General features: G+C 56.4%; 56 protein-coding genes (2 of these 56 only partly in view). 25 read left to right on the top strand and 31 right to left on the bottom strand.

Annotation, left to right across the window (positions count from 1 at the left end):
* Positions 1-362, bottom strand: partial view of a type II toxin-antitoxin system RelE/ParE family toxin gene (locus B9Z39_RS06460; RefSeq protein WP_100148042.1) — the 5' portion only. 28 nt of this gene lie to the left of the window's left edge; the window shows 362 of its 390 coding nt (coding positions 1-362); its start codon is at positions 360-362; the stop codon falls past the left edge of the window.
* Complete coding sequence (locus tag B9Z39_RS06465; protein ID WP_100148041.1) at positions 355-663, bottom strand: type II toxin-antitoxin system Phd/YefM family antitoxin; 309 nt, start codon at positions 661-663, stop codon at positions 355-357. The genes B9Z39_RS06460 and B9Z39_RS06465 overlap by 8 nt, the downstream gene beginning before the upstream one ends.
* 179 nt (positions 664-842) lie before the next feature.
* On the opposite strand from B9Z39_RS06465, the gene B9Z39_RS06470 reads away from it, so the two are divergent.
* On the top strand, positions 843-1,736 hold the full coding sequence (locus B9Z39_RS06470) for a hypothetical protein (RefSeq protein WP_108301097.1): 894 nt from the start codon (positions 843-845) through the stop codon (positions 1,734-1,736).
* An 8-nt stretch (positions 1,737-1,744) separates the two neighbouring features.
* Here the strand turns inward: B9Z39_RS06470 and B9Z39_RS06475 are convergent, their stop codons facing one another.
* From B9Z39_RS06475 to B9Z39_RS06500, 6 genes are all read right to left on the bottom strand, one after another.
* Entirely contained in the window at positions 1,745-3,169 is a 1,425-nt protein-coding gene (locus B9Z39_RS06475; RefSeq protein ID WP_108301098.1) for a DUF2130 domain-containing protein, read from the bottom strand.
* Between the two features lie 21 nt (positions 3,170-3,190).
* A complete protein-coding gene (locus B9Z39_RS06480) occupies positions 3,191-3,751 on the bottom strand; it encodes a hypothetical protein (protein ID WP_146183290.1) in 561 nt (186 codons plus the stop codon).
* A 178-nt stretch (positions 3,752-3,929) separates the two neighbouring features.
* Complete coding sequence (locus B9Z39_RS17255; RefSeq protein WP_108301100.1) at positions 3,930-4,148, bottom strand: KTSC domain-containing protein; 219 nt, start codon at positions 4,146-4,148, stop codon at positions 3,930-3,932.
* Between the two features lie 9 nt (positions 4,149-4,157).
* Positions 4,158-5,933 (bottom strand): ATP-binding protein, encoded by a 1,776-nt coding sequence (locus B9Z39_RS06490; RefSeq protein WP_108301101.1) that lies wholly within the window; start codon positions 5,931-5,933, stop codon positions 4,158-4,160.
* Between the two features lie 4 nt (positions 5,934-5,937).
* Entirely contained in the window at positions 5,938-7,212 is a 1,275-nt protein-coding gene (locus B9Z39_RS06495) for an SIR2 family protein (RefSeq protein ID WP_108301102.1), read from the bottom strand.
* 281 nt (positions 7,213-7,493) lie between these two features.
* A complete protein-coding gene (locus B9Z39_RS06500) occupies positions 7,494-7,676 on the bottom strand; it encodes an ORF6N domain-containing protein (protein ID WP_146183291.1) in 183 nt (60 codons plus the stop codon).
* 251 nt (positions 7,677-7,927) lie between these two features.
* Between B9Z39_RS06500 and B9Z39_RS06505 the strand changes: the two genes are divergently transcribed.
* Together B9Z39_RS06505 and B9Z39_RS06510 are read left to right on the top strand one after the other, a co-directional pair.
* On the top strand, positions 7,928-9,058 hold the full coding sequence (locus B9Z39_RS06505) for an ATP-binding protein (protein ID WP_199221174.1): 1,131 nt from the start codon (positions 7,928-7,930) through the stop codon (positions 9,056-9,058).
* Positions 9,059-9,188: 130 nt separating this feature from the next.
* A complete protein-coding gene (locus B9Z39_RS06510) occupies positions 9,189-9,797 on the top strand; it encodes an NnrU family protein (protein WP_108301104.1) in 609 nt (202 codons plus the stop codon).
* A gap of 18 nt (positions 9,798-9,815) precedes the next feature.
* Here the strand turns inward: B9Z39_RS06510 and B9Z39_RS06515 are convergent, their stop codons facing one another.
* The 4 genes from B9Z39_RS06515 to aceE form a co-directional block, all read right to left on the bottom strand.
* On the bottom strand, positions 9,816-10,430 hold the full coding sequence (locus B9Z39_RS06515; RefSeq protein WP_108301105.1) for a glutathione S-transferase: 615 nt from the start codon (positions 10,428-10,430) through the stop codon (positions 9,816-9,818).
* A 64-nt stretch (positions 10,431-10,494) separates the two neighbouring features.
* The gene (gene lpdA / locus B9Z39_RS06520; protein ID WP_108301106.1) at positions 10,495-12,345 is read right to left on the bottom strand and encodes a dihydrolipoyl dehydrogenase; all 1,851 of its coding nucleotides are present in this window, start codon (positions 12,343-12,345) and stop codon (positions 10,495-10,497) included.
* Between the two features lie 59 nt (positions 12,346-12,404).
* On the bottom strand, positions 12,405-14,063 hold the full coding sequence (gene aceF / locus B9Z39_RS06525) for a dihydrolipoyllysine-residue acetyltransferase (RefSeq protein ID WP_108301107.1): 1,659 nt from the start codon (positions 14,061-14,063) through the stop codon (positions 12,405-12,407).
* A gap of 70 nt (positions 14,064-14,133) precedes the next feature.
* Entirely contained in the window at positions 14,134-16,845 is a 2,712-nt protein-coding gene (aceE, locus tag B9Z39_RS06530) for a pyruvate dehydrogenase (acetyl-transferring), homodimeric type (RefSeq protein ID WP_100146710.1), read from the bottom strand.
* 143 nt (positions 16,846-16,988) lie between these two features.
* Between aceE and B9Z39_RS06535 the strand changes: the two genes are divergently transcribed.
* The 4 genes from B9Z39_RS06535 (at position 16,989) to B9Z39_RS06550 (ending at position 23,123) form a co-directional block, all read left to right on the top strand.
* Complete coding sequence (locus B9Z39_RS06535; RefSeq protein ID WP_108301108.1) at positions 16,989-19,511, top strand: PAS domain-containing sensor histidine kinase; 2,523 nt, start codon at positions 16,989-16,991, stop codon at positions 19,509-19,511.
* Positions 19,508-20,134 carry a response regulator transcription factor gene (locus B9Z39_RS06540; protein ID WP_100146711.1) on the top strand — a complete coding sequence of 209 codons (627 nt, stop codon included), beginning with the start codon at positions 19,508-19,510 and terminating at the stop codon, positions 20,132-20,134. Before B9Z39_RS06535 ends, B9Z39_RS06540 begins: the two co-directional genes overlap by 4 nt.
* Positions 20,135-20,198: 64 nt before the next feature.
* Positions 20,199-21,059, top strand: a complete 861-nt coding sequence (gene folD, locus B9Z39_RS06545) for a bifunctional methylenetetrahydrofolate dehydrogenase/methenyltetrahydrofolate cyclohydrolase FolD (protein WP_108301109.1) — start codon at positions 20,199-20,201, stop codon at positions 21,057-21,059.
* Positions 21,060-21,077: 18 nt separating this feature from the next.
* Entirely contained in the window at positions 21,078-23,123 is a 2,046-nt protein-coding gene (locus tag B9Z39_RS06550; protein ID WP_108301110.1) for a M3 family metallopeptidase, read from the top strand.
* Between the two features lie 21 nt (positions 23,124-23,144).
* On the opposite strand, the gene rpiA is transcribed toward B9Z39_RS06550, so the two are convergent.
* Positions 23,145-23,843: a ribose-5-phosphate isomerase RpiA gene (gene rpiA, locus B9Z39_RS06555; protein ID WP_100146713.1), complete on the bottom strand. Its 699-nt coding sequence runs from the start codon at positions 23,841-23,843 to the stop codon at positions 23,145-23,147.
* A gap of 41 nt (positions 23,844-23,884) precedes the next feature.
* Between rpiA and B9Z39_RS06560 the strand changes: the two genes are divergently transcribed.
* Entirely contained in the window at positions 23,885-24,964 is a 1,080-nt protein-coding gene (locus B9Z39_RS06560) for a quinone-dependent dihydroorotate dehydrogenase (protein WP_108301111.1), read from the top strand.
* On the opposite strand, the gene B9Z39_RS06565 is transcribed toward B9Z39_RS06560, so the two are convergent.
* The 4 genes from B9Z39_RS06565 to B9Z39_RS06580 form a co-directional block, all read right to left on the bottom strand.
* Positions 24,965-25,351, bottom strand: a complete 387-nt coding sequence (locus B9Z39_RS06565; protein WP_158269465.1) for a C40 family peptidase — start codon at positions 25,349-25,351, stop codon at positions 24,965-24,967.
* A gap of 138 nt (positions 25,352-25,489) precedes the next feature.
* Positions 25,490-26,602 carry an NAD(P)/FAD-dependent oxidoreductase gene (locus tag B9Z39_RS06570; protein WP_108301235.1) on the bottom strand — a complete coding sequence of 371 codons (1,113 nt, stop codon included), beginning with the start codon at positions 26,600-26,602 and terminating at the stop codon, positions 25,490-25,492.
* Between the two features lie 85 nt (positions 26,603-26,687).
* Positions 26,688-27,233 carry a TIGR01841 family phasin gene (phaP, locus tag B9Z39_RS06575; RefSeq protein ID WP_108301113.1) on the bottom strand — a complete coding sequence of 182 codons (546 nt, stop codon included), beginning with the start codon at positions 27,231-27,233 and terminating at the stop codon, positions 26,688-26,690.
* Positions 27,234-27,419: 186 nt separating this feature from the next.
* Positions 27,420-27,983 carry a phospholipase D family protein gene (locus tag B9Z39_RS06580; RefSeq protein ID WP_108301114.1) on the bottom strand — a complete coding sequence of 188 codons (564 nt, stop codon included), beginning with the start codon at positions 27,981-27,983 and terminating at the stop codon, positions 27,420-27,422.
* 204 nt (positions 27,984-28,187) lie between these two features.
* Here B9Z39_RS06580 and B9Z39_RS06585 point away from each other — a divergent pair, with 204 nt between their 5' ends.
* Both B9Z39_RS06585 and B9Z39_RS06590 read left to right on the top strand, forming a co-directional pair.
* Positions 28,188-29,336 (top strand): MFS transporter, encoded by a 1,149-nt coding sequence (locus B9Z39_RS06585; protein WP_255416805.1) that lies wholly within the window; start codon positions 28,188-28,190, stop codon positions 29,334-29,336.
* Complete coding sequence (locus tag B9Z39_RS06590) at positions 29,279-30,274, top strand: 3'-5' exonuclease (RefSeq protein WP_255416802.1); 996 nt, start codon at positions 29,279-29,281, stop codon at positions 30,272-30,274. The genes B9Z39_RS06585 and B9Z39_RS06590 overlap by 58 nt, the downstream gene beginning before the upstream one ends.
* 1 nt (position 30,275) lies before the next feature.
* Here B9Z39_RS06590 and B9Z39_RS06595 read toward each other — a convergent pair whose 3' ends face one another.
* The 4 genes from B9Z39_RS06595 to B9Z39_RS06610 all read right to left on the bottom strand — a co-directional run bounded on the left by B9Z39_RS06595 (position 30,276) and on the right by B9Z39_RS06610 (position 32,911).
* The gene (locus tag B9Z39_RS06595) at positions 30,276-30,626 is read right to left on the bottom strand and encodes a hypothetical protein (protein ID WP_146183293.1); all 351 of its coding nucleotides are present in this window, start codon (positions 30,624-30,626) and stop codon (positions 30,276-30,278) included.
* A 108-nt stretch (positions 30,627-30,734) separates the two neighbouring features.
* Positions 30,735-31,115 (bottom strand): MAPEG family protein, encoded by a 381-nt coding sequence (locus B9Z39_RS06600; protein ID WP_100146721.1) that lies wholly within the window; start codon positions 31,113-31,115, stop codon positions 30,735-30,737.
* The gene (locus B9Z39_RS06605) at positions 31,112-31,501 is read right to left on the bottom strand and encodes a hypothetical protein (protein WP_108301118.1); all 390 of its coding nucleotides are present in this window, start codon (positions 31,499-31,501) and stop codon (positions 31,112-31,114) included. Before B9Z39_RS06605 ends, B9Z39_RS06600 begins: the two co-directional genes overlap by 4 nt.
* Positions 31,502-31,600: 99 nt before the next feature.
* Entirely contained in the window at positions 31,601-32,911 is a 1,311-nt protein-coding gene (locus B9Z39_RS06610) for an amidase (protein WP_233202606.1), read from the bottom strand.
* Positions 32,912-32,978: 67 nt separating this feature from the next.
* Between B9Z39_RS06610 and B9Z39_RS06615 the strand changes: the two genes are divergently transcribed.
* Together B9Z39_RS06615 and B9Z39_RS06620 are read left to right on the top strand one after the other, a co-directional pair.
* Positions 32,979-33,377 carry a thiol-disulfide oxidoreductase DCC family protein gene (locus B9Z39_RS06615; RefSeq protein ID WP_100146724.1) on the top strand — a complete coding sequence of 133 codons (399 nt, stop codon included), beginning with the start codon at positions 32,979-32,981 and terminating at the stop codon, positions 33,375-33,377.
* 82 nt (positions 33,378-33,459) lie between these two features.
* On the top strand, positions 33,460-33,717 hold the full coding sequence (locus tag B9Z39_RS06620; protein WP_100146725.1) for a hypothetical protein: 258 nt from the start codon (positions 33,460-33,462) through the stop codon (positions 33,715-33,717).
* A 57-nt stretch (positions 33,718-33,774) separates the two neighbouring features.
* On the opposite strand, the gene parC is transcribed toward B9Z39_RS06620, so the two are convergent.
* Together parC and B9Z39_RS06630 are read right to left on the bottom strand one after the other, a co-directional pair.
* On the bottom strand, positions 33,775-36,126 hold the full coding sequence (gene parC / locus B9Z39_RS06625) for a DNA topoisomerase IV subunit A (protein WP_108301119.1): 2,352 nt from the start codon (positions 36,124-36,126) through the stop codon (positions 33,775-33,777).
* Positions 36,123-38,102, bottom strand: a complete 1,980-nt coding sequence (locus B9Z39_RS06630; RefSeq protein ID WP_100146727.1) for a DNA topoisomerase IV subunit B — start codon at positions 38,100-38,102, stop codon at positions 36,123-36,125. The genes parC and B9Z39_RS06630 overlap by 4 nt, the downstream gene beginning before the upstream one ends.
* A 37-nt stretch (positions 38,103-38,139) precedes the next feature.
* Here B9Z39_RS06630 and B9Z39_RS06635 point away from each other — a divergent pair, with 37 nt between their 5' ends.
* From B9Z39_RS06635 to B9Z39_RS06655, 5 genes are all read left to right on the top strand, one after another.
* Positions 38,140-39,363 carry an MFS transporter gene (locus tag B9Z39_RS06635; RefSeq protein WP_100146728.1) on the top strand — a complete coding sequence of 408 codons (1,224 nt, stop codon included), beginning with the start codon at positions 38,140-38,142 and terminating at the stop codon, positions 39,361-39,363.
* A 129-nt stretch (positions 39,364-39,492) separates the two neighbouring features.
* The gene (locus B9Z39_RS06640; RefSeq protein ID WP_108301120.1) at positions 39,493-40,074 is read left to right on the top strand and encodes a bifunctional 2-polyprenyl-6-hydroxyphenol methylase/3-demethylubiquinol 3-O-methyltransferase UbiG; all 582 of its coding nucleotides are present in this window, start codon (positions 39,493-39,495) and stop codon (positions 40,072-40,074) included.
* A gap of 28 nt (positions 40,075-40,102) precedes the next feature.
* Entirely contained in the window at positions 40,103-40,996 is an 894-nt protein-coding gene (gene dapA, locus B9Z39_RS06645; protein WP_369823310.1) for a 4-hydroxy-tetrahydrodipicolinate synthase, read from the top strand.
* A gap of 65 nt (positions 40,997-41,061) precedes the next feature.
* A complete protein-coding gene (gene bamC / locus B9Z39_RS06650) occupies positions 41,062-42,114 on the top strand; it encodes an outer membrane protein assembly factor BamC (protein ID WP_369908117.1) in 1,053 nt (350 codons plus the stop codon).
* A 25-nt stretch (positions 42,115-42,139) separates the two neighbouring features.
* Positions 42,140-42,925: an MBL fold metallo-hydrolase gene (locus B9Z39_RS06655; protein ID WP_108301122.1), complete on the top strand. Its 786-nt coding sequence runs from the start codon at positions 42,140-42,142 to the stop codon at positions 42,923-42,925.
* Between the two features lie 56 nt (positions 42,926-42,981).
* Here the strand turns inward: B9Z39_RS06655 and B9Z39_RS17065 are convergent, their stop codons facing one another.
* Together B9Z39_RS17065 and B9Z39_RS06660 are read right to left on the bottom strand one after the other, a co-directional pair.
* Positions 42,982-43,152 (bottom strand): hypothetical protein, encoded by a 171-nt coding sequence (locus B9Z39_RS17065; protein ID WP_199172964.1) that lies wholly within the window; start codon positions 43,150-43,152, stop codon positions 42,982-42,984.
* A 149-nt stretch (positions 43,153-43,301) separates the two neighbouring features.
* Positions 43,302-44,447, bottom strand: coding sequence for a cupin domain-containing protein (locus tag B9Z39_RS06660; RefSeq protein WP_100146733.1), 1,146 nt, complete (start codon positions 44,445-44,447; stop codon positions 43,302-43,304).
* Positions 44,448-44,466: 19 nt separating this feature from the next.
* On the opposite strand from B9Z39_RS06660, the gene B9Z39_RS06665 reads away from it, so the two are divergent.
* Entirely contained in the window at positions 44,467-44,991 is a 525-nt protein-coding gene (locus B9Z39_RS06665; RefSeq protein ID WP_100146734.1) for a peptidylprolyl isomerase, read from the top strand.
* Between the two features lies 1 nt (position 44,992).
* On the opposite strand, the gene dut is transcribed toward B9Z39_RS06665, so the two are convergent.
* Both dut and coaBC read right to left on the bottom strand, forming a co-directional pair.
* On the bottom strand, positions 44,993-45,442 hold the full coding sequence (gene dut / locus B9Z39_RS06670) for a dUTP diphosphatase (protein ID WP_100146735.1): 450 nt from the start codon (positions 45,440-45,442) through the stop codon (positions 44,993-44,995).
* 47 nt (positions 45,443-45,489) lie between these two features.
* Positions 45,490-46,701, bottom strand: a complete 1,212-nt coding sequence (gene coaBC / locus B9Z39_RS06675; RefSeq protein WP_108301123.1) for a bifunctional phosphopantothenoylcysteine decarboxylase/phosphopantothenate--cysteine ligase CoaBC — start codon at positions 46,699-46,701, stop codon at positions 45,490-45,492.
* Positions 46,702-46,771: 70 nt separating this feature from the next.
* Here coaBC and B9Z39_RS06680 point away from each other — a divergent pair, with 70 nt between their 5' ends.
* The 5 genes from B9Z39_RS06680 to B9Z39_RS06700 are packed head-to-tail and all read left to right on the top strand — an operon-like array spanning position 46,772 to position 51,382.
* Positions 46,772-48,418 carry a CTP synthase gene (locus B9Z39_RS06680; RefSeq protein ID WP_108301124.1) on the top strand — a complete coding sequence of 549 codons (1,647 nt, stop codon included), beginning with the start codon at positions 46,772-46,774 and terminating at the stop codon, positions 48,416-48,418.
* A 23-nt stretch (positions 48,419-48,441) separates the two neighbouring features.
* A complete protein-coding gene (gene kdsA / locus B9Z39_RS06685; protein WP_100146738.1) occupies positions 48,442-49,299 on the top strand; it encodes a 3-deoxy-8-phosphooctulonate synthase in 858 nt (285 codons plus the stop codon).
* A 36-nt stretch (positions 49,300-49,335) separates the two neighbouring features.
* The gene (gene eno / locus B9Z39_RS06690; protein ID WP_108301125.1) at positions 49,336-50,619 is read left to right on the top strand and encodes a phosphopyruvate hydratase; all 1,284 of its coding nucleotides are present in this window, start codon (positions 49,336-49,338) and stop codon (positions 50,617-50,619) included.
* A gap of 12 nt (positions 50,620-50,631) precedes the next feature.
* Positions 50,632-50,904: a cell division protein FtsB gene (gene ftsB / locus B9Z39_RS06695; protein ID WP_100146740.1), complete on the top strand. Its 273-nt coding sequence runs from the start codon at positions 50,632-50,634 to the stop codon at positions 50,902-50,904.
* A gap of 16 nt (positions 50,905-50,920) precedes the next feature.
* Positions 50,921-51,382 carry a hypothetical protein gene (locus tag B9Z39_RS06700; protein WP_108301126.1) on the top strand — a complete coding sequence of 154 codons (462 nt, stop codon included), beginning with the start codon at positions 50,921-50,923 and terminating at the stop codon, positions 51,380-51,382.
* 7 nt (positions 51,383-51,389) lie between these two features.
* On the opposite strand, the gene B9Z39_RS06705 is transcribed toward B9Z39_RS06700, so the two are convergent.
* Both B9Z39_RS06705 and B9Z39_RS06710 read right to left on the bottom strand, forming a co-directional pair.
* Positions 51,390-52,364 carry an Hsp33 family molecular chaperone HslO gene (locus B9Z39_RS06705; protein WP_108301127.1) on the bottom strand — a complete coding sequence of 325 codons (975 nt, stop codon included), beginning with the start codon at positions 52,362-52,364 and terminating at the stop codon, positions 51,390-51,392.
* On the bottom strand, positions 52,364-52,888 hold the full coding sequence (locus tag B9Z39_RS06710; protein WP_108301128.1) for a gamma carbonic anhydrase family protein: 525 nt from the start codon (positions 52,886-52,888) through the stop codon (positions 52,364-52,366). Before B9Z39_RS06710 ends, B9Z39_RS06705 begins: the two co-directional genes overlap by 1 nt.
* Before the next feature lie 43 nt (positions 52,889-52,931).
* On the opposite strand from B9Z39_RS06710, the gene B9Z39_RS06715 reads away from it, so the two are divergent.
* A complete protein-coding gene (locus tag B9Z39_RS06715; protein WP_100146744.1) occupies positions 52,932-53,732 on the top strand; it encodes a ferritin-like domain-containing protein in 801 nt (266 codons plus the stop codon).
* A gap of 12 nt (positions 53,733-53,744) precedes the next feature.
* Here B9Z39_RS06715 and xerD read toward each other — a convergent pair whose 3' ends face one another.
* Positions 53,745-54,647 carry a site-specific tyrosine recombinase XerD gene (gene xerD / locus B9Z39_RS06720; protein WP_108301129.1) on the bottom strand — a complete coding sequence of 301 codons (903 nt, stop codon included), beginning with the start codon at positions 54,645-54,647 and terminating at the stop codon, positions 53,745-53,747.
* 30 nt (positions 54,648-54,677) lie between these two features.
* A complete protein-coding gene (locus B9Z39_RS06725; protein WP_100146746.1) occupies positions 54,678-55,640 on the bottom strand; it encodes a tripartite tricarboxylate transporter substrate binding protein BugE in 963 nt (320 codons plus the stop codon).
* Positions 55,641-55,730: 90 nt separating this feature from the next.
* On the opposite strand from B9Z39_RS06725, the gene B9Z39_RS06730 reads away from it, so the two are divergent.
* Positions 55,731-55,876 carry the beginning of an AEC family transporter gene (locus tag B9Z39_RS06730; protein WP_108301130.1) on the top strand. 760 nt of this gene lie beyond the right edge of the window, so the window shows 146 of its 906 coding nt (coding positions 1-146); it begins with the start codon at positions 55,731-55,733; its stop codon lies off the right edge, out of view.

Genomic DNA, 55,876 nt, shown 5'->3' on the forward strand with positions numbered 1-55,876 from the left:
ACAAAGTCAAACGAGAGTTGGCGGTGGTGCCGGATGTTCAAAAGGTATACCGTTGCTCGGTTGTCCATGACCGCATAAAGCATCAAGTAGTCGCCATGCAGATACTCTCGCAGCGAGTTTGCTGCGCCCGCAGGCAGTGCAGCCAGCTGGGCCAACGCCTCGACAGACTGCGGCGGGTTTGCCAAATAACGCCGCCCCATGCGGGGAAAGCGTTTCAAATTTGGAATGACGATGGTGCGAATCTCTGCCAGCAAGTCATCAAAAGCGAACCCAGCATCCGCTTGCACCAAGAACGCTTCAATATCGTTGAGGCGTTCTAAAAAACTCCCGGTCAGTTCGACCTTAAACAGCAGGTCAGCCACGAACTACAACCGCAGCCTTGCGACGTTGCTGAATTTGACTGATGGCGTCATCGGCCTCAAAAGTACGACCCGCCTCTATGTCGGCCAAACCGCGTTTGGCATCGTCGATCAACAGCAGGTGAATGCGCTCGCGTTCCAGCCGGTGGTAGTAGTCGAGTCTGTCGGCATCAATCAGAGCGACGTAACTCTCGCCGTTCTTGGTGATGATCTTCTCTGCGCCGGCTTTGACCTGGTCAGCCAGTTCAGACAGGTTTGAGCGCGCTTGGGTAAAGGGCACAACGTCGCTGGCGGTAAATCCCATAGCAGACTCCTTGAACTGAGGTTACAGAATTCTGTGCATTCTATTCTGATGCGCAGTAAAAGCCAAAATGGTCCATCAGCTAAAAAGACATGCCACCCCACGCGAAGTCCTAAAATTGATGCCGTCTTGTGCTCGGCGTTCGAGCTCAATGCAGACACCAACCTCCAACAATTTTCACCATGTCCCACACTGCGGGCCACAGCGCTGGCACACCCCCTGACACCACCACCTCGGTGCTGGAATTTGCCAATGCCTTGTGGCGCGTGCGTCGGCCCAAGCCTTTTGTGTTGGTCATCGAAGGCGAAGTAGGACAAGCTGCACCCAATGACTACCTGCACGACAAGCTGCTCTTGCCCGAATGGCGCGAAGCCTTTTACCAATTGGTCGATGCCACGGGCTTGGTGGTCTGCCTGAATGTGCACACCCAACACCCCACCTACCGCGATGTGCGCGGACGCTCTAGCAAAGGGCGGTTGAGCCAAGGCGAGTACTACCACCACGACGGCTGCACCGGTCCCGTGAAGCCCCGCTTTGTGGAAATTCGCTGCCCCATTCAGCCGCAAACACGCGGCGTGGCCACTGCCGTGGCACCGCACCGCGATGTGGTCAAAGCCATGGTGCAAGTGCTGCCCGCCGAGTTGGCCGCCACGCCTGCATTGGCCGAAATTGACATGCGCCTGGCCACCATCAGCCAGATGGACGATGCGGCACTCGACCACCTGCAAGGCCTCATCACGCGCACCGTGCGCAAAAAGCTCAACGCCGAAGGTGCACGCAGCTACTTTCGCCAAGTGGACGCCGCCGCCAACGCCTACTTTGAACCTTGGGCCTTGGGCGAGAGCCGCTTCATCGCCAACGCCAACAGCGGCATCACCATGCAACACCGCCGCGCCTACCAAGCCCCACACACCGGCGGCGTGGCCAATGGCCATTTGGTCAAGCGCTGGACGAATGAAGAGCTGCTGCTACCCGGTCAGGTGGTGGACCAGGCCTTGATTGCGGCGCTGTGCAATGAGGAAGGTGATGAAGTGGATGGGGTGCGGGCTGAGGGGTGTTACCTTGGGGCGCATTGAGCCCCGTCTCAGTCGGGGGTGTTCCCCGGCAACTCTGCAAACTTGGCCGCCATCGTGGGGTTGCCCCGGGTGAGCTTCTTGATCGTCAAGTCGTCGGCCTTGTCGTTGGCCAGACGCAAATTGTTGGCCGACTTGTGCAGCGCTTCCTTGGTTTTTTCCAAGTCCTTGATGGCTTCGTCAATGCGCTTGACGGCTTCTTCAAAACCCTCAGAGGCCAAGCGCCAATTGCGGCCAAACGCCGTCTTAAACTCGTCCAGCTGGGTTTCAAACTTGGTGATGTCCACGTTCTGCGAGCGCACCAGGGCCAGCTCGGACTTGTACTTCATCGCGTTCAAAGCCGCATTGCGCAACAGCGTGATCAGGGGCACAAAGAACTGCGGCCGCACCACGTACATCTTTGGGTAGCGGTGCGAGACATCGACAATGCCGCTGTTGTACAACTCGCTCTCCGGCTCCAGCAAAGACACCAGCACCGCGTACTCGCAGGCTTTTTCTGTGCGGTCCTTGTCCAGCTCTTTCAGAAAATCTTCGTTCCGCTTTTTGGTGGCCGTTTCGTCGCTTTCGTTCTTCATCTCAAACATGATGGAAACGATCTCGGCACCCGACTCGTCTGAGTCGCGAAAAATGTAGTCGCCCTTGCTGCCGGTGCGGGCGTCATTGTCTTTCTCAAAATGCGCCCTTTGAAAAGCGGCCGCACGGATGCGGTTGAACTCGATCTCGCAGTGCTGCTCAAGGGTTTCACCCACCATCTTGGTCGACAGCCGCGCCTTCATGTCCCGCAGGCGCGCAATCTCGCCATCACGGTCGCGCAGCTGCAAGGCGTATTGCTCCTTGATGGCTTTCTCTTCCAGCTGATTTTTCACGGCAATGAGGTTGAGGTCATTTTTCAAGTCATCGCGCTCGCGGGCGACCACACCCACGGCCTCGTTCACGGCCACATTGACGGCCAATTGGCGCGCTGTCTCGCTGGCCTCCAGCTTGGCTTGCAGCGCCTGAATTTCGGCGTCCTTTTTGGCAGCTTCGGCCTGCAACGCATGAGCCAGCTTGGCCTCGGCCAACTGGGCTGCCGCTTGGCTGCTGTTGCGCGCCCTCTCCTGTTCGGTCTTCAGCTCGTTGGCCAACTGATCGCGCTCTTTGCTCACCGTGCCCAAAGCCTCCGTCACGGCCAGCTTGCGCGCCACATCGCCCGCGTCGAGCTGGGCTTTCAGCGCCTGAATCTCCGTGTCTTTGGCAGCCGCTGCTTTTTGCAGCGCATTGGTGACATTGGCCTCGGCCAAAGCAATCGCGTCGCGCTTTTCCCGCTCGGCCAACTCCAGCCGCTCGTGCAACTGCTGCTCGAACTCGCCATCACGCACCTGCTTGAGGATATCGGCATACCCCGCCTCGTCGATCTTGAAGGCTTTGTGGCAGTGGGGGCAGATGATTTCGTGCATGGGGAATGGGGCTTCTTCTCGTTAAATTTCGCCGAGCCGATTATTTAGTCGGATGAGTTCGGTCGCGATAGGCTCAATCTCGAACCGTTCCCCAAGCATTTCAAAAGTGCCTGAGTCAGTAAAGTAGGCACGAAAGAAATGCAGTGGAACCCCATCTCTCTTTACTTCATAGCCGAAATATTGAGGGAAGATTTGCCCGACGATTCCTTTGGATAAGTATTTGTCTAGCCGCTCGTCAAAGTGTTCCATTGCGTCGCGAAGTGGCTTGCAAATGCGCAACGGATTGTCATCGCCGATAGAAAATTCATTGCGTAACGCCGACGCGCGGCTCGCATGGATTTGCTGAGTTTCGCGTATTGGCCAGAAATATCTGGCAACTGCAGCGCCTTGCACAATCAGGTTCTGAAGTTCATCCAGCACAGACTGAACGTCAATGTCTTCTTCGGGATTCTCAGTTTCCGAGTTTTCAAGATGCTCAAACACATCATTCAGCACGTCGATCGAGCGTACAGCAGACTTTGTGCAGAACGCCATACTCAATGAGTAGAAGATTCGATTGGGCGGATGAATTCCGTTATTCACGAAAGATTCCTTTTTCACAACATACCGCAGGTTGGGCGCAGGCACTGAAAGGTACGTAGGTTGTACAAGTCATGAAGATACTGGGCAGATATGGATAGGCCACCTTGAAATGACATCTTCTACTGAACAACTTGCTCCGATCTTTTGGCGACAGATGGATGTAAGTGGTCAATACGTCCTACACGCGTTCATACGGATAAACATTTTTAAAATTTCGATTGAGATAGGACCCAACGGAAGCCGCCGTCCGCAAATTTTCGAACTCATGTTCTGGAACCCCTTTGTAGGCATATAGCGAAGAATCCAAGAATTGAACGTATACCCATTGATTCTGGCTGTCGTACCCAACTGCCGCGACGTTAGAGGAACTTACTTGATGCATTTCTGGCATTGACATTTTTTCTCCTTAGTTGAACGATTGATTTCGCCAGTTTCGAACACTGGTTTCGTAAGTGGCAACGTTTGGGCTCGGATTTGCCCAAAGCTTCGATGCGACCGGATCTGAACTCTTTGTGGAGCTGTTCGATTGGAAAAATTTGATACGTGAGGGGATGCGAACTGCTTCACCGCTCACAATTGCCTCGCCCGTGCGAAGCCCTGAAAGGACGTCAGCCATTTCGCGTAGCTCATCTTGCATTGCGGACACAACATGGCCTTTATCACGAGAGTTGGTCATTCTCAAAGCAATGATGGACCCACATTGGCTCAGGACTGTTTCATCTAGTTCGGAAGGCCGTTGTGTTACGAGTAATAGACCAACGCCGTATTTGCGCCCCTCTTTTGCAATGGCTTGAACCGTTCGAGATGAAATTGATTCCTCGCCAGCTTTCAAATAGGTATGTGCTTCATCCAAAACAATCAACAGCGGTTGTAGCTTTCCTCCCACCACTGTTTTTTGACCCCAGAAAAGTGCGTCATAAGTTAGCTTCAATATGCATCCGGCAATTGTTTGCATTACTTCAGATGGGATTGCTGAAAGGTCTAGGATGGAAATCGGAAATCCATGTCCGAACCAAGTGGAGTACAGCAGTGGCAAATCGCTAGGTACCACGCCATTTAGGTCAGGCGTATAACCATTGGGTTTGAACAAGAAGCTATAGCTCTGATCGAGAATTCGTGATCGCATACCATCGAGAAATCCCAATATTCCTTTGGCTTTTTGATTCAAAAAGGGAGCGCTAGCGCCAAGGCCAGCGATGGGATATTGGTTCGATGTGAGAGTCGCAGGATCCCCAACCGTTGTCAGTGTCTCGGGGGTAATGCGGTCCGCTCTAAACGTTGTTCGTTCAAAGTTATCCAAGTCAAACCATAGCTGAGCAATCGAAAAAGGAATGGGACTATCTGCGGTTATTGACTCAGCCCGAAGACCACCGAGCCCGATCGCCGACGCGCGTTTAAAACTAAGCACTTTGCCACGGATATAGTCTTCATTTTGGTCTGATAACTTGCCCGGGAATATGGCCATTAGCTCCCTAAATGGCAATGCCCAATAAGGGACGCAAAGTTCTTCCTCTCCTTCTGCGGCATTCGCTCCAACTCGAAAGACTCGACACTTTCCCCGAAGTGAGCTTGAGTACTCACCGTGAGGATCAATCATGAGCACTCTTGCACTTGGAAGCGGTTTCCCTGCTATAGCCTTCATAACAATGCTTACTGCATTTGACTTGCCGCTTCCTGTGGATCCCAGGATTGCGCAATGGCGCGAAACTAGTTTGTCCAAATCAAGCTGGGCCTCAAGTCCTTCTGAGGCACTTTGGTTTCCGATGACTATTGAAGATTGCGCGTTATAGCCTCCGTACACAACGCGCAGGTCGTCATTGGTAACGAGGTGCACTTGATCGCCAGAAGTCGGAGATTGCAGCACACCACGCTCAAAGTTTGAGCCGACTTGCTCGCCCACAAGAATCATCTGTAACCAACGGTGGCCGTCTACGATAGAAGGGTTTTCTTTGTACGCCATCAATAGCGCATCTGGCATTGCCATTACGCCTGCTTGTGTAACCAATCCGTATAAATTTGCGTAGCCCAATGGAATTTTCAGGAATGAGCCGATTTGACCAATCCTGTAGACCGTGCCTTCAATGATCGGCATATTTGATGGATAGCTGCTCGCCATCTTTATGGTTACAGAGTTTCCGCTGACGCTTTCTACCTGTCCAATATGAGTCGGGTTGTGCTTCATGGATCTACAGCGCCGTCGGCGAGCCATTGGATGAAGACAAGTCGTTCAGGAAGCCAGCTAGCTTGCGGAAATCAGGCAAAAGAAACGTCCCAGTTCCTTCCCAGATTTCGTTGCCTTGCTGCTCCCCTTCCGCTGTCGACAGTGCTGCCGCGTCTTCGTCAAAATAGAGATCTATTCGCGTTGATTCAGTTTTCTTGGGTTCATCGCGCAATCGCCAGCGACCGAATTGCCCGCCTATTACTGCGTGACGCCGACCATAGACAGACATTTTCCCTCCCGTTTCCTGTGTGGCCATGACTCTTACGACGTTGGTTTCATTTGAAAGACCGTAAGAACAATTGCCGACTTCATCAAAGTAAAGGGCGACAACATGTGAATTCGCGCCACGTCTTAGTGAGGTGACTATCCGTTCGTTAATGTGGCTGTCACCAAAAGAGTAGCCGCACGTAATCAGGACGGCATCGTCTTGCTGAAGGAACGTGCAAAGTCGATCAATCAGGCCAACGTAGGGCTGTTTTTTCGACGAGTTGTACTTGAGGTGCGAGGGGTAAATCAGAGTGTTCGCAGCATCGGTGTCTTGACTATGCTGACGAATGACCGCTTGATCGCCTTTGCGAAATGACCATCCCAATGATCCGTGCATTTTCCAGAGCTTCACAAGATGTGCGTAAGCATCAACGTCTTCTACTGCTTCTGGGCAAAAGAATGGTTCAAAACCGCCTGAAAACCCGTCGAAGTAAGGTATGCCCGAACCCTCCAATGCCATTTCAAAGAGGTAGTCGTAGTTAGTCGTAAAAATTTCAGCAGGAAACCTGCGCCGAGCTTTCTGAATCCAGTTGGAAAACTGGGAGTGCGAGAGTTTTTTACGGTCTGCTACGTTGGCGAGTTGGTCATGAATTGAGACGAGTTTGACTACTTGTTCTTTTACAAACTTGGCCAATGCCGAAAAACCTTTGGAGTCGAGGCCGTTGAGGGTACCCGAGCCAATGACAGCGCGTTTTGATTCAATGCTTGATAGAAGAGATTCAATGTTGAAGGCAATTCCTGCAACATTTAACTCAGCCTTGATGTCACCAATCGCAAGACCATGAGCTGGGGAGTGTGTGGCAACCTGTTGAACGATATCACTCGTCATTTTTGCGACGGCGGGGACAAAAATTTCATTTAGTCCTGTAGCGAATGAGGTACCTGCGCCAAACAAAAATCCTACGCGCTTCTTGTCAGAGGTTAGGATTTGGTGGAGACCTCGAACTTGCTCCCGCGGATCATGATTTTTCATAGTTTCCCAGTCATGTGAATATCTGAATTTCCGTTTTGCTTTTTATGTTGACAGCCAATTTTTCCCAAAGCCCTCATCCCCCCATGACCAACCACTGGGTAGTCCGAGTAGCCGCCGCATAAAACACCGGCGGTGCCTCCCGGCTCCCGCCATGGCATTCATATATCCCACGCCGGGTAGCTCCACCGCGGAGAACTCAAGGCCTCTACTGACCTTCCTGGTCATCACCTGAATGTCGTCAGCGCCGGGGTGGTGGTGGTCGCCGCCTTTTAGCAGTGCGCTCACGGTGCCGTCCTCACTTTGATGGGCGGCTCCGGTGGAGCGGTCAGATTTTGGAGGTGGTCGCAATTTGCGACCCCATACAGCGCAGTCAGGTCCACATCCAGCATGACGCGCAAGCCGCTAATCACCTGGATACGGCTCTCAATGCGCGGCAGCATTACCGTGTTGTGCTGATCACTCATCATTCCCCTCCACCCCCCGCCGCGCCAACCGCTCTTCTAGTCAAAGCGGTGATCAGAGAAGTCAAAATAATTGGTAAAAAAGTTCACACAAGCATATTCTGAATTTGGCACCAAAAAACCCAGTTCAGCACAAATTTGAATTTTGGGTGACGTGTTGGGATGGCGACGCACCTTACGACTAAACCACGTCACTTTATTAATTAGTCGCGACTTTTTAATAAAGTAGTTTCGTTTGGTCGTAAAATGACCACATGAAACGCTACTTAGATGACCGAGTGCAAGCCGATCTGGCTCAAAAAATGGTGTTCCTAACTGGCCCACGCCAGGTCGGTAAAACCACGCTCAGCCGCCAGCTCATCACCCAGCAAGGCGGGCAATACCTCAACTACGACGTGCCAGCAGACCGGGCCATCGTCCTGCACCAGCGCTGGAACCCGCTGGCACCGCTGCTGGTGCTGGATGAAATCCACAAAATGCCCGACTGGAAAGCCTGGCTCAAAGGCGTTGTTGATGGCAAACCCGCCACCCAGCAGTTGTTGGTCACCGGCAGCGCCCGCATGGACACCTTTCGGCAAAGCGGTGAGTCGTTGGCTGGGCGCTTCTTTGGGCTGCGACTGCACCCGATATCTGTGCGCGAATGGTGCGAGCAAACCGGGGCCGCGCCCGATGCAGCGCTCACGCATTTGCTTGAGCGTGGCGGCTTTCCCGAACCATGCTTGGCCACCGACAACGAACAGGCGGAACGCTGGCGCAGGCAATACTTTGATGGCCTGGTGCGCAACGATGTGCTGGAGTTTTCGCGCATTCAAGAGGTCAACGCCATTCGCCTGTTTGCCGAGATGCTGCGCTCGCGTGTGGGCTCTCCTTTGTCGCTGGCCAGCATTGGGCGCGACCTGAGCGTCTCGCCCGTCACGCTCAAAAAGTACCTCGACATTTTGGAGGCGCTCTACATCGTCTTAGTGGTGCGCCCTTTTCACGACAACATTGCACGCGCCGTGCTGCAAGCGCCCAAGGTTTACTTTTACGACACCGGTCTGGTGGTGGGCGACGACGGCCTGCGCTTTGAAAACCTGGTGGCCACCGCTTTGCACAAGCATGTGCAGTGGCAACACGACGTGCAAGGCCAAGAAACCGGGCTGCACTACATCCGCACCAAAGATGGGGCCGAGGTGGACTTTGCACTGAGCCACAAAGGCCAGCTCACCCACTTGGTGGAATGCAAACTGTCAGACATCAAACCCCACCGCGCCCTGCTGCGCTTTGCCCACGAGCAGCCCCAAGCGCAAGCGGTGCAGGTGGTGCGCCACTTGCCGCACAGCCATTCGCTGGGTGACATACACATAGCGCGGGCGGATGAGTTTTTGAATGGCTTGGCGGCTTGAGGCCCTAGGCCTGATGGCTGCGACTTGATGGAGGCGAGAGTCAACGGCCGCAAAACATGACCCGTCATGACTGAAGCTTTCAGGTCAAATTCCTAGACAATGTCTGTTCTGTCCTTCACAAGGAGTTTGCATGACTTGGTTGATCTTGGGTTTGGTTCTTTTTTTGGGCGCGCATTCAACGCGCATTTTTGCTGAAGGATGGCGAACCAAAACCATTGCGGCCTGGGGCGAGAAGCCGTTCAAAGGGGTCTACGCTTTGGTGTCTTTGTTGGGTTTTTATGCCCTGATCGTTGGCTATGCCCAAGTGCGTCTTGAGCCGGTTGTCATCTGGCAGCCCCCCATCGCGACTCGCCATATCAGTGTGTTGCTGATGTTGTTTGCAAGTATCTTGCTGGTTGCAGCGTACATCCCTGCCAACCATTTCAAAGTGCGCCTGCGCCACCCGATGGTGCTGTCGGTCAAGGTGTGGGCCTTGGCGCATTTGTTGTCCAACGGGAATTTGGCTGATCTGATTTTGTTCGGTGCGTTTTTGGCGTGGTCCGTCATGAACTTCAAATCTGCACGTGCACGCGACCGTATGCAAGCCGAAGCACAAGCGCAGGTGTCAGATGAATCTGCGCAAGCTGCTCTCCCCAAAACATCTGCCACGCTCATCACAGTCGGCGTTGGCGTTGTTCTTTGGGGGCTGATCACGTTTGTTTTGCATGCTCGGGTGGTCGGCGTTTCGCCGCTGGGTTGAGATGGCAGACTCGTTCAGCTAAAGCACCGGCTTTTTCATCGCCTCGGCAAATAACCCGCTCCCCAACCAACCCGCCAGCCATGCCTTCACCGCTGGCAGAGGCAAGGCCTCGAACCACTCGGGGTCAACGGCGACGAACTGACGCACAAAGGGAAAGATTCCGATGTCTGCCGCACAGGGGCTGACTCCGCCCAGCTGCGGTTGGATGTGCAGTTCTTGCTCCAGAGGTTCAAGCAGCACGGCCACAGCTTGCTGAAAGTGATATTCGCGCATCATGGCATCGGCAAAGCGCTGCGGGTATTTGTAGCGGTCGAGGTGGTATTTGAAGTCGCCGTCACACGCCTGCTGTAAGCCCACATTCGTGGGAGTTTGCGACCTCGCCCACCCATGGTCTAGGTCGCCACTTTGCTCAAAAGCCCAGCGCATGATGTCCAAACTTTGCTCCAAGACCACGCCATTGGGCAGCACCAGCACGGGGACAGTGCCTTTGGGCGACACGGCCAGCATGGCGGGTGGTTTGTCGCGCAACGACACCTCATGCGTCTGGTAAGTCACACCCGCTTGCAGCAAGGCCATGCGGGCACGCATGGCGTAGGGGCAGCGGCGGTAGGTGTAGAGAAGCGGAGCTGGCATAAGTGATGAAAAAGCCGCCTGGCTTTGCAGCGAGGCGGCTTGTATTTTTGCACTGTGAAGCGGTTTACTTCTTGCTCGGCGGCAAATCCGTGCAACTCCCATGCGCCACTTCAGCCGCCATGCCGATGCTTTCGCCCAGCGTGGGGTGTGGGTGAATGGTTTTGCCGATGTCCACTGCGTCTGCGCCCATCTCAATCGCCAGGGCGATTTCGCCAATCATGTCGCCGGCGTGCGTACCCACCATGCCGCCGCCCAAGATCTTGCCGTGGCCGTGGGCCTCAGGAGAATCGTCAAACAGCAGTTTGGTCACGCCTTCGTCGCGGCCATTGGCAATGGCGCGGCCTGAGGCGGTCCAAGGGAACAGACCTTTTTTGACCTTGATGCCTTGCGCTTTGGCTTGGTCTTCGGTCAAGCCCACCCAGGCCACTTCGGGGTCGGTGTAGGCCACGCTTGGGATGACGCGGGCGTTGAACGCCGCAGCAGCCAGCTCTTTGTTGCCTTGCAATTCACCGGCAATCACTTCGGCGGCCACATGCGCTTCGTGCACGGCCTTGTGCGCCAACATGGGCTGGCCCACGATGTCGCCAATGGCAAAGATGTGCGGCACGTTGGTGCGCATCTGAATGTCGACGTTGATGAAGCCACGGTCGGTCACGGCCACGCCGGCTTTGTCCGCCGCAATCTTCTTGCCATTGGGCGTGCGTCCCACGGCTTGCAACACGAGGTCGTACACCTGCGGCGCGGGGGCCGCAACGCTTGCGTTGCTTCCGTTCTCGCCCTCTTCTGCTGGTGCAAACGTGACTTCAATGCCTTCTGGCAAGGCACGTGCGGACACGGTCTTGGTTTTGAGCATGATGTTGTCAAAACGCTTGGCATTCATCTTTTGCCAGATCTTCACCAAGTCGCGGTCAGCGCCTTGCATGAGGCCGTCCATCATTTCCACCACGTCCAGGCGTGCGCCCAGCGTGCTGTAAACCGTGCCCATCTCCAGGCCAATGATGCCGCCGCCCAAAATAAGCATGCGCTTGGGCACTTCTTTGAGGGCCAAGGCACCCGTGCTATCGACCACGCGAGGGTCGTTGGGCATGAAGGGCAGACGCACGGCTTGCGAGCCTGCCGCAATGATGGCGCGCTTGAACGCCACCACTTTTTTGGTGCCGGTTTTTTCTTGTGCTGTGCCGCTGGTTTCTTCCACTTCCAGGTGGTTGGCACCAACGAATGCGCCGTAACCACGCACGGTGGTGACCTTGCGCATCTTGGCCATGGCAGCCAGGCCGCCCGTCAATTTGCCAATGACTTTTTCTTTGTGGCCGCGCAGCTTGTCGATGTTGACCACCGGTGCGCCAAAGTCCACGCCGAGGTCTGCCATGTGGCTGACTTCGTCCATCACGGCGGCCACGTGCAACAGGGCTTTGGAAGGAATGCAACCCACGTTCAGGCACACGCCACCCAGGGTGGCATAGCGCTCAACGATGACCACATTGAGCCCTAAGTCTGCGGCACGAAATGCTGCCGAGTAACCGCCAGGGCCACCACCTAGCACAAGCACATCGCACTCGATGTCGGCGGAGCCGCCAAACGACGAGGCAGTGGGTGCTGGCACGGCAGCCACAGGTGCAGCGGCTGTTGTTGCAGTTGGCGTGGGCGAGGGTGCAGCAGCAGGGGCCGCTGAAGCGCCCTCGCCTTCGAGCACCAAGACCACTGAGCCTTGTTTGACTTTGTCACCGAGTTTCACGCGCAGCTCTTTGACCACACCCGCGTGTGACGATGGAATTTCCATCGAAGCTTTGTCGGACTCGACGGTGATGAGCGATTGCTCGGCCTTGACGGTGTCGCCGGGTTTGACCAGCAACTCGATCACAGCCACTTCGTCGAAGTCGCCAATGTCTGGAACTTGTATATCAATCAGTGCCATATCGTTCTCAATCAGTTGAGGACAGAGCGACGCTCAGCGTCGGTCTGTCCCGCAAGTTATTAAAGGAGCACGCGACGGAAGTCGCTGAGGATTTGGCCCAAAAAGGCATTGAAGCGTGCAGCAGCCGCGCCGTCGATCACGCGGTGATCCCAGGTCAAGCTCAGTGGCAACATCAAACGGGGCTGGAAAGCCTTGCCGTCCCACACCGGCTCCATGGTGCTCTTGCACACGCCCAAGATGGCCACTTCGGGCGCATTGATGATGGGGGTGAAGTACTTGCCACCAATACCGCCCAGGCTGGAGATGGTGAACGTGGCACCGGTCATTTCGGCGGGGCCGAGTTTGCCCTCGCGCGCTTTCTTGGCCAGTTCAGACATTTCTTGGCTGATTTGCAGCACGCCTTTTTTGTCGCAATCGCGGATGACGGGAACCATCAGCCCATTGGGCGTGTCAGCGGCAAAGCCGATGTGCCAGTAGTTTTTGTAAACCAGTGCATCACCATCCAAGCTGCTGTTGAATTCAGGGTACTTCTTGAGTGCAGCCACACAGGCCTTGATCAAGAAAGCCAGCATGGTGACTTTGACGCCCGACTTCTCGTTTTCTTTGTTGGTTGAAACACGGAAGGCTTCGAGGTCGGTGATGTCCGCGTCGTCGTGGTTGGTGACGGCCGGAATCATCACGGCGTTGCGCAACAGGTTGGCTCCGCTGATCTTCTTGATGCGCCCCATCTCTTTGCGCTCGATGGGACCAAACTTGGCAAAGTCAACCTTGGGCCAAGGAATGAGGCCCAAACCAGCACCATCGCCACCGCCCGCAGGCGCTTTGGCTGCCTGCGCTTTGGTTTGTGTCGCACCCGACATGACGGCCTTGGTGAACGCTTGCACGTCATCTTGAGTGATGCGGCCTTTGGGGCCTTGGCCCTTGACCTCTTCCAGTGGCACACCCAGTTCACGCGCAAACTTGCGCACCGAAGGCGAGGCATGGGGCAAGCCCAGCGTCGAGGCACCGGGTGCATGTGCAGGAGCCGCCACGACGGCTGCGGCCACAGCCACAGCGGTGGGCGCAGAGACGGCAGCGGGCGCAGCGGCGACCGCAGCCGCAACAGGTGCTGCCACAGCGGCAGCAGCCACAGTCACGCTGCCTTCCAAAATGGCCAACAAGTCACCGATGTTGACTTTGTCGCCCACCTTGACTTTCAGTTCTTTGAGCACACCGGCGTGTGAGGATGGAATTTCCATCGAGGCCTTGTCAGACTCCACGGTGATGAGCGACTGCTCCACCTTGATGTTGTCACCAGGTTTGACGAACACTTCAATGACGGCCACATCTTTGAAGTCGCCAATATCTGGCACATGAATTTCAATCAAGCCTGAGGCTGTTGGGGCTGCGGCGGGAGCCACGACAGCCACAGGGGCGGCGGCTGCTGCGGGCACAACAGCAGCGGGTGCCGACGCCACGGCTGCGGCGGCTGCGGCAGCACCTGCAGCCTCCACCACCAAGACCACCGAGCCTTCTTTGACCTTGTCACCCAACTTCACGCGCAGTTCTTTGACCACACCGGCGGTGCTGGATGGAATTTCCATCGAGGCCTTGTCGGACTCCACCGTGATCAAGGACTCCTCAGCCTTGACGGTGTCGCCCACCTTGACCAGCAGTTCAATGACTGCGACTTCATCGAAATCCCCAATGTCTGGGACTTTTACTTCTACCAATGCCATGTTTGTCTCACTTAGTATGTTGAGGACAGAGCAAAGCTTGCAGCTTTGGACAGTCCCACAAAGTTATTCATTAAGCGTAAAGCGGGTTGATTTTGTCGACTTTGATGCCGTACTTTTTGATCGCTTCAGCCACTTGGCTCACCGGCACGGTGCCGTCTTCGCTCAGCGCCTTGAGTGCCGCCACGACGATGTAGTGACGGTTGATTTCAAAGTGCTCGCGCAGTTTGCTGCGGAAGTCGCTGCGGCCAAAACCATCGGTGCCCAACACTTTGTAGGTGCGACCCTTTGGAATGAACGGGCGAATTTGCTCGGCATAGGCCTTCATGTAGTCGGTCGATGCCACCACTGGCCCGGTGTAGGGGTCGAGCTGTGCGGTCACAAACGGCACTTTCGGTGCGTCTGTCGGGTGCAACAGGTTGTAACGCTCGGCGTCTTGACCGTCGCGGGTCAATTCGTTGAAGCTCGGGCAGCTCCACACGTTGGCTGCCACGCCCCAGTCGGCGGCCAGCAAGTCGCGGGCTGCAATGGATTCGCGCAAGATGGTGCCCGAGCCCAACAGGTTGACGCGAGGCGCTTTCTTGGCGCCTTCACCTTGTTGCAACAAGTACATGCCTTTGATGATTTGCTCTTCGGTACCAGCCTTGAGGCCTGGCATGGCGTAGTTCTCGTTCAACAAGGTCAGGTAGTAGAAGACGTTGTCTTGCTTCTCGACCATGCGCTTCAAACCGTGGTGCAGGATGATGCCCACTTCGTGTGCGAAGGTCGGGTCATACGACACGCAGTTCGGAATGGTGTTGGCCATGATGTGGCTGTGACCGTCTTCGTGCTGCAAGCCTTCGCCGTTCAAGGTGGTACGGCCCGAGGTGCCGCCCAACAAGAAGCCACGTGCTTGCATGTCGCCAGCTGCCCAGGCCAAGTCGCCAATGCGCTGGAAGCCAAACATCGAGTAGTACACGTAGAACGGCACCATGATGCGGTTACTGGTGGAGTAGCTGGTGGCCGCTGCAATCCAGCTCGACATGCCGCCGGCTTCGTTGATGCCTTCTTGCAAGATCTGGCCCGCCACGTCTTCCTTGTAATACATGACCTGGTCTTTATCGACCGGGGTGTACTGCTGGCCGGCAGGGTTGTAAATACCGATTTGACGGAACAAGCCTTCCATACCAAAGGTACGGGCTTCGTCCACCAAAATTGGTACCACACGTGGGCCTAGGGCTTGGTCACGCAACAGCTGCGTGAGGAAGCGCACATAGGCTTGGGTGGTCGAGATTTCACGGCCTTCGGCGGTGGGCTCCATCACCGATTTGAAAATGTCCAACGAGGGAACCGTGAAGCTTTCTTCGGCTTTGGTGCGGCGGTGCGGCAAGTACCCACCCAAGGCCTTACGGCGTTCGTGCAGGTAACGCATTTCAGGCGTGTCGTCAGCGGGCTTGTAGAAAGGAATCTTGGACAACTCGCTGTCGGGGACCGGAATGTTGAAGCGGTCACGCATGTACTTGATGTCTTCGTCCGTGAGCTTCTTGGTTTGGTGAACGTTGTTCTTGCCCTCGCCCGCTTTACCCATGCCAAAACCTTTGACGGTTTTGATCAACAACACGGTGGGTTGGCCTTTGTGGTTCACCGCCTGGTGGTAGGCGGCATACACCTTTTGGGGGTCGTGGCCACCGCGCTTGAGGTTCCAAATTTCGTCGTCGCTCATGTGCGCCACCATCTCCAGGGTGCGTGGATCACGACCAAAGAAATGTTTGCGCACGTAAGCGCCATCGTTGGCTTTGAAGGCTTGGTAGTCGCCGTCCAAGGTCTCCATCATCAGCTTGCGCAAGGCGCCATCTTTGTCGCGCGCCAAGAGCGGGTCCCACTCGCTGCCCCACAACAGTTTGATCACGTTCCAGCCAGAGCCACGGAACTCGCCTTCCAACTCTTGCACGATCTTGCCGTTGCCACGCACGGGGCCGTCCAGGCGCTGCAAGTTGCAGTTCACCACAAAGATCAGGTTGTCGAGCTTTTCGCGAGCGGCCAAACCAATCGCACCCAAAGACTCCACTTCGTCCATTTCACCGTCGCCACAGAACACCCACACTTTGCGGTTTTCTGTGTTGGCAATGCCACGGGCATGCAAGTACTTCAAAAAGCGCGCTTGGTAAATGGCCATCAAAGGCCCGAGGCCCATAGAGACGGTGGGGAACTGCCAAAACTCAGGCATGAGTTTGGGGTGTGGGTAGCTGGAGAGGCCGTTGCCGTCCACCTCTTGGCGGAAGTTGAGCAATTGCTCTTCGGTCAAACGCCCTTCTAGGTAAGCACGGGCGTAAACGCCGGGCGACACATGGCCCTGGATGTACAGGCAGTCACCGCCATGGTTTTCGTTTTCTGCGTGCCAAAAGTGGTTGAAGCCTGCACCGAACATGTGGGCCAAAGAGGCAAACGAACCGATGTGACCACCTAAGTCGCCGCCGTCTTCGGGGTTGTGGCGGTTGGCCTTGACCACCATGGCCATGGCGTTCCAGCGCATGTAAGCGCGAAGTCGCTCTTCGATTTCGATGTTGCCCGGGCAATGCGCCTCTTGGCTGGGTTCGATGGTGTTGACGTAGCCCGTGTTGGCTGAGAACGGCATGTCGATGCTGCTCTCGCGCGCATGTTCTAGCAACTGTTCCAACAAGAAGTGCGCACGCTCGGGGCCTTCTGCGTTGATGACAGCGGACAGAGCGTCCATCCATTCACGTGTCTCTTGGGTGTCTGCATCATTCGTGGCAAATGTGCGCAGGTCGTTGGGTTGTGCTGACATGCTTGTCTCCTAGTGTTGGCACTTGTTTCGATCGACTGTAACTAATTGTCACATAAAAAATATAAATTTCAAATTGCGGTCATTGATTTCTTATTATGAAATTCAACAATCAAAACGCGGAGCACACGCTAAACTCAAGGCACATGTTCAAACAACGTTTATCCACCCCATTTCAACCCTTGGTCGCCCGCTGGAACCGATGGTGGCGACAGCAAAGCCCAAGCAAACAAGACCGTTTCGCATTGATGGGGCCATTGGCTGCTGTGGTGTTGTTTTTGGTTGCCATCACCACGGCACTTTGGTATTTGAAGTACGAAGAACTCGATCGAGAGCAAGAGATCGTTCGCCGCGACGTGGAGTACGCCCAGCAGCGCTTGCGATTGCGATTGCTGGAGCGCCAGGAACAGATCATGCGCATCGCACGCGACGTGGCCAACCGCGAAACCAATCCACAAGAGTTTGTCAGCGAAGCTAACTCACTGTTAGGCCAAAGCCCCGAGCTATCGAGTCTGACGTGGCTCGACACACGCCGTCGCGTACGTGCCACCGACTCCAGCGCAAGTGCTAACCCAGCCATGATTCACCAAACAGGTGATGTGCTGACGCAAACCGAAACCAAAGACACCTTTGATTTGGCCCATGCATTGCTACAGCCGGTCTATTCACAGCCGATCAAGCAAGCCACCGCCTTGCAGGGTCAGGTCAGCCAATTGCAGTTGCAAGTACCCATCGTCAACCACACCAAGTTTGAAGGTGTGATCTTGGCGGAGTACCCGTTGGATGGCATTTTTCGCTACGTCGTGCCCAACGAGATCACGAGCAAATACGCGGTGTCTCTGCGTGACGTGAACAACACCGTGCTAGCAGGTCAAGCCAATATGCCGGGCCCCAAGGTCAGCGAGGTGTTGCCTTGGCTCAACCGCACCAACGACTACGAAGTACCTGTCACGCCCGTGGGTTACGCACTCACCTTGCATGCGCGGGCTTACCGCACGTCGCAAGGCCTGATTGGCAATGGCGTGTTCTGGTTGGTGACCGCCTTGAGTTTGATGACGGCCTGGATGTTGATTGGCACCTGGCGCCACACACGACGCCGTGTGCAAGCTCAGCAAGCCTTGGTGGCAGAGACGAACTTTCGTCGCGCCATGGAAAACTCGGTGCTCACCGGCATGCGCGCCATGGACCTCAAAGGTCGCATCACTTATGTGAACACGGCGTTTTGCCAAATGACGGGGTGGACCGAGGATGAGTTGGTGGGGTGTACACCCCCCTTCCCTTACTGGCCTGACCAAGACCGGGTAAGCCTGGAGCAAAAACTGCAACTCGAGTTACAGGGCAACACCACATCCAGTGGATTTCAAGTGCGAGTCAAACGCAAAGACGGCCATTTGTTTGATGCACGCTTGTATGTGTCTCCACTGGTTGACGCCCTCGGACAACAAACGGGCTGGATGACCTCCATGACCGACATCACCGAACCGAATCGGATTCGTGAACAGTTGTCAGCGTCGCATGACCGCTTCACCACCGTGCTGGAAGGCTTGGACGCGTCCGTCTCGGTGGCACCGCTAGGCAGTCAAGAACTTCTGTTTGCCAACAAGCTGTATCGACAATGGTTCCGGGTGTCTAGCGAAGGGCACCTGAGCTTGGTTGCTCAGGCAGGCTTGCCTAAGCAAATGCCACACGAAGAAAGCGGCAGCGCAAACGGTGAGGCCGATGACCCGTTGGTCGGCTTTCCTACCGACGAGTTGACCGAAGGCTCCAGTGAGAACGCCGAAATTTATGTGCCCTCGCTGAACAAATGGCTGGAGGTGCGTTCACGCTACCTGAATTGGGTCGATGGGCGTTTGGCTCAAATGGTGATTGCGACCGACATCACCCCGCGCCGCCAAGCAGAGGAACAATCGCAGGCACAGGCGGAACGCGCACAGTCGGCCAGCCGCTTGATCACCATGGGTGAAATGGCGTCCAGCGTGGCGCATGAACTGAATCAGCCGCTGACAGCCATCAACAATTACTGCAACGGCATGGTCTCGCGCATCAAGTCAAACAATTTGACGGAAGAGGACCTGCTCAAAGCCCTGGAAAAAACCGCACATCAGGCGCAACGCGCGGGGCAGATCATTCAGCGCATCCGCACCTTTGTGAAGCGCAGCGAGCCCAACCGCACGGAGTCGGATGTGGCGCACATGGTGACGGAAGCGGTTGAATTGGCAGACATTGAATTGCGCCGTCGCCAGGTTCGTCTGACCCAGGTGGTGGCGGCCCGGTTGCCCAAACTCCACGTCGATCCCATCTTGATTGAACAAGTGCTGGTCAATTTGATGAAGAACGCCGCCGAATCGGTGGACCTGGCCCAGCGCCCGATGCCTGGACGCAATGTGGAACTCAAAGTGGTGCCCCGTGTCGAAGAAGGACAACCCGTGGTGGAGTTTTCGGTCAGTGACACTGGGCGCGGCCTCGCCCCTGAAGTGATGGAGCGCTTGTTTGAAGCCTTCTTCTCGACCAAACCGGAAGGTATGGGCATTGGCCTGAATTTGTGCCGCAGCATCGTCGAATCTCACCAGGGCAGGATGAAAGCTGAGAACCTCTACAATGCGAACGAAATTACGGGCTGCCGCTTTTCCTTCTGGATACCGGCCCGTACCGTCGGAGCATCTGCATGAGTTTGATTCCCAAAAAAGGTACGGTCTACGTCGTTGATGATGACGAGGCTGTGCGCGATTCGTTGCAATGGTTGTTAGAGGGCAAGGACTACCGCGTCCGCTGCTTTGATTCCGCTGAAACTTTTTTGAGCCGCTATGACGCGCGTGAAGTGGCCTGCTTGATTGTGGACATCCGCATGGGTGGCATGACAGGCCTGGAACTACAAGACAAACTGATCGAGCGCAAATCTCCTTTGCCCATTGTGTTCATCACCGGCCACGGCGATGTGCCCATGGCTGTGAACACCATGAAAAAAGGGGCCATGGACTTCATCCAAAAGCCCTTCAAAGAAGACGAGCTCGTCAGCTTGGTCGAGCGCATGCTGGAGCACGCCAAAGATGCCTTTGCCGACTTCCAGCAAGCGGCCAGCCGTGATGCCTTGATGGCCAAGCTGACCGGACGTGAAGCCCAAGTGCTAGAGCGCATCGTGGCCGGACGCCTGAACAAGCAAATCGCGGACGACCTGGGCATCAGCATCAAAACGGTGGAAGCGCACCGCGCCAACATCATGGAAAAGCTCAATGCCAACACCGTGGCCGACTTGCTGAAAACGGCCTTGGGTCAAACTGCCGCCAAAGCCTGAGTCCCCGGCCTTTCACGTAACCATGACGCCCGTTCTCTACGGGCGTTTTCACTTCTCTTTGACCATGACCGCACAACGCATCGACGGCAACGCCCTCTCTCAACAACTCCGCGCCCAAGTGGCCGCAGACACGGCTGCACTCAAGGCACAGGGCCTCACACCCGGCTTGGCCGTGGTGCTGGTGGGCGACAACCCGGCCAGCCAGGTCTATGTGCGCAACAAGGTCAAGGCCTGTCAAGATGCGGGTTTGCATTCGGTGCTTGAAAAATACGAGGCCACGATGAGCGAAGCAGATTTGTTGGCGCGTGTCGAAGCGCTCAACAACGCCCCACTCATCCACGGGATCTTGGTGCAACTGCCCTTGCCTGCTCACATCGACGCACAAAAGGTGATTGAAGCCATCAGCCCAGCCAAGGACGTGGACGGTTTTCACATCGCCAGCGCAGGTGCTTTGATGACGGGCATGCCAGGGTTTTGGCCCTGTACGCCTTATGGCTGTATGAAGATGCTCGAGAGCATTGGCTACAACTTGCGCGGCAAGCATGCGGTGGTGATTGGCCGCAGCAACATCGTGGGCAAACCCATGGCGCTGATGCTGCTGCAACAAAACGCCACAGTCACCATTTGCCACAGTGCCACACCCGACCTGAAGGTGCACACCTTGCAAGCCGACGTGATCGTGGCGGCGGTGGGCAAGCGCAATGTGTTGACGGCGGACATGGTCAAACCCGGTGCTGTGGTGTTGGACGTAGGCATGAACCGCAACGAAGAAGGCAAGCTGTGCGGCGATGTGGACTTTGACGGTGTGAGCCAAGTGGCCAGCTACATCACCCCCGTGCCAGGAGGCGTGGGCCCGATGACCATCACCATGTTGTTGGTGAACACCTTGGAATCGGCCAAGCGGGCCTTATCTGCTCAGCACTGAATCAAAGAAATTTTCTACATGTCACACGCCAACCCGCTGCTCGATTTCACAGACCATCCCCTGTTTGACGCCATTCGGCCTGAGCACATTGCACCGGCGCTTGACCCGCTGCTGGCCGATGCCAACCTGGCCCTCGAAAAAGTCACCGCCGCCGAGTTTCCTGCGGATTGGCAAGCGATTGCCGGTGTGCTGGATGTCGCCACCGAAAAGCTCAGCCGTGCGTGGGGTGCCGTCAGCCATTTGCATTCGGTGGCAGACACGCCTGAGCTGCGCGCCGCCTACACCGAGGCCTTGCCACGCGTGACCGAGTTTTGGACCCGTCTAGGTGCCGATGAACGTTTGTATGCCAAGTACAAGGCCATCCCGCTGAACAGCCTCAACGCCGAGCAGCAGCGTGCCCACACACTGGCGATGCGCAACTTTGTGCTATCAGGTGCCGAGCTTCAAGGCAAGGCCAAAGAGCGCTTTGCAGCCATTCAAGAGCGTCATGCCGAAGTGAGCCAAAAGTTCAGCGAGAACGTGCTGGATGCGACCGACCAATGGTCACTCGTCGTCAATGCCGACGAGTTGGCAGGAGTGCCTGACGATGTGTTGCAGGCCACTCGCGCTGCCGCTGAAAAAGACGGCGTGGCCGGCCACAAGTTGAATTTGAAAATGCCCTGCTATCTGCCGGTGATGCAGTTCGCGCACAGCTCCGCCTTGCGCGAAAAGCTCTACCGCGCCTACGCCACGCGGGCCTCTGACCAATCGCAAGCGGTGCAAGCGGGCAAGACCGAGCAAGACAACACGCCCTGGATCAAAGACATCTTGACGCTGCGCCAAGAAGAAGCGCAGTTGCTGGGTTACGCCAACCACGCCGAAGTGTCTCTGGCGACCAAGATGGCCCAATCGCCCGCTGAGGTGATGGCCTTTTTGCGTGACTTGGCACAACGCGCCCGCCCCTTTGCCGAAAAAGACGTGGCTGAAATGCGCGCCTTCGCCGCCGAGCAGCTGAACCTGCCAGACCCCCAAGCCTGGGACTGGCCCTACATCGGGGAAAAGCTCAAAGAAGCGCGCTACGCGTTCAGCGAGCAAGAGGTCAAGCCCTACTTCACAGCGCCCAAGGTGTTGGCGGGTTTGTTCAAAATTGTAGAGACCTTGTTCGAGGTCAGCATCCGCCGCGACAGCGCACCGGTGTGGCACCCTGCGGTCGAGTTCTACCGGATTGAGCGTGCGGGTCAGTTGGTCGGTCAGTTCTACCTCGACCCAGGGTCGCGCTCAGGCAAACGCGGCGGCGCCTGGATGGACGACGTGCGTGCTCGCTGGCTGCGCCCCGACACCCAACAACTGCAAACCCCCGTAGCCCATTTGGTGTGCAACTTTGCGGAAGGTGTGGGTGGCAAACCACCCCTGCTCACACACGACGATGTGATCACCCTGTTCCACGAATGTGGTCACGGCTTGCACCACCTGCTCACCCAAATCAACGAGCGCGATGTGTCTGGCATCAGCGGTGTGGAATGGGATGCGGTGGAGCTGCCCAGCCAATTCATGGAAAACTTTTGCTGGGAATGGAGCGTGCTACGCCACATGACGGCGCACGTGGACACGGGCGAACCCCTGCCACGCGCACTGTTCGACAAAATGCTGGCCGCCAAGAACTTCCAAAGTGGTTTGCAAACCTTGCGTCAAATTGAGTTTTCGTTGTTTGACATGCGCTTGCACACCGAAGCATCTGCCGCCCAAGACGTGATGCAGGTGCTGCGCGAAGTGCGCGCTGAGGTGGCAGTGCTGCCAGCGCCTAGCTGGAGCCGCACACCGCACACCTTCAGCCACATCTTTGCTGGCGGGTATTCCGCTGGCTATTACAGCTACAAGTGGGCCGAGGTGCTGAGTGCCGATGCCTACGCCGCCTTTGAAGAAACCGTGGGTGCCGACGGTGAGCCCAGTGTGGAGACGGGTCGCCGTTATCGCAGGGAAATTTTGGAAGCCGGGGGCAGTCGCCCGGCCATGGCGTCGTTCAAAGCGTTTCGTGGGCGGGAACCAAAGCTGGATGCTTTGTTGCGCCACCAAGGCATGGCCTGAGAAAACCTTGAAACATCAGGCTTAGAACTTCAAGGTCTTGACGCCTGTCAAGGTGCCCAGCAAACACACTTGGGCTTTTTGATGGGCAAAGACCCCGACCGTCACCACGCCAGGCCATTGGCTGACCACGGTTTCAAAGGTCAAGGGATCGTCAATTTTCAGGCCTGTCACGTCGACGATGTGCTGCCCGTTGTCAGTGACCAGCGCTTGGCCATTTTTCAAACGCACCGTGGCCATGCCGCCCATGGCTGCGAATTGGCGGATCACACGGGCAGTGGCCATGGGAATGACCTCCACCGGCAATGGAAAAGCACCCAAGGTGTCGACCAATTTGCTCTCATCCGCAATGCAAACAAACATCTTGGACTGAGCCGCCACAATCTTTTCGCGGGTCAATGCCGCACCCCCGCCTTTGACCATGTAACCCTGGTGATCAATCTCGTCGGCACCGTCGATGTAGACCGACAAACTGTCCACGTCTGACGCTTCAAACACCGCAATGCCACAAGCCTTGAGACGTTCGGTGGACGCGACAGAGCTGGACACCGCACCTTTGATTTGGTCTTTGATGGTCGCCAGTGCATCGATGAATTTGTTCACCGTCGACCCCGTGCCCACGCCGACCACCTCGCCGGGCACCACGTATTGCAAGGCAGCTTGGCCAACCAAGGTTTTGAGTTCGTCTTGGCTCAAGGGGGCAGAAGATGTGGGGGTGCTCATGGGCGAAAATCCAGGGTTCAATTCAAAGCTTGAGATTATCCATGTCGTTGTTCCCCTATTCGTTGGCCCGCCCCGTTCTGTTTTCGATGGATGCAGAAACCGCACACGATCTCACCTTGTCGATGCTGGCGCGCACGCAAAACACACCGCTGCAATGGGCCTACGGCCAATCGCGCATCGCCGACCCCATCACCCTGGCCGGCTTGACGTTTCCCAACCGTGTGGGCTTGGGCGCAGGGCTAGACAAAAACGCGCGCTGCATCGACGGCTTGGCCGCAATTGGGTTTGGCTTTGTGGAGGTAGGAACGGTCACCCCCAAGGGACAGCCAGGCAACCCCAAACCACGCATGTTTCGCTTGCCTGAAGCCAACGCACTGATCAACCGCCTGGGCTTCAACAACGAGGGCTTGGAAGCTTTTATTGCCAACGTCCAACAAGCCAAATTCCGCCAACGCAGTGGCACACCCATGTTGCTGGGTTTGAACATTGGCAAAAACGGAGCCACCCCGAATGAACGTGCCGCCGATGATTACCTGACTTGCCTAGACGGCGTCTACCCCTATGCAGACTACGTGACAGTCAATATCTCTAGCCCCAACACCAAAAACTTGCGCGCCCTGCAAAGCGATGAGGCCCTGGATGCGCTCATCAGCACCTTGGCCAAACGACGCGACACTTTGGCGCAGCAATACAACAAGCAAGTGCCGGTGTTCATCAAGATCGCCCCCGATTTGGATGAAGCCCAAGTGGCCGTGATTGCGGCCACCCTGCAACGCCATTGCATGACCCGTGGGCAATCCGCCGCGACGGCCTCTTGGGGCGTGGTGGCCACCAACACCACCATTGCCCGCGATGCGGTGCAAGGACTGCCCTTCGGGGAAGAAACTGGCGGGCTGTCTGGTGCGCCGGTGTTTGAGAAAAGCAATGCAGTGGTTCGTCAATTGCGCGCGGCCTTAGGGCCAGATGTCCCCATCATTGGGGTGGGCGGAATTTTCAGCGGCACAGATGCCGTGGCCAAAATCAAGGCCGGGGCTAATGTGGTTCAGATCTACACCGGGTTGATTTACAAGGGACCGGCGTTGGTGAAAGAGGCCGCACGGGCCATCCGCGATCAAGCCTGATCAAGCCAATAGGGTTCGGTAGCCTTGAAAGCGCCGAGCCCAATAACGCCGACTCAGTAACTCAGCGGTAACGCCCGTTTTTTCGTTGGCAGCATGGATGAATTTATCAGCACCAATGTAGATGCCAACATGAGAAAACGGACTGCCCAGGGTGTTGAAAAAAACCAAGTCACCCGGACTGGCTTGCTCTGGCGGAACCACGCGCGCAGCACGCGCCATGTCAAAGGCACTGCCTTTGATGGCGATGCCAGCCGACTCTTGGTAGACAAAGCTCACCAAGCCTGAGCAATCAAACCCGGTGTGCAGCTTTTTACCGCCATAGGTGTACCCCCGATCCAGCATGGCCATGGCATGTATCACGATGTCTTGTCGCTTGGAAGAGCGCACCTGACTTGGCGATGGTTCCTGACGGCTTGGAGCAGGCAACAGATGCGTTGTGTCTGTTGAGCAGCCCCACAAAAGAGAGACCCCCACTGACGTCAGCAAGAAACGACGGTTCATCATCTCCATGGTCTGCGTCACGTGTTACCCACCCAATGTGTGTACAACTGCTGTGCCGATGGCCAACGAGCTGGTCAAACCTGGAGACTCAATACCAAACAGATTGACCAAGCCAGGGATACCGTGTACTTGAGGACCTTGGATGCAAAAGTCGGCCGCAGCGTCCTTCGGTCCAGAAATCTTGGGTCTAATTCCCGCATAGCCCGCCTGCAAGGCCCCATCAGCCAAAGCGGGCCAATACTTGCGGACCTCTTGGTAAAAAGCCTGCTCGTGCTCAGCAGAGACCACCAAGTCATCGGGCGAGTCCACCCACTGCACGTCGGGACCAAACTTGGCTTGCCCTCCTAAATCGAGCGTGAGATGAACGCCCAAACCCGCGGCTTGTGGCACCGGGTAGATCAAGCGTGAAAACGGCGATTTGCCAGACAGGGTGAAGTAATTGCCCTTGGCGAAAAACGCTTGGGGCACATGGCCGGGAGCAAGTCCTTCAAACTTGGCAGCCAACCAAGGTGCTGTCAATCCAGCGGCATTGACCACGGTTTGGGCCATCAACTCAGTGCCATCGACCATGCGCACCACGATGCCTTCAGGCGTACAGACGGCACCCGCGACCGGGGAGTTCAATGCCACCAAGCCACCTGCATTTTCAAAATCACCTTGCAGGCTGAGCATCAACCCATGACTGTCCACAATGCCCGTGCTCGGCGAATGTACCGCCGCAACACAGGCCAGGGCAGGCTCCATCGTTTGAGCCTCAGCAGCATTTAACAACCGCAAGTCAGTCACTCCGTTGGCCTGGGCTTTGGCCATGATGGCATGCAGCGTCGGCACTTGGTCGGGGTGGGTCGCGACAATCAACTTGCCACAGCGTTGGTGGGCAATGCCGCGCTCAAGCGAATAGGCATAGAGCATGTCGCGCCCCTGCACGCACAACTGGGCCTTGAGAGAGCCTTGAGGGTAATAAATGCCAGCGTGAATCACCTCACTGTTGCGCGAACTGGTGCCGGTTCCAATCGCATCAGCGGCTTCAAGCACCATCCATTCACGACTCGACTCTGGCGCAGCTTGTATCAAAGCCCGTGCCACAGCCAATCCCACCACGCCCGCACCAATCACCAACCCATCAACTTTGTCCAAATTGCACTCCAAGAAAGTATGGCTATTTGACCAAAAAAAACGGCACCCGAAGGTGCCGTTTCAAAGCCTTGGAAGACTTGAACAATCAACGCTTTTTAGCAGCCGTCTTGCCAGCATTCAGGGCTGTAGAAGCCATGTTTTTGTAGTTGGCTTCAGCCACATCGGTGGCTTGCTTGACAGCCTTTTGCACCGACTCCAGAGCATTGTTGCCAGCCGACACAGCCGTTTTGAAAGCAGCCACAGCAGCCTCAGAACCCGCAGGTGCATTTTGGGTGGCGGTTTCAATCATGGTGGCGAAAGCTTTTTGCGCTTCAGCCATTTTTTCTTCAACCGCGCTGCTGAGGTGCGAACCAGTACCGGTTGCAATTTCATAGAGGTGACGGTTGTAAGACACCGCTTTTTCAGCCAAAGGCTGGAACAAGCTGGCTTGCAGAGCCAACAGTTCTTGGGCGTCTTTCACGCTCAAAACCGATTGGGCTTGTTGTTGTGAGTCTGCCAAGGTGGACTTGGCAGCCGCCAAGTTCAGCTCAATCAATTGCTCTAGGCCAGAAAACGCCTTGTTGGTCAGGCCCACCAAGGTTTCCAAATTGGCTTTGTTGGCGGCGATCACTTGTTCAGGGGTCAGGGTCATGTCAATTCTCCAAAAAATGAAAAGGTCTGAATAACTGCTCTGAATCTGCCCCGTGGGCTTGCATCATGTTGCAGTGCAGCATGGATTGAATTCTAGGGATAAAAACAGAAACGACAAGTATTTTGAGCCTTTAAACGTGCGTTTTAGAGCTGGCAGACTAAATCCCTCTACCCATCACACCCGGGTTCATTCCACACTGTGTGCCCAATGGGTCTGCCATTGGGCTTTGTACTGGTTGGCCACCTCTGGCGACCTGAGGATCAAAAAGTTTTCTGCATTGCGTGTCTCCGCAGAGTTGGTGAAATTGAAACTACCTGTGATGACGACAGACTCATCAATCACCATCACCTTGTTATGCGCAATCGCATGCTTGCCATCTTCGCGCATCGACACATGCCCTTGGTTCAGCAAATCAATCACATACCGGTTGGTGTGGTCACTTTTCAGATCCAACAGGACATGCACCACCACGCCTCGCGCATCTGCGCGCAACAAGGCCTGCGCGATGGCGTTGTGTGTGAAGCCATAAGCCTGCACCAACACCTCGCGCTCACTGGCGTCAATGGCTTTGACAATTGCGCCAGCAGCACCCGCTGGCGGTGTGAAGTAAACGCCCAACACCTCAGCCGTAGTGGGTGTGGCAGGACTCGCGTTGACATCGCCCCAGTGGTTGTGCTCCCGCATCAAGCTGAAAACTTGAAACAGAACCAACCCACACACGACAGCACCAACAGACAACTTCTTTCTCATACCGATGATGCTAAACGCCAATTGTTGAATTTTGTGTTTTTATTATTTATTCGATTAATTCAATAAATGACGCAGGTGACAGGCTGTGACGACCGAGTACAAACCCTCGTGTAAAGTAGCTGTGCTTTGAAGTCCAAACACCCCCCCCACCCTGCTTCGCACAGTCTCTCGCCAGCCACCCGCAAGGCGATTTTTCTGTTGTCATTGGCCACGTTTTCCAGCATGGCCATCCAACGTATTTGTGACCCGATGCTGCCCGAGCTGTCTCGGATCTTCAACGCCCCCATAGGGGACGTTGCGCAAGTGGTTTCTATGTTCGCCATCACCTACGGCTTGATGCAATTGGTCTTTGGCCCCATTGGTGACCGTTGGGGCAAGTACAAGGTGGTGATGCTGGCCACCTTGGGTTGCAGCATCGGATGCGTTTTGTCTTCGCTTAGCGAAGGACTCGACTTTTTGGTGATGGCACGTGTTGGCACAGCGGTATCTGCTGCGGCCATCATTCCTTTGTCTATGGCTTGGGTGGGCGACCAAGTGCATTACGAACACCGCCAAGAAACCCTGGCACGCGTCGGCTTGGGCACCATGCTGGGCATCACCGCAGGGCAGTTATTTGGCGGTTTGCTGACCGACACACTGGGTTGGCGCTGGTCCTTTGGCATGATGGCCGTGTTGTTTTGTGCGGTGAGCGTCATGCTGTGGCGCCATGCCAAGCGCATCGAAGCACCCAGTGAGCCCTATGTACCGACCCACGGTTTTTTTGGACAACTCCTGCAGGTGGCACGCGACCCATGGGCACGCACGTTGCTAAGCATTGCCCTGCTTGAAGGTGCTTCTGTGTTTGGCATGTTGGCCGTCACCGCCTCGCACCTGCACAACACGCATCAAATTTCGCTCACTCTGGCCGGGGGCACAACCGCCTTGTTTGGCTTTGGCGGCATGCTCTACATGGCCACGGCGAAATACACCATCCGTCGCTTTGGGGAGATTGGCTTGGCACGCTATGGCGGTGGAACCCTGGGCCTGTCTTTCCTGGTGATCGCATTCACCCCTTGGTGGCCATTGGCCATACCGGCTTGTTTCTTTGCAGGCTTTGGATTTGCCATGTTCCACAACACCATGCAAGCCAAGGCCACCCAAATGGTGCCAACAGCCAGGGGAACCAGCGTGACTCTGTTCGCGGGCGCTTTGTTTCTAGGCCAATCGCTTGGTGTGTTGGTACTGGCCAAACTCATGGCGTATGCACAATCTGCCCACGTCATGGCCTGGGATGCGTTGGGTGTGACAGCTCTGGCGTGGTATTTTGGCTATGCGCTGATCCATCGAAACGCCAGCCAAGCAGACCATGTCTAACCTTACTGACCCAAACAACACAGACCATGACCCAAGACTTTGAACAGTTGGCACAGCAACTGGAACAACACCCTGATTACCGCGTGCTGCGACGCTTGACGCCCACGCCAATGTTCAACACGCCGGTGCCCGGACAACGGCTGTCCAAGGGCGTGGTGCTGGATACCGAAACCACAGGCTTTGATGCGCAAAACGACCGGGTGATTGAACTCGGAATGTTGGTGTTCGAGTTCGACCCGATCTCAGGCATGGTCTATCGGGTGCTGGACGTGTTCGACGAGTTGGAAGACCCGGGTTTTCCCATTCCACCTGCCACCACAGCCGTGCATCACATCACCGACGAGATGGTGCAAGGCCAACGTATTGACGACGCCCGTGTCGCATCTCTGATGCAAGGTGTGGAGGTCGTGATTGCGCATAACGCAGCGTTTGACCGCCCTTTTGTGGAGGCGCGCTGGCCCTTGTTTGAACAGCTGAACTGGGCATGCAGCATCAAAGACATCGATTGGCGCGAAGAAGGCTTCGGATCCGCCAAGCTGGAGTACTTGCTCAGCACCCAAGGATATTTTTACGAAGCTCACCGCGCTGAAGCAGATTGTTGGGCATTGCTGGCCTTATTGAGTCACATCCTGCCGCAAAGTCAACGCACAGCGCTGTTGGCCTTGCTAGAGACGCTCAACCAAGCACAGCAAAAGGTGTACGCCGTGGGCTCGCCCTTTGAGACCAAAGACATGCTCAAAGCCCGCAATTACCGCTGGTCGGCAGAGCTGCGCTGCTGGAGTCGTTTGGTGTCGGGTGACCAAGAACTACAAGAAGAGTTGTCTTGGCTCAAACGCAAGGTCTACGGCGAGCGCAGCGCTCGCGTGGAAGTGGAGTCACTAGGCGGCAAGGTGCGTTACTCCAGCCGCCAAGGTCACAAAGAAGTGGTGACGATTTAAATCAGTAACTCACCACTTGCCAAGGCACGTTGCAGCTTGGCACATTGGGGTAGTACTGCTGAGCGGTACTACAGAAATAGGCCACCCGATTGGGGTACATCGGGGGCTGAGCCACCACCACAGGGGGCGTCACCACATAACGAGGTGTGCTGGCTGCGTAAATCACGCTACCAACCAAGGCCGCGCCCAGCACAGGGCCCACCCAATCATTGCGCCAGCCACCCCCTGGGTGTGCGTAGCCATAGCCGCCACCGCCATGACCAGCTCCGTGCCAGCCGCCGCCATGCGCTTGGGCAGGCACCACCGCCACACAGGCCAAGACACAAAGCAAAAGAGTTGAAAGACGTTTCATGACAGGTCTCGCTTAAGAAAGGTTGCGATCAATGACCACCAGGTCACACCTACAACGCATGGTGAACGCAGGCGGATGACAAACGGGACGTAAAGTCAGTCCTTATCTTCAATACGCCAGTGCCGCCGCATAAAGACCTAGAGAACTTAGCAAACCGAGCAGCCAAAACAACGAACGCAAACTCGCTCGATCGGCCAAATAGCAAGCGATAAAGCCTACACGTGCACCCACAAACACGAGGGCACACGCATCAACACGTAGGCTGTCAGCATGCACCAGCGTCGCCAAGACCACGCCGACGGCGAACAACGGAAAGGCTTCAAAGCTGTTGCTTTGCGCGGCATTTGCGCGCGCACGAAAGCCAGTTTGCCGAGCCAGCCACTGGCGCGGATTGTGGTTATCAAACTCACGAAAACCCCACTTCGCCGCAATGGCGCAGACAAAGGGCAACAAACCAGCAATTAAGACACAGACAAAGGCAATATTCATTGCGGATTCACCACCAACCAAGGCGTGGCACAGGTTTGCACCACAGGGAAATACTGTGCCGAGTCGCGGCAGTAATACGCCTCGACAGGTGCTGGAACGGGAGCGCCTTGCACCCAGGTCGTCGGCGGTGGTGGTGTTTGCACAATCACCGCAGGTGGGTTGGTGATGACCACGGTCGAGGGAGGTACCGGCGGATAAGGGCGCGAAAAGTACAACGTTGTACCCACCGCTGCACCAAACACCAATGGGGCAATCCAGGGGTCGTAACCCCAGCCGCCGTGTCGGTAGCCATAACCGCCACGTGGGCCATGCGCTTGTGCCAATGTCGCCGCTAACAGCAGCAACAAACCTATGGCACAACAGCGAGATGTGGAATGAATGCGCATGACCTTCTCCTTCGCAACAACAAGCTCCATTCTCTACGAGGCATTGAAAGTCAGCATATCTGGCATGTAAAGGTCTCACGCACAGGTGAAAGGCTGAACTCAAGCCAGCAGAGCCTCCAGCGCCAGCGCCACACATGCCAAGTGTGCATCGCAGCCGTGTACAGCCGACACCATCAGACCCACAGGCAAGGCATCTGGCGCCTGACAAGGCAAACTGAAAGCGCACCCATCCAAGTAATTGATGGCAGATGGATTGCGCAACAGTAAACGGTTCACTTTGAAAAACGCCTCATCGCTGGCCAGTAAAGGAGCGATCTCAGGTGCGCACATCGGTACGGTGGGACAGAGCATGGCATCAAAGCCTTTCAGCGTCTCTTGGGCTTGAGCCATCCAAGCACGGCGACGGTCCAGCAAACCGATGTACTCCCGCGCACTCACGTCACGCCCCAGGGTCATACGAGCCATCACACGTGGGTCAATGCGATCGGGCGCCCGGGCCAAACGGGCGTGATGGGCGGCATAACCCTCGACGGGTGAAAAGCCGCCAGGCATGCTGAGCGCTGCGATATCCCCCAAGCCTGAAAACGCGATGTCCACAACTTGTGCGCCTGCGGCTGAAATGCGCGAGAGCGCACGCTGAAATACCTCGGCCACCGCAGGCTCCAAGTCATCCAACAGCAGGGTGTGTGGCACCGCAAAGCGCAGATGCCTCAGGTCTGCAGGCTGTCTGGGTAACGGTTGCTGCGACAGCACCGCATCGACTTGCAGGCTATCGCGCACATGGTGCGCAATCACGCCCACGGTATCCAGTGAGCGCGACAACTCCATCACACCCGCCAAGGGAATGCGTGATTGCGACCCTTTGAACCCCACCAAGCCGCACAGCGCTGCGGGAATGCGAATGGAGCCACCGGTATCCGTCCCCAACGCTGCAAATGCCAGCCCCAAAGCAACCGACACAGCAGCACCTGAAGACGAACCACCGGGTATACGGGCCACCTCTGTGTCACAAGGGTTGCGCGGCGTGCCGTAGTGTGGGTTGATGCCCACCCCCGAAAACGCAAACTCACTCATATTGGTTTTGCCCACCAACACGGCACCCGCTTGGCGCAAACGCTGCACCACAGGGGCATCGTGGGTTGCGACAGGTTCGCCCTCACACACCAAAGTACCTGCCAAAGTGGTTTGACCGGCAACATCGATGTTGTCTTTGAGCGTGATGGGTAAGCCATGCAAAGCGCCAAGGGGTGCACCCGATGCGCGAACCGCATCGGCCGTACGTGCTTGTGTCAAGGCGCTTTGCGCATCAAGGCGGGTAAAGACATGCTCAGCCGCAGCACTTTGGGCCAAAGCCAAGATGTCTTGTATCCAGACCTCGCTGGTGGTGTGGTGGGTATACGGTGTGGTCACGTGCAAAAAACTCCTGTGCTAGCCTTGCGGCACCTCATTATTGTTTGCTTTTGCACCGTACCACTGCATGCCACACGTCCCTGAACTCACCTTGTATTACGACGGGCAATGTCCGTTGTGCCAAGCAGAAATTCACTTCCTGCAGTCACGCAACGGCGAAGGCAAGCTCGATTTTGTGGATGTGACCGAGGCCAACTTTGCGGCGAACGCCCACCATATTTCCTGTGAAGCCGCCATGGCGCAAATTCATGGGCGTCTGGCCAACGGCCAAGTGTTGGTGGGTGTACCGGTCTTCGCCCAGGCCTATCAGTTGGCGCGGCTACCTGTTTTGGCGTGGATACTTTCACGGCCTTGGCTACAGCCTGTGCTTGGACCTGCCTATGTGTTGTTCGCCAAACATCGTCACACCCTGTCAAAACGCTTCGGGCCGGCACTTTTACGATTTTCCAAGCGATTTTTCCGTTAATTCAGTCAGCTTTTTCGCCCAACAGCCAAAGTGGCTTGATAAATTTGCGAAAATAGCGTTTTTGTCACAGAGAACAAAAACGATGTCACGCCCAGAAAAAACAGAGATTTCCAACGACGGACTGCGCTACAAGTCAAAAAAGGGCGGTTCACCTTTTGAAGGCCTCGGCCGCACCGGCGACACCATGAGCTGCATCAAATGCGGCGTGCACAAGCCGCGCAACAACGGCTCGTTCAAGCGCATCTTGGGCTCGTCCATGTTTGTGTGCTTCGATTGCAGCCCACCCAAGAAAGAAGCAGACCCCGCAACACCTGGCGCGGCAACCAAAGTCAAGGCTTGATCCCTCGACTTCCACGAAAAAGCGGCTCAAAGAGCCGCTTTTTACTTTTACTGTGGGTTACTCGACCCGCACCACTGCATTTGGCTTGAAGCCCAAATCGGCCACTTTGCCTTTTTTGGCACGTGCAGCCTTGGCATTGTTCAAGCTGCGAATTTCCAGAATCTCTTCGCGCACCTTACCGCCTCGGCCAATGCCTTCGATGCGTACGCTGCGGGTGTACGCCGCTGCACCAGCCAAGTTGTCCTTGGCTTCCAGGTCAATCAGCATCAAGCCGCGACCGCCCTTTTCCATCAATTTGAGCTCCGACAGCTCAAAGGTCAGGAAGCGACCACCGGTTGAGGCGCACGCCACATGCGTAGCAGGTGCCACAGGCTGTGCGCCAGAGCCACCGCTGGCAGGAGACGGGCGACACACGGTTTCACCTTCGGCCACAGTGATAAAGGCTTTGCCACCTTTGTTGCGCGAAATCATGTGCTCAATGTTGGCCATAAAACCATAGCCTCCTGAGCTGCTGAGCAAATAAGTAGCGCCCGCAGGGCCGGCCACGTAATGCAGCAGTTGGGTGCCCGTCTCCAGATCCACCAAGGTGGTCACCGGTTGACCATCGCCACGCGCTCCCGGCAGCACTGAGACGGGGACCGAGTAAATACGGCCATTCGAGCCAAATGCGATGAAGGTGTCCACCGTGCGGCATTCGAACGTGCCATACAAACCATCCCCCGCCTTGAACGCAAAGCTGGCAGGGTCGTGGCCGTGGCCGGTACGCGCACGCACCCAGCCTTTTTCAGACACCACCACGGTCACTGGCTCATCAACGACCTTGATTTCAGCGACGGCTTTCTTTTCTTCTTGAATGAGGGTGCGACGTGGATCGGCAAACTGCTTGGCATCGGCTTCGATTTCTTTGACCATCAAACGGCGCAGGGCCACCGGGTTGCCCACGATGTCTTCGAGCTTGGCCTGTTCCTCGCGCAACTCTTTGAGTTCTTGCTCAATCTTGATCGCCTCAAGACGAGCCAGCTGGCGCAAGCGAATTTCCAAAATGTCTTCGGCTTGTCGCTCGCTGAGTTTGAAACGCTCAATCAAGGCCTGCTTGGGCTCGTCGCTCTGGCGGATGATGGCAATCACCTCGTCAATGTTGAGCAAGACCAGTTGACGACCTTCCAAGATGTGGACGCGGTCAAGCACTTTGTTCAAGCGATGCTGTGAGCGGCGCAGGATGGTGGTTTGGCGAAACTCAATCCATTCCGTGAGCATGTCGCGCAGCGACTTCTGCACCGGACGACCGTCCAGCCCCACCATGGTGAGGTTGATCGACGATGAGGTTTCCAGGCTGGTGTGCGCCAACAAGGTGGTGATGAGTTCTTGCTGCTCAACGGTGCGCGTCTTGGGCTCGAACACCAAGCGCACCGGGGCGTCTTTGCTCGACTCGTCACGCACCACATCCAACACCGCCAGCACGGTGGCTTTGAGTTGGGTTTGGTCGGCGCTGAGGGCTTTTTTGCCCGCTTTGACTTTGGGATTGGTCAGCTCTTCAATCTCTTCCAGCACACGCTGGCTGCTCACGCCCGGTGGCAACTCATTGACCACCAGCTGCCATTGACCACGGGCCAAGTCTTCGATGACCCAACGCGCACGTACCTTGAGCGAGCCGCGCCCGGTGCGGTAGGCGTCGGCGATATCGGATGCACTGCTGATGATTTGACCGCCGCCTGGGTAGTCGGGGGCAGGCAATATCTGCAACAGCTCTTCGTCGCTCAGCTTGGGGGATTTGATCAGGGCCACACAGGCATCGGCCACTTCACGCAGGTTGTGGCTTGGAATTTCGGTGGCCATGCCCACGGCAATACCGCTCGCGCCATTGAGCAAGTTAAAAGGCAGGCGCGCGGGCAACTGCTTAGGCTCTTCAGTCGAGCCGTCGTAGTTGGGCTGAAAGTCCACCGTGCCTTCGTCAATCTCGTCCAGCAGCAGCGTGGTGATTTTGGCCAAACGAGCTTCGGTGTAGCGCATGGCGGCAGCGCCGTCGCCATCGCGTGAGCCAAAGTTGCCTTGCCCGTCAATCAGCGGGTAGCGTTGTGCAAAGTCTTGCGCCATACGCACCAGTGCTTCATACGCTGCGCTGTCGCCGTGCGGGTGGTAACGGCCCAGCACATCACCCACCACACGCGCGCACTTGACGGGCTTGGCACCGGTGTTGTTATTGGGGCCACTGAAGCCCAGGCCCATGCGGGACATGGAATACAAAATGCGGCGCTGCACGGGCTTTTGGCCGTCGCACACATCCGGTAAAGCACGGCCTTTGACCACGCTCAGGGCGTACTCAAGGTAAGCACGTTGGGCGTAGTGGCCCAGTGCAATGTCGCCCTCGCTGTCAGCAGCGGGCAGGTCTGGGGTCAACAAATCGGTCATACGTCAATCTCAATCGAATCGCCATGCAGTTCCATCAGCTCGCGGCGGGCGGCAGCTTCGCCTTTGCCCATGAGTTGGGTGATCAAACCTTCGGTCTGCAAAAAGTCCAGCACGCCCAGTTGCACTGGCATCAAACGGCGGGTGTCTGGGTTGAGGGTGGTGTCCCACAGTTGCTCGGCGCTCATTTCGCCCAAGCCCTTGAAGCGGCTGATGCTCCAGGAACCTTCGCGCACGCCGTCTTTGCGCAGCTTGTCCAAAATGGCGGTGAGCTCACCTTCGTCCAAGGCATACACCTTAGAGGCTGGTTTTTTACCTCGCGCGGGCGCATCGACGCGGAACAAGGGGGGGCGCGCCACGTACACATGGCCTGCTTCAATGAGCTTAGGGAAATGACGAAAGAACAGGGTGAGCAGCAGCACTTGAATGTGCGAGCCATCCACATCTGCATCGCTCAAGATACACACCTTGCCGTAGCGCAAGCCGCTCATATCGGGGCTGTCGTTGGGGCCGTGTGGGTCGACCCCGATGGCTACCGAAATGTCGTGAATTTCGTTGTTGGCAAACAAGCGGTCACGCTCGACCTCCCAGGTGTTGAGCACTTTGCCGCGCAGCGGCAGGATGGCCTGGTTTTCTTTGTTGCGGCCCATCTTGGCGCTGCCGCCGGCAGAGTCACCCTCGACCAAAAACACCTCGTTGTGGGCGATGTCCTTGCTTTCGCAATCGGTCAACTTGCCGGGCAACACGGCCACGCCTGAGCCTTTGCGTTTTTCAACTTTTTGCCCCGCTTTTTGGCGGCTTTGCGCGGCTTTGATGGCCAGCTCCGCCAGCTTTTTGCCGTACTCCACGTGCTGGTTAAGCCACAACTCCATGGTGGGACGCACATAGCTCGACACCAAGCGCACCGCATCGCGCGAGTTGAGGCGCTCTTTGATTTGGCCCTGGAACTGCGGGTCCAAGACTTTGGCGCTCAGCACATAGCTGGCACGGGCAAACACGTCTTCAGGCAACAACTTCACGCCTTTGGGCAGCAAGGCATGCAACTCAATGAAGCTCTTGACCGCCGTGAACAAACCATCGCGCAAACCGCTGTCATGCGTGCCGCCCGCGCTGGTGGGAATCAGGTTCACGTAGCTCTCGCGTACAGGCTGGCCATCTTCGGTGAAAGCCACCGCCCAAGCAGCGCCCTCGCCTTCTGCAAAGCTGTCGTGGTTGCTGTCGGCGTAGCCATCGCCCTCGAACATGGGGATCACCAACTCACCGTTGAGCGACTGCATCAGATAGTCGCGCAAGCCACCTTTGTAGAGCCAGTTTTGGGTTTCTTTGCTTTTTTCGTTGGCCAGTGTCACGCTAACACCTGGCATCAACACGGCCTTGCTGCGCAGCAGATGAACCAACTCGTTCATCGGCAGCGCCGAGGATTCAAAGTATTTGGCGTCGGGCCACACGCGCACCGAGGTACCCCATTTGCGATCCCCGGCTGCTTGGGGGCGCAGGGTCAAGGCTTCAATCACGTCGCCCGCAGAAAACACCAAGCGGGCCACTTGGCCTTCGCGGTACGACGTGACTTCCATGCGCTTGGCCAGTGCATTGGTCACGCTCACACCCACGCCGTGCAAGCCACCTGAAAAGCTGTAAGCGCCACCCTGCCCTTTGTCAAACTTGCCACCCGCGTGCAGCCGGGTAAAAACCAGCTCAATGACTGGCGCTTTTTCCTCGGGGTGCATGCCAAAGGGAATGCCGCGACCATCGTCATCGATCGTCACCGAACCGTCGGCGTGCAAGGTCACGCCAATTTTCTTGCCGTGCCCGGCCAGCGCCTCGTCAGCAGCGTTGTCCAGCACTTCTTGGATGATGTGCAGCGGGTTGTCGGTGCGGGTGTACATGCCCGGACGTTGCTTGACGGGTTCGAGTCCTTTGAGAACGCGAATTGAACCTTCGGAGTACTGGGGCGGTGTAGTGGGTTGCTTGGTAGCCATGGGCGGGCATTGTAGGTTTTAGTTAAAGTCGCTCTTTATGACTCATTCATCTACCAAAACCCTGCCCATGTGGCAGGTGCTGATTTGCGGCGCAGCCATCGTGACCCTGTCCATGGGCGTACGCCATGGCTTTGGCTTGTGGTTGCAACCCATCACCCAGGCCCAAGACTGGACGCGTGAAAACTTTGCGTTCGCCATTGCCATCCAAAACCTCACCTGGGGCTTTGCGGGCATCTTCTCAGGCATGTTGGCCGATAGGTTTGGCGCGTTTCGCGTCATCGTGGTGTGTTCGGTGCTGTATGCGCTGGGTTTGGTCGGCATGGCCTACTCTGACACACCGGCCTTGTTCACGGCTTCAGCCGGTGTGTTGATTGGCATTGCCCAAGCCGGCACCACGTACGCGGTGATTTACGGCGTGATTGGCCGCAATGTGAGCGCTGAAAAACGCTCTTGGGCCATGGGGGTTGCGGCAGCGGCGGGCTCGTTTGGTCAGTTTTTGATGGTCCCCACCGAAGGCTTTTTGATCCAAACCTTTGGCTGGCAGCAGGCCTTGGTGATGCTGAGTTTGGCCGCCATCATGGTCATTCCGCTGGCATTTGGTCTGCGCGAACCTGGTTTTGCGGGCGGAGCAGCCCCCAAACGCGACCAAACCATCCTGCACGCCTTGCGCGAAGCGTTTGCTTACCCGAGCTTTCAACTGCTGATGGCGGGTTATTTCGTATGCGGCTTCCAAGTAGTTTTCATTGGTGTGCACATGCCCAGTTACCTGAAAGACAAGGGCTTGTCACCTGAAGTCGCCAGCATGGCGCTGGCACTGATTGGCTTGTTCAACGTGTTTGGCACGTACATCGCAGGCTCTCTGGGGCAGCGTTTGGCCAAACGCAAAATTTTGTCATTCATTTACTTTTCACGAGCCATTGCCATCAGCTTGTTTTTGTTGGCGCCGCTCACGCCGATGAGTGTGTATGTCTTTGCGGCGGCCATGGGCTTGCTGTGGCTCTCAACCGTGCCACCGACCAACGCCGTGGTGGCGCAAATTTTTGGCGTGGCCCACTTGTCCATGTTGAGTGGTTTTGTCTTTTTCAGTCACCAGATCGGCAGCTTCATGGGGGTTTGGCTGGGCGGCTACCTGTATGACAAGACGGGGAGCTACGACATTGTTTGGTACATCTCCATTGCGCTTGGGGTGTTTGCCGCGCTGATCAACTTGCCTGTGCGTGAAAACGCCATTGCGCGCGGGCACAAGGTGGCTGCTGCGTGATGAAGTCTTGGCTGCGTCAATTCTTGGTCGCTGTAGCTTGTGGCGTTGTGCTGCTGGCTGTTTTATCCCTGTACTTGCGCCCAAGCTTTCTGATGGATATGGCCAACCAGGTTTGGGGCTGTTTTTGATATGACGCATCCTCAGTCCACGCATGGCACCGAGCCACCTTCCGCTTGGGTGCAGCACTGGGCTCACTTAATTCTCAAGAACGCCACCATCCTCGACGTCGCCTGTGGCCGGGGCCGACACATGCGTTATTTGGCCGAACGGGGACACGCGGTGACCGGGGTTGACCGTGACGCACAAGCCATCGCTGCCGTTTCAGGCCTTGGAGAAGCCATTCAGGCAGACATTGAAAACGCCGCCTGGCCCTTGGTGGGGCGTCAATTTGGCGCTGTCGTGGTAACCAACTACCTCTGGCGGCCTTTGTGGCCACACATCTTGAGCAGCTTGGCAACTGGCGGTGTGCTGATTTATGAAACTTTTACAGCGGGTAACGAAACCGTCGGCAAACCGTCCCGGTCAGACTTTTTGCTGCAACCCGGCGAACTGCTGTCGCGTTGTGCTGGTTTACGCGTTGTAGCGTATGAAGACGGCTTTTTAAACAGCCCTGAGCGCTTTGTGCAACGCATCGTGGCCGTACAAACTTTGGCAACGCAACGCCTTGTGCAGCGCTTTCACCTAAGCCCGAGCCTGCACTCGCTAGAATGATTGTTTTATCTTGACCGAACCTGCGGACATGACACCCATCACCGGCAGCATCGTGGCTTTGACCACCCCCATGTTAGAAGACGGCAGCGTGGATTACCCCACCCTGCGCAAGCTGATTGACTGGCACATTGCAGAAGGCACCGACTGCATTGGCGTGGTCGGCACCACCGGCGAATCGCCGACTGTCAATGTCGAGGAACATTGCGAAATCATCCGCGTTTCCGTCGAACAAGCTGCCAAACACACCGAGCGTCATGTCCCCATCATGGCGGGCTGTGGCGCCAACTCCACGGCTGAAGCCATCGAATTGGCCAAATTTGCCAAGGGTGTTGGCGCGGATTGCCAGTTGCAAGTGGTGCCCTACTACAACAAGCCGACCCAAGAGGGGCAATACCTGCATTTCAAAGCGATTGCCGAAGCGGTTGATCTGCCTGTGGTGCTCTACAACGTGCCTGGCCGCAGTGTGGCTGATATGGCCCACGACACGGTGCTGCGCTTGACCCAAGTGCCGGGCATCGTCGGCATCAAAGAGGCAACCGGCAACGTTGAGCGCGCTCAATGGCTGATCCGTGACGTACCCAAAGGTTTTGCCGTCTATTCGGGTGACGACCCAACAGCGGTTGCCTTGATGCTGTGTGGTGGCCAAGGCAACATCAGTGTCACAGCAAACGTGGCACCCCGCTGGATGCATGAGCTGTGCATGGCAGCGATTTCCGGTGATGTGAAGCGCGCCATGGAAATTCAATTCAAGCTCATGCCGGTGCACAAGCATTTGTTCGTCGAAGCCAATCCAATTCCCGTCAAATGGGCGATGCACCGCATGGGGCTGAGTGGCCCGACATTGCGTCTACCCATGACGCCGCTGACAACAGCCAACGAACCTGTGGTTGAAGGCGCATTGCGCGCTGCCGGTTTGATCTGATCCTGACTAAGGCCATCTCTGTGATGCATTCATCCTCTTTCATTCGCGCCTGCGTGGCATGTGCTATGACCGTCCTTGTGAGCGCTTGCGGCTCCGTGATGGACAACGACAAGGTCAATTACAAAACAGACGGTGTGGCCAAGATCGTTCCATTGGACATTCCGCCTGATTTGACCCAGTTGACGCGCGACACACGCTATGCAGTGCCTGGTGGCGTGGTCACGGCAAGCGGCATGGCCAGTCGCCCGGCAGCTATGGGCGTGGCCAGCACAGCGGCCAAGGAAGTCAATGATGTACGCATTGAACGTGACGGCAAACAGCGCTGGCTGGTGGTCAATCGCTCTGCCGATGAAGTCTGGCCTATCGTGCATGGCTTCTGGAAAGAAAACGGCTTCGAGTACGTCATTGACCAGCAGCAATTGGGTTTGCTTGAAACCGAATGGGCCGAGAACCGCGCCAAAATTCCGCAAGACTTCATACGTCGAACATTGGGCAAAGTCTTGGATGGTCTGTATTCATCCGGCGAACGTGACAAATTTCGCACGCGTCTAGAGCGCAACAGCAACGGTGGCGTCGACATTTTCATCACACACCGTGGCATGAAAGAAGACTACGCAGACCAGATCAAGAGCACCACCATTTGGCAGCCACGCCCCAGTGACAGCGAATTGGAAGCCGAGTTTTTGACCCGCTTGATGGTGAAGTTAGGCGTATCTGGCAAACAAGCAACGACAGTTGTTGCCAACTCAAACACCGTCACTTCAAACACCAACCTGGTGAGCAACGGCAACGTGCTGACCCTGTCTGATTCGTTTGATGTGACTTGGCGACGCGTGGGTGTGGCACTAGATCGCACAGGCTTCACTGTAGAAGATCGGGACCGCACGCAAGGCACTTACTTTGTCCGTTACGTAGACACCACGACCAAGGAAGAAAAAGGCTTTTTCAGCAATCTCTTCAGTGGCACCAAAGCTGACACGGGACCTTTGAAGTACCGCGTGGTGGTACGCAGCGTCAATGGCAAGTCGGAGGTCAGCGTCCTCAATGCGGCCGGACAAGCTGAAAACTCTCCGATATCCCAACGTATCTTGAAGCTGGTTGCCGACGACTTGCGCTGAAGGCAAACGCAGATAGCTTTGCGCGATGCTGCGCTTCAAAAGCCTGGGCAGTGGTAGCTCGGGCAATGCAACATTGGTGGAGGCAACACAAGGCATCCACACCACACGCCTGCTCATTGATTGCGGTCTACGGCTACGCGACTTAGAGGTACGACTGCAAGAGGCAGGCACCGCGATGGCTGAGCTCGATGCCATATTTATCACGCACGAGCACGGCGACCACATTGGGTGCGCCCGCAGTCTGCTCAAACGTCACCCAATCCCAATTTGGATGAGTCAAGGCTCATGGCTGGCGATTCGAGATCCCCATTGGCAAGCTCTTGAACCCTGGATTCGAATAGCTCGTGACAGCACCACCCTAGAAATCCACAACCTACAACTCACGCCTTTCACAGTGCCACACGATGCCCGTGAGCCGTTGCAGTTGCGTTGCAGCAATGGCGATCGGCAATTGGGTGTGGTCACAGACCTGGGGCATGTCACCACACACGTGGTGCAAGCTCTGCAAAATAGCCATGCACTGGTCCTTGAAACCAACCACGACCCAGAGATGCTGGAACGCTCCAACTACCCCCACTTTCTCAAACAACGTGTTGGGGGCGATTGGGGACATCTGGCCAACGAGGCATCTGCCGACTTATTGCGCCGCATCTCCCACGCGCAACTGACGCGGGTGGTGGCAGCACACCTGAGCGAACGCAACAACACGCCAGAGCTGGCACAACGGTGTTTGAGCGATGCACTGGGTTGCAACCCAGATGACATTGAAGTGGCGACACCCAACACAGGAACACCGTGGTTCACCGTGTGATGGCCCATGAAAAAAGCCACCCAAGGGTGGCTTTTTGAGTCAGCACAGTAAAAAAATTACTTGCTGGCGGCTTCAGAAGCGGGTGCAGCAGGTGCAGATGCGTCAGCAGCAGGAGCCGAGGCCACTTCAGCAGGAGCAGCAGGAGCGGCAGCAGGAGCTTCTTTTTTACCGCAAGCGACGAGAGCAGCAGCAGCCAAGAGGGTCGCCAGCAGGAGCGATTTTTTCATGTCAATTTTCCTTTGATAGGGATGAAAACAATTTCTAGAAATTGCCGCAGTTCACACTGCGACCGAGCTGATGGACTCGAGCCCCTCCAACTCAGCAGGAAATTATAGGGTAAATCCCATGTGATCGACACGCTCTTGTCAGCTTCGTGTCATACGCGGTCTTTTTCAGTAATGGCGTGAAGCCACCCATCGTCACACCAATCCATCAGCAAACCCAAAGCCGCGGCGCTTGCCCCAGCTAAGTCTTGCGCAACCAGTTGCCTATCGTCGGCCAATCGCCGCATCAATACGGCATCCGCTCCTGAAGCACGCCAGCTCTCACCGTTCAAGAAGATGTGGTGCTTGTCGTACATCATGCGACTGCGACGGTCCAAACGAACGCGCTTGAGTTTGCGTGGTACGGCACTAGCTTCAAACCACACGTTGGCTTTGGGCTCTGTCAGCAACTCACCCAAGGCACGCTCCAACGACAAGGGGTCTTTGAGCGCACGCTGAAGCGCAGTTTTAGCGAACTCGCGCAAGCCCTCTGGAATACAAGCAGGTCGTTGAACTGCAGGCTGGTCGGCATCTTTGTACAAGTCGTCTCCCAAAAATTCGTCAACAGACTCGCTCCCCCGGACCAACAACTCACGTGCCAACTCGCCCATCTGAGGGGCACGAAAACCAATGGAGTAAGTCATGCATTCGCCCTCGGCCACACCATCGTGGGCATATCTCGGTGGCAAATACAGCATGTCCCCGGGGTTGAGCACATACTCATGCTCAGGTTTGAAATGGGCCAGCACCTTGAGCGGCAAGTCGGGGCGTAGGGATAAATCTTTTTGCCGCCCAATACGCCAACGACGCTGACCATGCGCCTGCAACAGAAACACGTCATAGCTGTCAAAGTGGGGCCCAACGCCTCCGCCATCGCTGGCGTAGCTGATCATCACATCATCCAAGCGTGCATCGGGCACGAAACGAAACTTCTGCATCAGATCGGCCACAGCGTCGTCGTGTAAATCCACGCCTTGAACCAACAAGGTCCAGTCACGCTCGCTCAGCTTGGGAATAGCGCGACGCTTGAAAGGGCCGCGCTGCATTTGCCAAGCGCGCCGCCCATTGTTTTCTCCTTGCACCAGGCGGGACTCCACGCCGTCCTGTGCAGCCAGATCGAACAGCTCGGCGCGGCTCAGAAAAGGGGAGAAATTGGGAATGGCTTGACGCACCAGCAAAGGTTTGCGTTGCCAATGGCGCTGCATGAATTCAGCGGGTGTCAAGCCGCCAAGTAGGGTTAAAGGGTGTTTCACATTCATCGTGCGACAATTTTGCCCTATGGAAATTACCCAACACTGCGTGGTCGGCTTGACCTGGACCTTGAAAGACACCTTGGGCGAGGTGCTCGACGAATTGGACGAGCCCGTTGAGTTTTTGCTCGGCGGTGACGATTTGCTGCACAAAATCGAAGAGGCGCTGCAAGGTCACAGCGTGGGTGCGCTGATTGACTTACATCTTGAGCCTGAAGAGGCATTTGGTGACTATGACGAAGAACGCGTGTTTTTAGAAGACCGCGCGCGTTTCCCGAAAGAGCTAGAAGAAGGCCACACGATTGAAGGTCACGCCCTGCCCGATGGCTGCAACCCCGACGCACCGCGCGATTTGCTCTACACCGTGACCGACATTTATCCTGAGCATGTGGTGCTTGACGGCAACCATCCACTGGCGGGCATTGCCATTCGCATTCACCTCGAAGTGAAGTCCGTGCGCGAAGCCTCTGACGAAGAAAAAGACCGTGGCACAGCTGGCACTGGTTTTTTCAAAATCGAACCGCAGGCGCCAGGCAGCAACCTGCTGCATTGATTTAATTTTTACCGGTGGACCCGTAACCACCTTCGCCGCGCTCACTGGGTGCGGCGAACTCATGGACCACGTTGAATTGCGCCTGCACCACCGGCACGATCACCAACTGCGCCAATCGCTCCATGGGCTCCAGCGTGAAAGCCACATCGCTGCGATTCCAGGCACTGACCATCAATTGGCCTTGGTAGTCGCTGTCGATGAGCCCCACCAAATTGCCCAACACAATGCCGTGCTTGTGACCTAGACCTGAGCGCGGCAAGATCAAAGCGGCATATGCGGGGTCTGCCAAATGGATCGCGATGCCTGTAGGCACCAGTTGCCAGGCGTTGGGCACCAGTGTCAACGGCGCATCCAAGCAGGCCCGCAAATCCAGTCCGGCACTGCCAGGTGTGGCGTATTGGGGCAATTGGTCTGCCATGCGGGGATCCAGAATTTTGACGTCGAGTTTCATAGGTTCAAGTTCAAAGTGAAGCGCGGCCTTGCCGCATAAAAAAAGATTCAGGTTCTGCGACGCGCAATCTCTGACACCAATTGACGGGCCAAACTGAGTTTGCTGGCATGAGGCAATTCTTGACTGCCCTGCGCGTCGACCAACAGCAAGGCGTTGTCATCCAGGCCAAACGTGGCCGGACCAATATTGCCCACCAACAGAGGCACACCTTTGCGCGCGCGCTTGGCCGTGGCATGCGCCAACAAGTCGTGGCTCTCTGCCGCAAAACCCACGCAAAACAGCGCTCCGTTTTGCGCGCGCTCAGACTGTGCAACAGAGGCCAAGATATCGGGGTTCTCGGTGAACTGCAGTTGCGGCAATTGCCCCGATCCATCTTTTTTGATTTTTTGCGTCGCCACGTTAATCAATCGCCAATCGGCCACTGCAGCCGTTGCCACAAACACCGTGGCCTGATCCACATGCTGCGCAACAGCTGCTTGCATGTCCAAAGCCGATCGCACATCGACACGTCGCACGCCACGTGGTGTGGCCTGATGAACAGGGCCAGCGACCAGCGTGACCTCAGCCCCCGCTTCGCGGGCGGCACGTGCAATCGCAAAGCCCATCTTGCCGCTCGACAAATTGGTGATGCCGCGAACCGGATCGATGGCTTCGAACGTGGGCCCTGCCGTGACCAGCACATGCTGTCCTTGCAACACCTTGGGTTGAAAAAACGCCACCAAATCTTCTAATATTTCCTCGGGCTCCAACATGCGTCCGTCACCGGTTTCACCGCACGCCTGCTCACCCTGCCCGACATCCAACACATGCGCGCCATCGGCTCGCAACTGCGTCACATTGCGTTGTGTGGCGGGGTGTTGCCACATCTCACGGTTCATGGCGGGTGCCAATATCAAGGGGACACTTTGAATAGGTCGCGCCAAGCACATCAAACTGAGTAAATCATCGGCCCGCCCGTGCAGCAACTTGGCCATGAAATCGGCGCTGGCAGGTGCCACCACAATGGCATCGGCCTCCCGACTCAAATTGATGTGCGCCATGTTGTTGGGCTCACGCCCGTCCCATTGCGACACATACACGGGACGGTTGCTCAAGGCCTGTAGCGTAACCGGCGTGATGAACTGTGCCGCAGCCTCGGTCATCACCACCTGAACGCTGGCGCCCGCCTTGATCAACGCACGACACAGCTCCGCCGCTTTGTAGCAGGCAATGCCGCCACTCAGGCCCAACACAATATGTTTGTTTGACAGATCAGACATGGGTCGCAATGTAGCAGAGCGCCTATAATTTCTATTTCCACCTACCGGGAGATTCAACTCCCGATCTGGCATGACCCAATTTGTCTTCGTCACCGGCGGTGTAGTGTCTTCCCTGGGCAAGGGAATCGCTTCCGCCTCTCTCGCCGCGATCCTTGAATCACGCGGCCTCTCCGTCACCCTCATCAAGCTCGACCCCTACATCAACGTAGACCCAGGCACCATGTCGCCGTTTCAGCACGGCGAAGTGTTTGTGACCGACGATGGCGCTGAAACCGACCTGGATTTAGGTCACTACGAGCGTTTCATCACGACACGCATGAAGAAGGCCAACAACTTCACGACGGGTCAAATTTACAAGAGCGTGCTCGAAAAAGAGCGCCGTGGTGACTACTTGGGCAAGACCGTACAGGTCATCCCGCACATCACCAACGAAATCCAAGATTTCATCAAACGCGGCGCAGGTTTTGAAACACCTGAAGCGGTGGATGTGGCCATTGTCGAAATCGGTGGCACGGTGGGCGACATCGAGTCGTTGCCCTTCCTCGAAGCCGCACGTCAAATGAGCCTCAAGCTGGGCGCGCACAACACAGCCTTTGTTCACTTGAGCTATGTGCCATGGATTGCTGCCGCAGGCGAACTCAAAACCAAACCCACCCAACACACCGCACAAAAGCTGCGTGAAATTGGCATCCAAGCCGACTGTCTGTTGTGCCGTGCCGATCGCCCCATTCCCGAGGACGAGCGCGCCAAGATCAGCTTGTTCTCCAACGTGCCCGAGTGGGGTGTGATCTCCATGTGGGACGTGGACACCATCTACAAAGTCCCACGCATGCTGCACGAGCAAGGACTGGATCGTCTGATTTGCGACAAGCTGCGCATCAGCGCCCAGCCAGCCAACCTCAAGCGTTGGGACGACTTGGTTCATGAAGTCGAACACCCTGCCAAGGACGTCACCATTGCCATGGTGGGCAAGTACGTGGACTTGTCTGACAGCTACAAATCGCTCAATGAAGCCCTGCGTCACGCTGGCATGAAAAACCATGCACGTGTGAAGATTGAATACATCGACTCCGAAACCATCACCCCCGACAACGTGTCGCAACTGGCCAAGTTCGACGGTGTGTTGGTGCCAGGCGGTTTTGGTGTGCGCGGCGTTGAAGGCAAAATTTCCGCAGCACAGTTCGCCCGTGAACACAAAGTCCCATACCTCGGTATTTGCTTGGGCATGCAAGTCGCCACCATCGAATACGCACGCCACGTCGCGGGGCTCAAAGACGCCAACAGCACTGAGTTCGAGCCCAACAGCCCCTACCCCGTGATCGCCTTGATCAACGAGTGGAAAGACGCCGATGGCAGCATCCAAACCCGCGACAGCAACTCCGACCTCGGAGGCACCATGCGCCTGGGCGCACAAAGCTCAGACGTGGCCAAGGGCACGCTCGCCCACCAAATCTACGGGGACGTGGTGACTGAGCGTCATCGCCATCGCTATGAAGCCAACGTGAATTACCTCGACACCTTGCGCCAGGCAGGGTTGGTGATTTCCGCCTTGACCCAGCGCGAACAATTAACAGAAATCGTGGAGTTGCCTCAAACAGTTCACCCTTGGTACATGGGCGTGCAATTCCACCCTGAATTCAAATCCACTCCTTGGGACGGCCACCCCCTGTTCAACGCTTATGTGAAAGCGGCTCTTGAACACAAGGCCAATGCCTGAGCACTTCAAACACAGGACACGCCATGAAACTTTGCGGATTTGACGTCGGTCTGAACCAGCCCTTCTTTCTGATTGCAGGCACCTGCTCCATCGAAGGCTTGGAGATGTCGCTCGATGTCGCAGGTCAACTCAAAGAAATTTGTTCGACCCTGGGTATTCCCCTGATCTACAAAGGTTCCTTTGACAAAGCCAACCGTTCCTCGGGCAACACCAAGCGTGGCCTAGGCATGGATGCAGGCTTGAAAATCCTCGACGAAGTACGCCGTCAAATTCAAGTGCCCATCCTCACCGATGTGCATGAAACGTCGCAAGTCAGCGCTGTCGCCAGCGTGGTGGATGTGTTGCAAACGCCTGCTTTTTTGTGTCGGCAGACCGATTTCATCCGTGCCGTGGCGCAATCGGGTAAGCCCGTCAACATCAAGAAGGGCCAGTTTTTAGCCCCTTGGGATATGAAAAACGTCATCGACAAAGCGCGTGACGCCGCGCGAGAAGCCGGCTTGCCAGAAGATAACTTTTTGGCCTGCGAACGCGGCGTGAGCTTTGGCTACAACAACCTGGTGGCCGACATGACCAGCTTGGCAGAGATGCGCAAGTCTGGCGCGCCTGTGGTGTTTGATGTGACCCATTCGGTGCAAAAACCAGGGGGTCAAGGCACCAGCAGTGGTGGCGCTCGTGACATGGTGCCGGTACTGGCGCGCGCAGGCGTTGCGGCTGGCGTCGCCGGTCTTTTCATGGAAACACACCCCTGCCCGAACGAGGCCTGGTCTGATGGCCCCAACGCCGTGCCGTTGAAACACATGAAGGCCTTGCTGGAGACGTTGGTGGACTTGGATCGTGTGACCAAGAAGCACCCATTCCTAGAAAACAATTTCGGTATTTGATTCTGATTTTTAACTTCAAGCTTTGAGAGAAAACCCATGAGCGCTATCGTTGACATCGTTGGTCGTGAAATTTTGGACAGCCGCGGCAACCCCACCGTGGAATGTGATGTGTTGTTGGAGTCCGGCACCATGGGTCGTGCAGCGGTACCGTCAGGTGCATCGACCGGCAGCCGCGAAGCCATTGAGCTGCGCGATGGCGACAAGAGCCGCTACCTAGGCAAAGGTGTGCTCAAAGCTGTGGAGCACATCAACACCGAAATCTCCGAAGCCGTGCTGGGTTTGGACGCCTCTGAGCAAGCCTTCCTCGACAAAACTTTGATCGACCTCGACGGCACCGAAAACAAAAGCCGCTTGGGCGCGAACGCCATGCTGGCGGTGTCCATGGCCGTGGCACGCGCTGCTGCTGAAGAGTCTGGTCTGCCCCTTTATCGCTACTTTGGCGGCATGAATGGTTGCCAATTGCCCGTACCCATGATGAACGTCATCAACGGCGGCGCACACGCCAACAACAACCTGGACTTGCAAGAGTTCATGATCATTCCCGTGGGCGCTCCCAACTTCCGCGAAGCCGTTCGCTACGGCGCAGAAGTGTTTCACGCACTCAAGAAAATCATCCACGACAAAGGCATGAGCATTGCAGTGGGCGACGAAGGCGGCTTTGCCCCGAACGTGCCCAGCCACGAAGCAGCCATCCAAATGATCTTGGACGCCATTGCAGCTGCGGGCTACACCGCCGGTGAGCAAATTGCCATTGGCTTGGACTGCGCCGCCAGCGAGTTCTACAAAGACGGCAAATACCACCTCGAAGGTGAAGGTCTGCAGCTCACCGCTGAGCAATGGACCGACATGCTGGCCACTTGGGTCGACAAATACCCCATCATCAGCATCGAAGATGGCATGCATGAAGGCGACTGGGACGGCTGGAAACTGTTGACTGAACGTCTGGGTAAAAAAGTGCAATTGGTGGGCGACGACCTGTTTGTCACCAACACCAAGATCTTGCAAGAAGGCATCAACAAACACATCGCCAACTCCATCCTGATCAAGATCAATCAAATTGGCACCCTGACCGAAACATTCGCAGCCATCGAAATGGCCAAGCGTGCAGGCTACACAGCGGTCATCAGCCACCGCTCGGGCGAGACCGAAGACAGCACCATCGCCGATATCGCTGTGGGCTTGAACGCGGGACAAATCAAAACCGGCTCGATGAGCCGTTCAGACCGCATGGCCAAGTACAACCAGCTGCTGCGCATCGAAGAAGACTTGGGTGACATTGCCCAGTACCCAGGTCGCGCCGCGTTCTACAACCTGCGTTAAACGGTCACACGCGTGCTACGCCCCCTCCACCTGGTTCTGATTGCCTTGCTGTTGGTACTGCAAGGCCAGATGTGGTTTGGACGTGGCAGCGTGCCCGATGTCATGCGTTTGCGCCAGCAACTGGCCGAACAAAAACAAAACAATGCAGCCGCCCAATTGGCCAATGACCGGTTGGGCGCTGAGCTGCACGACCTCAAAGATGGCCTCGAGATGGTCGAAGAGCGCGCACGCACAGAAATCGGCATGGTCAAGCCGAATGAAATTTTTGTGCAGATCGCGAAGTAACTGAGTTCTCCAGGGCATGCAGATCGCCTTGCTCGGTGCGCCACGCACCGGAAAAACCCAACTGGCTCAAGCATTGACACGCCATCTGCAGCCACAGCACGTGGAAGTGTTCGACGCGCCAGATATCACGCAACGCCCGCTGGCGCATGCATTCGACGTCACTTTGTTGTGTGGCTTGGATTTGCCAGACCCTGCTGCGACAGGGCATAAGCGCACAGCGGTTGAACGCGAAGCCATTGACCAACGCATTCGCCACCAACTCGACACCGCGCAGATCGCCTACCAAGTGGTCTATGGCGTGGGTGCCGAGCGGCTGGAGAACGCTTTGTTTTGCATTGCACGCCAAGCGCCTGGGTGGGCTGCCACACCACAGCGCCCGCAAACCCTGAACCGTTGGTCCGGTCCCTGCGAGCGTTGCGCTGATGGGGACTGCGAGCACCGGCTGTTCATGGACTTGCTGAGCAACAAATCTCGCTGATGCGGTCTCAGTGCAACGACGAAGGGCCTGGCACTTGTTGTTCTGTGCTGGTGAAAATTTGCGCTGCATCCACCGGGTCATAGCGGTATTGCTGGCCACAAAAATCACAGCCCACCTCAATGTCGCCGCGCTCGGCCAAGATACTCTCCGCCTCGGCCACGCCCAGGCTGCGAATCATCTGACTCACGCGCTCACGGTTGCATGAGCAAGCAAAACGCGGGGTTTGAGGCTCAAAACGCACCACGGGCTCTTCCCAGAAGAGGCGCCGCAAGATGGTGTCTGCGTCCAAGGTCAACAACTCCTCGCGCTTCAAACTGGCGGCCAAAATAGCGATTCGGTTGTAGTCTTCGTTGCGACCAATCTCATCTTCATCGGCAGCGGTGGAGCGGGCGGACAAGTTGCCCTCGCCCATGACAGGCAAGCGCTGGATCAACAAACCTGCCGCAGTTTTGTCATCGGCTGCCAGCACCAAGGTGGTGTCGAGCTGCTCACTTTGCAGCATGTAATGCTCAAGCACCTGGTTGAACTGCATGAGTTTTTCGCGTTGATCCCCAAACAACGGAACCACACCTTGATAAGGCTGTTGTCCAGGCAACTTGTCTTTCGGATCCAGGGTAATGGCGCAACGCCCCTCGTTGTTCTGGTTCACCATATCGGGCAAGCTGCTGGCGTCCCCAATGTCACCGACCACTTTGGCGGTGGCACGCAAGCTCAAATCGGGCTGCACTTCAACCACGGCCAGCTTCAAGGGACCATCGCCAAAAATTTGCATCACCAAAGCGCCATTGAATTTGATATTGGCTTGCATCAGCACAGCGGCAGCGGTCATCTCACCGAGCAAGTGGCGCACGGGCTCAGGATAGGCGCCGGTCTCGACATTGGCAGCGCGGCGCTTGAGCACCTCTTGCCAGACATCGGTGAGTTGCACCAACATGCCTCGCACGGGCAAGCCATCAAACAAAAATTTATGGAGCTGAGTCATCAAGCGATTTTCTTCAGTCCCAGCTTATGGCGCTGGGCATTGTCAATGTAGTGCTGCGCACTGCGGCGCAGTCCTGCGATTTGCTCAGGGGTGAGCTGGCGGACCACCTTGGCGGGGCTGCCCAAGATCATCGATCCATCAGGAAATTCTTTGCCCTCGGTCACCAACGAGCCAGCACCCACCAAACAGTTTTTGCCAATCTTGGCGCCGTTGAGCACGATGGCCCCGATGCCAATCAGCGATTCATCGCCAATCGTGCACCCATGCAACTGCACCATGTGGCCCACCGTCACATGCTTGCCCAAGGTCAAAGGCATGCCCACATCGGCATGCAGCACACTGCCGTCTTGCACATTGCTGCCTTCACCGATGGTGATCTTGTCCGAGTCGCCGCGCACCACGCTGCTGTACCAGACGCTGCTGTGCGCGCCCATCTCGACGTCACCCATCACTTGTGCGTTGTCGGCCACCCAGGCCGAGTCAGCCACGTGAGGCTTGAGCGCATCCAATTCATAAACAGCCATGACACATCCTTTGCATGTTTGGGTAATTTCTACAATTGTAGGGATGCAACTCAGATCCCATGCCCTCCAAGCCCTTTGTTTGGCACACCCACGTGACAAAGTGGATGCCGTTCAGAGCTTGTGGAAAAAGTCCCCCAGCTGGGTGCTTGACCCAACGCAGTGCATCGCATTGCCCCCCGAAGAGCTTCTACCAGGGCGTCCCGCGGCACCGCGCTTGGTGCCTCCTAAGCAGGTGGTCACACGTTCGCCCTTTACCCCTCAAGGATTGGCAGGTTTGATCCATGCCGTGTGTCACATTGAGTTCAACGCCATCAACCTTGCATTGGATGCCGTATGGCGCTTCGACAACATGCCCGAGAACTTCTACACCGACTGGATGCAGGTGGCCTTTGAGGAGTCACAACACTTTGAGCTGCTTCACACCTTGCTGCAAAGTTTGGGTTACCAGTATGGGGACTTTGATGCGCACGATGGCTTGTGGCAGATGTGCGAGAAAACAGCGGCCGATGTGTTGGCCCGCATGGCCTTGGTACCTCGTACGCTTGAGGCACGCGGGCTCGACGCCACACCCCTGATTCAAAGTAAGCTACGCAAAGCCAACAGTCCTGGCGCTTTGCGTGCGGTGGAGGTTCTGGACGTGATCTTGCGCGACGAAGTCGGACATGTGGCGATTGGCAACCACTGGTACCGCTGGTTGTGCGCACAACGCGGACTAGACCCTGTCACGCTGTATGGCGAATTGGTGCTGCGCTACGAAGCACCTCGGCTCAAACCACCGTTCAATACCGAAGCTCGTAAAAAAGCGGGCTTTACCGATACCGAACTGAATGACCTGTTGGGGTGAACACACCCAACGTCAGCCACGCGGGTGGTGTGCCGCATGCAAGGTTTTGAGGCGCTCGCGCGCAATGTGCGTGTAGATGGTGGTGGTGGAAATGTCGGCATGGCCGAGTAACAGCTGCACGGCACGCAAATCAGCACCGTGGTTGAGCAAATGGGTCGCAAACGCGTGGCGCAGGGTGTGCGGCGACAACGGCACTTGCACGCCGGCCAACACGGCATAGCGTTTGATCAGTTGCCAAAACATGACCCGCGTCATGGCCTCGCCTGCATGCTGGCCACGCACCGTGACAAACAAAGCATCGGTCTGGTGCAGCTTAAGCAAAGCTGGCCGCGCTTGTGTCAAGTAACGTTGCAGCCATTCGCGGGCCACTTCACCAAACGGTACCAAGCGCTCTTTGCTGCCTTTGCCCATGACACGCAACACGCCTTCGTTGAGCCCGACATGCAAGGTTTTGAGCCCTACCAACTCGCTCACACGCAAGCCACTGGCATAGAGCAACTCCATCATGGTCCGGTCACGCACACCCAATGGCGTGTTCACATCGGGTGCGTTGAGCAAACTCTCGACATGGGCTTCGCTCAAACTCTTGGGCACGCGCAGCGGCTGCTTGGCCGCCAGCAGCTTGAGTGTGGGGTCGACCGTCACCAAGCGCTCACGCAAAGCCCAACGGTAAAAGCGCTTGAGCACCGTGAGGCGACGGTTGGCACTGGTAGCTTTGGTCTGGCTGTGGCGTGCCGCAAAGTAATCGTGTAAGTCTGCCTCTTGAGCAGCCAGCAAAGACCTGCTGCGCTCGCTCAACCAATGCGACAGGGCATTTAAATCACGTCGATAAGCGGCCAGAGAATTGGCCGCTAAGCCGTCCTCCAGCCAGAGGGCATCGATGAAGGTGTCGATCTGCGAATCTACAGCGGCCACAACCGCCCTCCCAACGGAGAAACGCCCAAGTTAATCGAGCGAGAGCTTTTGCTCAATCACCACGCGCTTGTAGACCTCATATTCAGCCTTCATCTGGGCCGCAAATTGCTCAGGCGTATTGGCCACGATCAACGAACCCGTGTCTTCGATGCGCTTGCGCACAGCGGGGTCTTCCAAGGCCTTCTTCACACCGGCGCTGACTTTGTCCACGATGTCTTTGGGCAAACCTTTAGGTCCATAAATACCGTAATAAGCCATGCGGTTGACCGGCTCCAAGCCCACTTCTTTGAACGTGGGTACGTTCGGTAATACAGCCAAACGCTGAGGGGCAGCCACCACGATGGGCACCAAACGGTTGTCTTTGATGAAAGGCAAGGCCGAAGGCAAGTTGTCAAAAATCATCGGCACTTGACCCGCCACGGTGTCGTTGAGCGCCGGGCCTGCACCGCGGTAAGGAATGTGGGTGATGAAGGTGTTGCTGAGGTTTTTATACAACTCCATTTGCAAATGCCCAATGCCACCCGTGCCCGACGATGAGTACGAGTACTTGCCGGGCGAGCGTTTGACTTCGGCAATAAACCCCTTGTAGTCTTTGGCAGGAAAACTCGGGTGCACCGCAATGATGTTGGGCGTGGCCGCAATGTTGATGATGGCCGTGAAATCGGTCAATGCGTTGTAAGGGATCTTGGTGTTGATGGCGGGGTTGGCCGCCGTGGTCGACACAGTCGCCAGACCCAACGAGTAACCATCTGGAGGCGCCTTGGCCGTTTCGTTGGCCCCCACCACGCCGCCGCCGCCTGCTTTGTTGATCACCACCACCGTTTGGCCCAAAGCTTTGCCCAAAGGCTCAGCAATGACACGGGCAATGATGTCGGTGGTACCACCAGGCGCAAATGGCACCTGCAACTGAATAGGTCGGCTGGGATACGCCTGTGCCATCACAGCAGACGCTGCGAAACCAAGTAAGAGCCCGAACCCATGACGCTTGTGCATATCTGTACTCCTTGAGCAATACCAAAACATAGCCCTGATCGTATCCGCAACTGCGCCTGACACCGACCTGCAAGCGGTTATTCTTGGCGGGTGAATTACGCTCAACTGCTCTTCCCCGATTTCTCATTGATTCTTTGCGGTTACCTGGTCTGCCGCTACACCGCACTCAACCGCACCGTCTGGGAGCAGGTCGAGAGCTTGGTGTACTTTTTTCTATTTCCAGTCTTGTTGTTTCA

Origin of the sequence: Limnohabitans sp. JirII-29 (assembly GCF_003063395.1) — a bacterium.
GTDB lineage: Bacteria > Pseudomonadota > Gammaproteobacteria > Burkholderiales > Burkholderiaceae_C > Limnohabitans.

What these genes read in the sequence shown, in the direction of transcription:
- B9Z39_RS06465 (WP_100148041.1), bottom strand. Translation starts at nt 663, where the DNA reads ATGGGATTTACCGCCAGCGACGTTGTGCCCTTTACCCAAGCGCGCTCA.
- B9Z39_RS06540 (WP_100146711.1), top strand. Translation starts at nt 19,508, where the DNA reads ATGAGTTTGATTCCCAAAAAAGGTACGGTCTACGTCGTTGATGATGAC.
- dapA (WP_369823310.1), top strand. Translation starts at nt 40,103, where the DNA reads ATGACACCCATCACCGGCAGCATCGTGGCTTTGACCACCCCCATGTTA.
- B9Z39_RS06505 (WP_199221174.1), top strand. Translation starts at nt 7,928, where the DNA reads ATGAAACGCTACTTAGATGACCGAGTGCAAGCCGATCTGGCTCAAAAA.
- kdsA (WP_100146738.1), top strand. Translation starts at nt 48,442, where the DNA reads ATGAAACTTTGCGGATTTGACGTCGGTCTGAACCAGCCCTTCTTTCTG.
- B9Z39_RS06475 (WP_108301098.1), bottom strand. Translation starts at nt 3,169, where the DNA reads ATGCACGAAATCATCTGCCCCCACTGCCACAAAGCCTTCAAGATCGAC.
- B9Z39_RS06640 (WP_108301120.1), top strand. Translation starts at nt 39,493, where the DNA reads ATGACGCATCCTCAGTCCACGCATGGCACCGAGCCACCTTCCGCTTGG.
- rpiA (WP_100146713.1), bottom strand. Translation starts at nt 23,843, where the DNA reads ATGAGCACCCCCACATCTTCTGCCCCCTTGAGCCAAGACGAACTCAAA.
- B9Z39_RS06500 (WP_146183291.1), bottom strand. Translation starts at nt 7,676, where the DNA reads ATGAGTGATCAGCACAACACGGTAATGCTGCCGCGCATTGAGAGCCGT.
- aceF (WP_108301107.1), bottom strand. Translation starts at nt 14,063, where the DNA reads ATGGCATTGGTAGAAGTAAAAGTCCCAGACATTGGGGATTTCGATGAA.
- aceE (WP_100146710.1), bottom strand. Translation starts at nt 16,845, where the DNA reads ATGTCAGCACAACCCAACGACCTGCGCACATTTGCCACGAATGATGCA.
- B9Z39_RS06560 (WP_108301111.1), top strand. Translation starts at nt 23,885, where the DNA reads ATGTCGTTGTTCCCCTATTCGTTGGCCCGCCCCGTTCTGTTTTCGATG.
- B9Z39_RS06705 (WP_108301127.1), bottom strand. Translation starts at nt 52,364, where the DNA reads ATGACTCAGCTCCATAAATTTTTGTTTGATGGCTTGCCCGTGCGAGGC.
- B9Z39_RS06620 (WP_100146725.1), top strand. Translation starts at nt 33,460, where the DNA reads ATGTCACGCCCAGAAAAAACAGAGATTTCCAACGACGGACTGCGCTAC.
- B9Z39_RS06595 (WP_146183293.1), bottom strand. Translation starts at nt 30,626, where the DNA reads ATGAAACGTCTTTCAACTCTTTTGCTTTGTGTCTTGGCCTGTGTGGCG.
- B9Z39_RS06605 (WP_108301118.1), bottom strand. Translation starts at nt 31,501, where the DNA reads ATGCGCATTCATTCCACATCTCGCTGTTGTGCCATAGGTTTGTTGCTG.
- B9Z39_RS06495 (WP_108301102.1), bottom strand. Translation starts at nt 7,212, where the DNA reads ATGAAAAATCATGATCCGCGGGAGCAAGTTCGAGGTCTCCACCAAATC.
- B9Z39_RS06710 (WP_108301128.1), bottom strand. Translation starts at nt 52,888, where the DNA reads ATGGCTGTTTATGAATTGGATGCGCTCAAGCCTCACGTGGCTGACTCG.
- B9Z39_RS06655 (WP_108301122.1), top strand. Translation starts at nt 42,140, where the DNA reads ATGCTGCGCTTCAAAAGCCTGGGCAGTGGTAGCTCGGGCAATGCAACA.
- B9Z39_RS06470 (WP_108301097.1), top strand. Translation starts at nt 843, where the DNA reads ATGTCCCACACTGCGGGCCACAGCGCTGGCACACCCCCTGACACCACC.
- B9Z39_RS06600 (WP_100146721.1), bottom strand. Translation starts at nt 31,115, where the DNA reads ATGAATATTGCCTTTGTCTGTGTCTTAATTGCTGGTTTGTTGCCCTTT.
- eno (WP_108301125.1), top strand. Translation starts at nt 49,336, where the DNA reads ATGAGCGCTATCGTTGACATCGTTGGTCGTGAAATTTTGGACAGCCGC.
- B9Z39_RS06510 (WP_108301104.1), top strand. Translation starts at nt 9,189, where the DNA reads ATGACTTGGTTGATCTTGGGTTTGGTTCTTTTTTTGGGCGCGCATTCA.
- bamC (WP_369908117.1), top strand. Translation starts at nt 41,062, where the DNA reads ATGACCGTCCTTGTGAGCGCTTGCGGCTCCGTGATGGACAACGACAAG.
- parC (WP_108301119.1), bottom strand. Translation starts at nt 36,126, where the DNA reads ATGACCGATTTGTTGACCCCAGACCTGCCCGCTGCTGACAGCGAGGGC.
- B9Z39_RS06580 (WP_108301114.1), bottom strand. Translation starts at nt 27,983, where the DNA reads ATGAGAAAGAAGTTGTCTGTTGGTGCTGTCGTGTGTGGGTTGGTTCTG.
- folD (WP_108301109.1), top strand. Translation starts at nt 20,199, where the DNA reads ATGACCGCACAACGCATCGACGGCAACGCCCTCTCTCAACAACTCCGC.
- phaP (WP_108301113.1), bottom strand. Translation starts at nt 27,233, where the DNA reads ATGACCCTGACCCCTGAACAAGTGATCGCCGCCAACAAAGCCAATTTG.
- B9Z39_RS06550 (WP_108301110.1), top strand. Translation starts at nt 21,078, where the DNA reads ATGTCACACGCCAACCCGCTGCTCGATTTCACAGACCATCCCCTGTTT.
- B9Z39_RS06665 (WP_100146734.1), top strand. Translation starts at nt 44,467, where the DNA reads ATGGAAATTACCCAACACTGCGTGGTCGGCTTGACCTGGACCTTGAAA.
- B9Z39_RS06660 (WP_100146733.1), bottom strand. Translation starts at nt 44,447, where the DNA reads ATGAATGTGAAACACCCTTTAACCCTACTTGGCGGCTTGACACCCGCT.
- B9Z39_RS17065 (WP_199172964.1), bottom strand. Translation starts at nt 43,152, where the DNA reads ATGAAAAAATCGCTCCTGCTGGCGACCCTCTTGGCTGCTGCTGCTCTC.
- B9Z39_RS06535 (WP_108301108.1), top strand. Translation starts at nt 16,989, where the DNA reads ATGTTCAAACAACGTTTATCCACCCCATTTCAACCCTTGGTCGCCCGC.
- B9Z39_RS06490 (WP_108301101.1), bottom strand. Translation starts at nt 5,933, where the DNA reads ATGAAGCACAACCCGACTCATATTGGACAGGTAGAAAGCGTCAGCGGA.
- B9Z39_RS17255 (WP_108301100.1), bottom strand. Translation starts at nt 4,148, where the DNA reads ATGTCAATGCCAGAAATGCATCAAGTAAGTTCCTCTAACGTCGCGGCA.
- B9Z39_RS06725 (WP_100146746.1), bottom strand. Translation starts at nt 55,640, where the DNA reads ATGCACAAGCGTCATGGGTTCGGGCTCTTACTTGGTTTCGCAGCGTCT.
- B9Z39_RS06630 (WP_100146727.1), bottom strand. Translation starts at nt 38,102, where the DNA reads ATGGCTACCAAGCAACCCACTACACCGCCCCAGTACTCCGAAGGTTCA.
- B9Z39_RS06635 (WP_100146728.1), top strand. Translation starts at nt 38,140, where the DNA reads ATGACTCATTCATCTACCAAAACCCTGCCCATGTGGCAGGTGCTGATT.
- coaBC (WP_108301123.1), bottom strand. Translation starts at nt 46,701, where the DNA reads ATGTCTGATCTGTCAAACAAACATATTGTGTTGGGCCTGAGTGGCGGC.
- B9Z39_RS06715 (WP_100146744.1), top strand. Translation starts at nt 52,932, where the DNA reads ATGCAACTCAGATCCCATGCCCTCCAAGCCCTTTGTTTGGCACACCCA.
- B9Z39_RS06515 (WP_108301105.1), bottom strand. Translation starts at nt 10,430, where the DNA reads ATGCCAGCTCCGCTTCTCTACACCTACCGCCGCTGCCCCTACGCCATG.
- B9Z39_RS06615 (WP_100146724.1), top strand. Translation starts at nt 32,979, where the DNA reads ATGCCACACGTCCCTGAACTCACCTTGTATTACGACGGGCAATGTCCG.
- B9Z39_RS06680 (WP_108301124.1), top strand. Translation starts at nt 46,772, where the DNA reads ATGACCCAATTTGTCTTCGTCACCGGCGGTGTAGTGTCTTCCCTGGGC.
- dut (WP_100146735.1), bottom strand. Translation starts at nt 45,442, where the DNA reads ATGAAACTCGACGTCAAAATTCTGGATCCCCGCATGGCAGACCAATTG.
- lpdA (WP_108301106.1), bottom strand. Translation starts at nt 12,345, where the DNA reads ATGGCACTGATTGATATACAAGTTCCAGACATTGGCGACTTCGACGAA.
- B9Z39_RS06700 (WP_108301126.1), top strand. Translation starts at nt 50,921, where the DNA reads ATGCAGATCGCCTTGCTCGGTGCGCCACGCACCGGAAAAACCCAACTG.